This is a genomic window from Kitasatospora sp. NEAU-69, assembly GCF_057158765.1.
This window is the reverse complement of record NZ_JBWXUE010000041.1, coordinates 1-57,671: the sequence shown is the minus strand read 5'-3', so window position 1 is coordinate 57,671 and position 57,671 is coordinate 1. Positions and strand designations below refer to the sequence as shown.

The following is a 57,671-nucleotide window of genomic DNA, read 5'->3' as shown; positions in this document are numbered from 1 at the left end:
CCAGGGCCGCTTCACTCTCTTTTGCACAGGGCTGCGCCCTGACCCATGCGCAGGGCGCTGCCCTGACTCTTGCGCAGGGCAGCGCCCTGATGTGTGCGGAGCAACGTCGCGTACGGCCGGAGCGGACCGGCCGCGCGGCGGTCCGCGCCACCGTCATCCCTCCCGCCCGCGGTCGCGCCGATCCCCTTCTTGGGATCGGCCCACACGCACACCCGGACTGCGCCCGAAAGGGCACCCGGAGCGTCCGCGGGGACCCGTGACAGGAGTTCAGGATCATGGAGCGTCCCTTCCCCACCGTCGCCGTGGTCGGCCTCGGCACCATGGGTGCCGGCATCGCCGTCGCCGTCGCCCGCAGTGGCCGCCGGGTGATCGGCATCGAGGCCGACGAGGCCGCCGCCGCACGGGCGCTGGCCCGGATCGAGGAGGCCACCGCGCATGCCGTGGCCCGTGAGCGGCTGACCGCCGAGGAGCGCACCGCGCTGCTCGCGCTGATCACCGTCGGCGACCGGCTGGAGGCCGCCGCGGCGGCCGAGCTGGTGATCGAGGAGATCCCCGAGCAGCTGGAGCTGAAGCGCGAGATCTTCGCCGAGCTGGACCGGATCTGCCCGCCGGAGACCGTGCTGGCCACCGGCACCACCTCGCTCTCGGTGACCCGGATCGCGGCCGCCACCGCCCGCCCGGACCGGGTGCTCGGCATGCACTTCTTCAACCCGGTGCACGCCATGAAGCTCGTCGAGGTGGTGCGCACCGTCCTGACCAACCCCCAGGTCGCCGACCAGGCCGCCGACTTCGCCCGCGACCTGGGCAAGGAGCCGGTGGCCGCCGGTGACCGGGCCGGCTTCGTGGTGAACGGGCTGCTCTTCGCCTACCTGAACCAGGCGGCGGCCATGTACGAGTCGCGCTACGCCACCCGGGAGGACATCGACGCCGCGATGCGGCTCGGCTGCGGCCTGCCGATGGGCCCGCTCGCCCTGCTCGACCTGATCGGCGTGGACACCGCGCGCACCGTCCTGGAGGCGATGTACGAGCAGTCCCGGGACCGGCTGCACGCGCCCGCCCCGATCCTGGGCCAGCTGGTCTCGGCCGGGCTGCTGGGCCGCAAGACCGGGCGCGGCTTCTACACCTACGAGGCGCCGGGCTCGTCCAAGCCGGTCGCCGAGGCCGGCGCCGCGGCGCCGGCCCGGGTGGCCGGGCGCAACGTCGGCTCGGTCGGCGTCTGCGGCTCCGGCACGATGGCGGTCGGCATCGCCGAGGTCTTCGTGAAGGCCGGCTACCCGGTCACGCTGGTCGCCCGCAGCCAGCCGAAGGCCGACCAGGCCAAGACCCAGCTGGCCCGCTCGCTGGACCGCTCGGTGAACAAGGGCCGGCTCAGCGCCGAGCAGCGGGACGCGGCGCTCGCGCTGCTCACCCCGAGCGCCCTGCAGAGCGACCTGGCCGAGGCGGACCTGGTGCTGGAGGCGGTGGCCGAGGACCTCGCGGTCAAGCGCGAGCTGTTCGCCAACCTGGACAAGATCTGCAAGCCGGGCGCGGTGCTCGCCACCACCACCTCCTCGCTGCCGGTGATCAGCTGCGCCTCCGCCACCTCGCGGCCGCAGGACGTGATCGGGATGCACTTCTTCAACCCGGCCCCGGCGATGAAGCTGGTCGAGGTGGTCTCCACCGTGCTCACCGCGCCGGACGTCACCGCGACCGTGCTGGAGCTCTGCGCGGCGGTGAAGAAGCACCCGGTGGAGTGCGGCGACCGGGCCGGCTTCATCGTCAACGCGCTGCTCTTCCCCTACCTGAACGACGCGGTGCGGATGCTGGAGGAGCACTACGCGACGGTGGACGACATCGACACCGCGATGAAGCTCGGCTGCGGCTACCCGATGGGTCCGTTCGAACTGCTGGACGTGGTCGGGCTGGACGTCTCGCTGACCATCGAGCGGGTGCTGCACCAGGAGTTCCGCGAGCCGGGGCTGGCCGCCGCACCGCTGCTGGAGCACCTGGTCGCGGCCGGCTGCCTGGGCCGCAAGACCGGCCGCGGCTTCCGCGACCACGCCCGCCGATGACCGCCGGCGCAGGGCGCGGACCGGCTCCGCAGCAGCCGGAGGGGGGCGACCGCGGCGAGCGGGCGCCCAGGCTGCCGATCGGCCCGCCACGGCCGGTCTGGGGCACCGGGGCGGTCGCGTCCCGGTGGCCCAGACCGGCGGTGGCCGAGCAGCCGGCGGCGGTCCGCCGGGGGATGCCGCGGACGGCACCGGAGCCGGTCGCCCGGCCGTGTAGCGTTCCGGGCATGGATCGGGAACAGTCGTCGGCCGAGCAGGACGTTCGCACGGCCGCAGATCGTGCCGCGGCAGAGCGTTCGGCCGCAGAGCGTGCGGCGGCGGATCGTACGGCGGCAGAGCGTGCGGCAGCGGAACACGGTCCCGGCAGCCGCCGGGCCGCCGCGCAGCGCCTGCAGATGCGCCAGGACCTGGCGACGGCCGCGATGGAGCTGTTCGCCGGGCAGGGGTACGAGGAGACGACGGTCGACCAGATCGCGGCCGCCGCCGGGGTGGCCCGGCGCACGTTCTTCCGGTACTTCCGGTCCAAGGAGGAGGCGATCTTCCCGGACCACGACGACACCCTGGTCCGGGTGGCCGACCTGCTGGCCAGCGCCGACAACGAGGAGCACCCGCTCGACGTGGTCTGCCGGGGCATCAAGGAGGTGCTGCGGATGTACGCCTCCACGCCCGCGGTCTCGGTGGCCCGCTACCAGCTGATCCGCCAGGTCCCGGCGCTGCGCGAGCGGGAGATCGCGGTGGTGGCCCGCTACGAGCGGCTCTTCACCCGCTACCTGCTGGGCCGCTTCGACGCCAGCGAGGCGATCCCGCCGGGCTGGCAGCACGGCGGGGACGACGACTCGATGCTCGCCGAGGTCTCGGCGGCGGCCGTCGTCGCGGCGCACAACCACGTGCTGCGGCGCTGGCTGCGGGCCGGCGGGCACGGGGACGTCGAGGCGCAGCTGGACCACTCCTTCGAGGTCATCAGGGGTACTTTCTGGCCGACCCCGCCGAGCGGCGTGCGGCGCCGTGGCACGAGCGTGGCACCCGGTGCCACCGGGGACGCCGCGGCGTCACTCGGGCTGGCCGCGACCAGCGCACTGAGTGCCACCCCCGGAGGTGAGGTGCTCATCACAGTCGCCCGCACCGACGCTCCGCTGGATCTGGTGCTGGACAGCATCAGGGCCGCGCTTCGCCAGTAAGGCCCAGTAAAACCGCAGGTCAGAAGGCCCGTTCCGGATTCCCGGGACGGGCCTTCCGGCTGTTCACCAAGGCCCCGAAGCGGCCTCGCGGGCCGCTGGAAGCAGGCCGAAAATCGTGGCACGCAGTGTCTTTACGAGTGGCACAGCGTGCCAGTAGCTTGTTACCCACCAGTCGCGGCGCCGCGGCTCCCCACCTCGGCGCGCCGTAGTCCGGCGTCCCCACACCCCGGGGGCGAGCCCGACCCACCCAGCCTTACCCCCATCAGATCCAGCGAACCCGGTGTCCGCTCCCGGTTCCCCCAGACGCCCTGTGCGCCCTCACACAGGTACGCCTTCGGAGGCAGCCATGAAGGAAATCCTCGACGCGATCCTCAGCGCCGACAGCACCCCGGCCGATTTCGCCGCACTGAAGCTGCCGGAGTCCTACCGAGCGGTCACGCTCCACAAGGACGAGGAGCAGATGTTCGCCGGCGTGGACAGCCGTGACAAGGACCCGCGCCGGTCCCTGCACCTCGACGACGTCGCGCTGCCCGAACTCGGCCCGGGCGAGGCCCTGGTGGCCGTCATGGCCAGCGCGGTGAACTACAACACCGTCTGGTCCTCGATCTACGAGCCGGTCTCCACCTTCGGCTTCCTGGAGCGCTACGGGCGCCTGTCGCCGCTGACCAAGCGTCACGACCTGCCCTACCACGTGCTCGGCTCCGACCTGGCGGGCGTGGTGCTGCGCACCGGCGCCGGCGTCAACGCCTGGAAGCCGGGCGACGAGGTCGTCGCGCACTGCCTCTCGGTCGAGCTCGAGTCGAGCGACGGCCACAACGACACGATGATGGACCCGGAGCAGCGGATCTGGGGCTTCGAGACCAACTTCGGCGGCCTGGCCCAGATCGCCCTGGTGAAGACCAACCAGCTGATGCCCAAGCCCGCGCACCTGACCTGGGAGGAGGCCGCCTCCCCCGGCCTGGTCAACTCCACCGCCTACCGCCAGCTCGTCTCGCGCAACGGCGCCGGCATGAAGCAGGGCGACAACGTGCTGATCTGGGGCGCCAGCGGCGGCCTCGGCTCGTACGCGACCCAGTACGCGCTGGCCGGCGGCGCGACCCCGATCTGCGTGGTCTCCAACGACCAGAAGGCCGACATCTGCCGCGCGATGGGCGCCGAGGCGATCATCGACCGCAGCGCCGAGGGCTACAAGTTCTGGAAGGACGAGAACACCCAGGACCCGCGCGAGTGGAAGCGCCTGGGCGGCCGGATCCGCGAGCTGACCGGCGGCGAGGACGTGGACATCGTCTTCGAGCACCCGGGCCGCGAGACCTTCGGCGCGAGCGTCTACGTCACCCGCAAGGGCGGCACGATCGTCACCTGCGCCTCGACCTCCGGCTTCATGCACCAGTACGACAACCGGTACCTGTGGATGTCGCTCAAGAAGATCGTCGGCTCGCACTTCGCCAACTACCGCGAGGCGTGGGAGGCGAACCGCCTGGTCGCCAAGGGCAAGATCCACCCGACCCTCTCCAAGGTCTACTCGCTGGAGGAGACCGGCCAGGCCGCGCTCGACGTGCACCAGAACAAGCACCAGGGCAAGGTCGGCGTGCTCTGCCTGGCCCCGACCGAGGGCCTGGGCGTGCGCGACCAGGAGCTGCGCGAGAAGCACCTGCCGGCGATCAACCGCTTCCGGGACATCTGACATGACCGACCGTCAGAAGCGCGACCGCCCCTGGCTGATGCGCACCTACGCCGGGCACTCGACAGCCGCTGACTCCAACGCGCTGTACCGCAGGAACCTCGCCAAGGGCCAGACCGGCCTCTCGGTCGCGTTCGACCTGCCGACCCAGACCGGCTACGACTCGGACCACGTGCTGGCCCGCGGCGAGGTCGGCCGGGTCGGTGTGCCGGTCGGCCACGTCGGCGACATGCGGGCGCTGTTCGACGGCATCCCGTTGGAGCAGACCAACACCTCGATGACCATCAACGCCACCGCCATGTGGCTGCTGGCGATGTACCAGGTGGTCGCCGAGGAGCAGGGCGCGGACATCGCCAAGCTCACCGGCACCACCCAGAACGACATCATCAAGGAGTACCTGTCGCGCGGGACGCACGTCTTCCCGCCCGGCCCCTCGGTGCGCCTGATCACCGACATGATCGCCTACACGGTCGGGAACATCCCGAAGTGGAACCCGATCAACATCTGCAGCTACCACCTCCAGGAGGCCGGGGCCACCCCGGTCCAGGAGATCGCGTTCGCGATGTGCACCGCGATCACCGTGCTGGACGCCGTGCGCGACTCCGGCCAGGTGCCGGCCGAGCAGATGGGCGAGGTGGTCGGCCGGATCTCCTTCTTCGTGAACGCGGGCGTGCGGTTCGTCGAGGAGATGTGCAAGATGCGCGCCTTCGGCCGGCTCTGGGAGAAGGTCGCCCGGGAGCGCTACGGCATCGAGGACGCCAAGCAGCGCCGGTTCCGCTACGGCGTGCAGGTCAACTCGCTCGGCCTGACCGAGGCGCAGCCGGAGAACAACGTCCAGCGGATCGTGCTGGAGATGCTCGCCGTCACGCTCTCCAAGGACGCCCGCGCCCGCGCCGTCCAGCTGCCCGCCTGGAACGAGGCGCTGGGCCTGCCCCGGCCCTGGGACCAGCAGTGGTCGCTGCGGATCCAGCAGGTGCTGGCGTACGAGTCGGACCTGCTGGAGTACGGCGACATCTTCGACGGCTCCACGGTGATCGAGGCGAAGACCGCCGAACTGCTGGCCGGCGCCGAGGCGGAGATCGCCAAGGTGCTCGGGATGGGCGGGGTCGTCCCGGCCGTCGAGTCCGGCTACCTGAAGTCCGCGCTGGTCGCCTCGCACGCCGAGCGGCGGGCCCGGATCGAGGCCGGCGAGGACAAGATCGTCGGGGTGAACTGCTTCGACACCACCGAGGAGAGCCCGCTCACGGCCGACCTGGACACCGCGATCATGGTGGTCGACCCGGCCTCCGAGCAGGCCGTGCTCGCCCACCTCGCGCAGTGGCGGGCCGACCGGGACGAGGCGGCCGCCAAGCAGGCGCTGGCCGAGCTCAAGGCGGTCGCCGCGACCGAGCGGAACCTGATGGCCGCCACCCTGGCCTGCGTGCGGGCCGGCGTGACCACCGGCGAGTGGGCGTTCGCGCTGCGCGAGGTCTTCGGCGAGTACCGGGCCCCCACCGGGGTCGGCGGCGCGCCGATCGCGGTCGCCGCCGAGCCCGGCGGCGAGCTCGCCGCGGTGCGCGCGGCGGCGGCGGCCACGGCCACCGAGCTGGGCGTGGGCAAGCTGCGCCTGCTGGTCGGCAAGCCGGGCCTGGACGGGCACTCCAACGGCGCCGAGCAGATCGCGGTGCGCGCCCGTGACGCCGGCTTCGAAGTGGTCTACCAGGGCATCCGGCTGACCCCCGAGCAGATCGTCGCGGCGGCGGTCGCCGAGGACGTGCACTGCGTGGGGCTGTCGATCCTCTCCGGCGCGCACCCCGAGCTGGTGCCGGACGTGCTGGCGCGGATGCGGCGGGCGGGGGTGGAGGATGTGCCGGTGATCGTCGGTGGCATCATCCCCGCTGCGGACGCCGAGACCCTGCGGGCCGCCGGTGTCGCCGCGGTCTTCACTCCGAAGGACTTCGGCATCACCACCATCATCGGCCGGATCGTGGACGAGATCCGGTTGGCCAACCACCTCGACCCGATCCTCGACCCGAGCAAGGAAGAGACCCTCGCATCATGACCGTGAACCGTCTGCGCCCCCGCCGCTCCTGCCTCGCCGTTCCCGGCAGCAACCCGCGCTTCCTCGAGAAGGCCCAGGGCCTGCCCGCCGACCAGGTCTTCCTGGACCTGGAGGACGCCTGCGCCCCCCTGGTCAAGGAGAGCGCCCGGCACACCATCGTGGATGCGCTGAACAACGGCGACTGGGGCAAGAAGACCAAGGTCGTCCGGGTCAACGACTGGACCACCCACTGGACCTACCGTGACGTCATCACGGTGGTCGAGGGCGCGGGCCCGAACCTGGACTGCATCATGCTGCCCAAGGTGCAGGACGCCGAGCAGGTCAAGGCGCTGGACCTGCTGATCACCCAGATCGAGAAGACCATGGGCTTCGAGGTCGGCAAGATCGGCATCGAGGCGCAGATCGAGAACGCCAAGGGCCTGATCAACGTCGACGCGATCGCGCAGGCCTCGCCCCGGCTGGAGACCATCATCTTCGGTCCGGCCGACTTCATGGCCTCGATCAACATGAAGTCCCTGGTGGTCGGCGAGCAGCCGCCCGGCTACAACGCCGACGCGTACCACTACATCCTGATGCGCATCCTGATGGCGGCTCGTGCCAACGATCTCCAGGCGATCGACGGCCCCTACCTTCAGATCCGCAACGCGGAGGGCTACCGCGAGGTGGCCGGCCGGGCCGCCGCGCTGGGCTTCGACGGCAAGTGGGTACTGCACCCGGACCAGGTCGGCGCCGCGAACGAGATCTTCTCGCCCTCGCAGGAGGACTACGACCACTCCGAGCTGATCCTCGACGCCTACGACTGGTGCACCTCGGAGGCCGGCGGCTTCAAGGGCTCGGCGATGCTCGGCGACGAGATGATCGACGAGGCCTCGCGCAAGATGGCGCTGGTGATCTCCGGCAAGGGCCGCGCGGCGGGCATGCAGCGCACCAGCAAGTTCGAAGCCCCGGAGGCCTGATCATGCAGTTCGGACGGACCTACGAGGAGTTCGAGGTCGGCGCGGTCTACAAGCACTGGCCCGGCAAGACGGTCACCGAGTACGACGACCACCTCTTCTGCCTGCTGACCATGAACCACCACCCGCTCCACATGGACACCAACTATGCGGAGAAGACGACGGACTTCGGCAAGAACGTCGTCGTCGGCAACTACATCTACTCGCTGCTGCTCGGCATGTCCGTCCCGGACGTCTCCGGCAAGGCGATCGCGAACCTGGAGATCGAGTCGCTGCGGCACATCGCACCGACCTTCCACGGCGACACGATCTACGGCGAGACCACGGTCCTCGACAAGTGGCCGTCCAAGTCCAAGGACGACCGCGGCATCGTCTACGTCGAGACCAAGGGCTACAAGCAGGACGGCACGGTCGTCTGCATCTTCCGCCGCAAGGTGATGGTGCCGACCGAGACGTACACCAAGGCGCGCGGCGGCGAGCAGCCCGGCCGCCCGGAGCCGCTCGCGTAACAGCGCGCGCTCGCAGACCCCCGGTGCGGGGCCGCCGTCATCGGCCCCGCGCCGGATTCGGGGGCTCCGCGGAAGTCACGCTTCGCGGAGCCCCCGGAACCCCCACCCTCACTTCCCTCAGCAGACATGGAGCCGCACGATGGGACGCCTCGCACAGACCGACGGCCTGACCGAGATCCAGCGGGACATCCTCGCCACCGTGCGGGACTTCGTCGACAAGGAGATCATCCCGGTCGCGACCGAGCTGGAGCACCGGGACGAGTACCCGAGCGCGATCGTCGAGGGGATGAAGCAGCTCGGCCTCTTCGGCCTGACCATCCCCGAGGAGTTCGGCGGCCTCGGCGAGTCGCTGCTCACGTACGCCCTGGTGGTCGAGGAGATCGCCCGCGGCTGGATGTCCGTCTCCGGCATCGTCAACACGCACTTCATCGTCGCGCACATGATCAACGCGCACGGCACCCAGGAGCAGAAGGAGTACTTCCTGCCCCGGATGGCGGCCGGCGAGATCCGCGGCGCCTTCTCGATGTCCGAGCCGGGCCTGGGCTCCGACGTGTCGGCGATCTCCACCAAGGGCGTCAAGGACGGCGAGTTCTACGTCCTGAACGGCCAGAAGATGTGGCTGACCAACGGCGGCACCTCCACGCTGGTCGCGGTGCTCTGCAAGACCGACGAGGGCGGCAGCTCCCCGTACAAGAACATGACCACCTTCCTGATCGAGAAGACGGCCGGCTTCGGCCCGAACGAGACCGTGCCCGGCCTGACCGTGCCCGGCAAGATCGAGAAGATGGGCTACAAGGGCGTCGACACCACCGAGCTGGTGCTGCAGGACGTCCGGATCCCGGCGAACCGGATCCTCGGCGGCGTCCCGGGCAAGGGCTTCTACCAGATGATGGACGGCGTCGAGGTCGGCCGGGTCAACGTGGCCGCGCGCGGCTGCGGCGTCGCCCGCCGCGCGTTCGAGCTGGGCATCTCCTACGCCCAGCAGCGGTCCACCTTCGGCAAGAAGATCGCCGAGCACCAGGCGATCCAGTTCAAGCTGGCCGAGATGGCCACCAAGGTCGAGGCCGCGCACCAGATGATGGTGATGGCCGCCCGCAAGAAGGACAGCGGCGAGCGGAACGACCTGGAGGCCGGCATGGCCAAGTACCTCGCCTCCGAGTACTGCAAGGAGGTCGTCGAGGACTCGTTCCGGATCCACGGCGGCTACGGGTTCTCCAAGGAGTACGAGATCGAGCGGCTGTACCGGGAGGCCCCGATGCTGCTGATCGGCGAGGGCACCGCCGAGATCCAGAAGATGATCGTCGGGCGCCGGCTGCTGGAGGAGTACAAGCTGGCCGAGTAGGGCCGGCCGAGGCCGTGGTGACACCGCAGGGCCCGCGTCGCGAGGCGCGTGCCCTGCGGTGCTTCCGCGTACCCGCACGCCTCACCCGGAGGGCTGAGACAAGACTCACGGATCTTGACCGGACTCTTTGGAACCGGAGAGCGGCCAGCTACGGTCGTATACATAGCGCGTGTGCCACGGTAAGGCGGCGCACAGTTGAACGAGCAGGCGGGTTGCCCACCTACCGCCTGCTCCCGATAGCATCCACCGGGACAGCAGCTGTCCCTTTATCACCCGATCCCCGCGGTGGCCTCCCGAGCAGCGGCCATGATCCCCCGCGACAAAGGTCTTCGATGCCCCTCAGCCCGTCCCCTCACACCTCCGTCACGGACCGCGATGCCCTCGCCGCCGAGACGGCCGGTCGGCGACCGCGCGTGACCATCGCGCGCGGTGCCACCCCCTGGTTCGCCCCGACCCTGGCCACGGCCGCCCTCACCACGGCGCTCACCCGCCGGAGCGGCAAGTGGGCCTACGCGGCCGTCCCCGCCTGCGCGCTCAGCGCCGGCATGCTGTGGTTCTTCCGCGACCCCGAGCGTGAGATCGGCACCGGCAGAGTCATCTCGCCCGCCGACGGAGTGGTACAGAGCATCGACGCCTGGCCGGACGGCCGGACCCGCGTCGCGATCTTCATGAGCCCGCTCAACGTTCACGTCAACCGGGCCCCGATGCTCGGCAGCGTCACCTCCGTCGAGCACATCGCCGGTGGTTTCGTGCCCGCGTTCAACAAGGACAGCGACCGCAACGAGCGGGTCGTCTGGCACTTCGACACCGAGCTCGGCGACATCGAGATGGTGCAGATCGCGGGTGCCGTGGCGCGCCGCATCGTGCCGTACGTGCCGGCCGGTACCAAGGTCGAGCAGGGCGAGCGGATCGGCCTGATCCGCTTCGGCTCCCGCGTCGACACCTACCTGCCGCCCGGCGTCGAGGTCGGCGTCGAGGTCGGCCAGAAGACCACCGCGGGGGTGACACGCCTTGACCGTGACTGATCCCGAAACCCTGGTGGGCCTCGGCGACTCGGAGGAGACCGAGCTGCGCCGGCGCCGCTGGGCGCGCGACCGCGAGCTGCGGGCGCCGCGCTCCCCGCAGGCGCTCTCCACCGCCGACTTCCTGACCCTGGGCAACGCCGTCTGCGGCTTCCTGGCGATCTACTCGATCACCACGAACATGCTCATCCCGCACATCAACGGCACCGGCGACGGCACCGGCGGCATGGTCCGGCACGGTGCCGCGACCGCCGTCACGCTGCTGCTGATCGGCTCGATGTGCGACCTCTTCGACGGCCTGGTGGCGCGCAAGCTGCGCTCCTCGGCGCTCGGCGCGGAGCTCGACAACCTGGCCGACCTGATCAGCTTCGGCATCGCGCCCGCCTACTTCGTCGCCGTCTGGGGCATCGTCGGCGGCCCGGGCAGCAGCCAGGGGCTCTCCGCGTTCATCGCGCTCACCGTGCTGCTCGCGGTGGTGCTGCGGCTCGCCCGGTTCTCGGCCGTGAAGATGCGGCCCGGGGTCTTCCAGGGCATGCCCTGCCCGATGGGCGCGATGACGGTGATCGCGATCGTGCTGCTCGACCCGCCGTTCCTGGCCGGCCTGCTGGCGATCTTCGGCGTGGCGTACCTGATGGTCAGCCAGGTCGAGTACCCCAAGCCGCAGGGCCTGCTGGCCACCGCGACGCTGGGCTGGATCGTCGTCTCGATCGGCTGCCTCGGCGCCTGGGCGGCCGGTCTGCCCGGCGGCGACGTGCTGATGCACGTCGGCGCGATCGCGCAGATCGCGCTCGCCGCGATGGCCCCGCTGCTGGTGATCCGGCGCAAGGTCGGCCAGAAGGTCGGCGACGTCCGGGCCCGCCGCGCGGAGTCGCGCGGCTGCTGAGCGGCTGAGCGGCTGAGCGGCGCACGCTGCTGGACATGACGAAGGCCCCCGCTGGTGCGGGGGCCTTCGTCATGTCGTGACACGCGCGGGCCCTGGGCGGCCCGGCCGGGCACGAGGCCTGGCCGGGGGGCCCGAGGGCCCTTGTGGCCGTGGCAGGGCCCGTGCGGGGCGTGCAGGGCCGCTGTGCGGCTAGGCGCCGCCGCGGTGGACGCTGAAGGCCGAGCGGCGGGCCGCGCGGGCGACGGCGGGGTCGGGGTGCACCGAGGCGACGGCCGTGAGGACCGAGGCGGACCGGGCGTGGCCGGACTGGCGGGCCCGGGCGAAGAGGCGGACCGGGTCGCCGGCGCTGGCGCCCTCGACGTGGCCGACCAGCAGCTCGGTCTCCCCGTGGTCGAGCACCGCGGCGGCGGTGTCCACCCAGAGCCAGGCGGCGTCCTGCGCGCTCAGCACGTCGGACGGCACCACGCCGCCCTCCTCGGACTGCTCGGCGAGCCAGAGCAGCGCGTAGGGGCGCAGCACGGGCTCGTCCACCGCGGCGCGGACCGCCTGCTCGGCGGTGCCGCCGGCGACCCGCAGCGCCTCGAAGGCGAGCCCGCGCAGCAGCGCGTCCTCACCGCGGGCCGCCTCCAGCAGCTCGGCCACCGCGCGGTCCACCGGGCGGGCGGCGACCCAGGCGCGGTACTCGGCGCGGGCCGGGCCCGGCGAGTAGTTCGCGCACGCGTCCAGCAGCTCCAGCGCGCTCTGCTCGATGTGACCCGCGGCGGTCTGGGCGACCGTGCAGATCTCCTCCAGCTTGGCCCGCACGGCCCAGTGCCCGAGCGGCGAGAGCTCGGCGGCGGCGTCCTGGCGGACCACCGCGCCGACGGCCGCCAGGCCGTCCAGCATCCAGTCCAGGACGGCGGCCATGTCGGCCGGCGCGGGCGGGGTGTCGATCTGCGGCTCGCGGCAGGTGCCGCGCACGGCCGAGACGGCGGAGGCCGCGTGCGGCACCGGCGACAGCGTCGCGAAGCCCGTACCGGCGCCGTGGCGGCGCTCGTCCAGGCCGCGCCGGAGCAGCTCCATCAGCTCGCTCTCGGCGACCGGACCGTCCACCAGGTGCAGGAACGAGAGCAGCTGCGGCGCCTGGTCGACGGCCTGGCCGGCCAGCACCGCGAAGACGCCGCGCAGCGCGGCGGGCGGCACCGGGGCGAGCAGCGTCCAGGCGTCGAAGAGTGCGGACCAGCCGCGCAGCACGGCCTCGTCGTCGTGCTCCCAGGCGTGCAGCCGCCAGCCGGGGCCGGCACCGCCGTCCCGCGGCTCGACGAGGCCGACCAGCAGGGCCTGGCCCCAGGCCTTGGCGGCGGCGCCCACCGTGACGGCCAGCGCGCGGCCGGCCGCGCGGGCGTCGTCGGGGAGCAGTTCGCCGCGCTTGTCCACCGCCGAGAGTTCGCCGGCCCAGCGGGCGATCCGCACGGCGTCGGCGAGCATCCGGCGGGCCAGCGGGGCCAGCTCGGCCGGTGCCGGCTGCCCCTCGGGCACCGGGACGCGGCCGCGGCCGGGGGCCGGCTTCGGGGTACGCCGCCGGGGTACGGCGGGACGGCCCGGCTGCGCGCTGTCGGCGCGGCGGGCCGTTCCGGGTAGACGGGTCACCGTCGCGCCGGTACCCATGGTCGGCGGGAGCGGGGCATCACGGTCGCGCGGGTTCCGAGACGTCACGCCGTGCAGTCTTCCCCGTCTGCGGGGCTTCTGTCACATCGAGTTCGGCGCGTCTTCTACAGCGTTGGGTGGACGGGCGGGCGGAGTTGGGGCAAGAGAGCCCAAACCGGGCCGTTGATCGACTGGTGACCTGTGCACGACAGTAGTGGGGGGCACGGTGCGTGGTCAAGGAGTGACCGAACGGGGTGACCGCCGGGTGGTGCCGGATCGGCCCGGAGGTACTGCGTTAAGTCGTGTTCGACTGCGGACGACCGCGAGCGGCGGCGGGCGGCGGCCGCCCGGTGGTCGGTCAGAGCAGCGGGGTTCAGAGCAGCAGGGTTCAGAGCAGCAGGGCTCAGAGCAGCGGGGTCAGGAAGCGCCGCAGCGTCTCCTCGTAGCCGTGCGGGTCGGCGTTCCAGAGCGCGGCGTGCCCGGCCCCGGGGACCGGGTGCAGGCTCACCAGGTCGCTGCGGCGCTCGGCCAGCCTGCTCGCCGCCTCGTACGGCGCGACGCCGTCCTGCGGGCTGTGCAGCAGCAGCACGGGGGCGGCCAGGTCGGTGCCGTCGGCGAGCCGCGCGAAGCCGGCCACGTCCACGCCGGTGCGGCCCTCGGCCGCCAGCGCGCCGAGCCCGGTCAGCGCGGTCGGCACGCCGGCCCGGGCGGCCAGCCCGCGCACCGAGGCGTCCCAGTCCAGCACCGGCGAATCGAGGATCAGCCCGGCGATCGAGTCGCGGTAGTCCGAGCGGGCCGCGGTCTGCAGCACCGTCGCGGCGCCGACCGACCAGCCGTACAGCACGATCCGGCCGGCGCCGGCGTGCTTGGCGAACCGGATCGCCGCCTCGACGTCGTTCCACTCGGTCTCGCCGAAGTGGCCGAGCCCGTCGGGGGCCGGCGGCGCGCCCTGGTCGCCGCGGCAGCTGATCACCAGCGCGGGCAGCTGGAGCCGCTTGAGCAGCGGCAGCGCCGGGAGCGCCTGCTGGCGGTCGGCGAACCGGCCGTGCACCGCGATCACCCAGGTGCCGCGGATCGCCGGCACGTACCAGGCGGGCAGCGTGCCGAGCTCGCCGTCCACGAGCACGTCGAGGTAGTCCAGCCCGCAGGCCGAGCCGGGGTCGCCGCGCAGCACCCGCGGGCTCAGCTCGACCTCGGTGCCCGTGCTCGGCGCGGTGCCGGCGATCTGCTCCAGGCGCCGGGTGACGGTCTGCGGGGCGGTGCGCAGCACCTCGCCGACCACGGCGTGGCCGCCGGGCCAGTCCAGCGCGTAACGGCCGCGCCGGCCGCTGGCCGGGGTGCGGGTCAGCGTCACCTCCCGGGCGGCGATCTCGTGCACCCGCAGCGGCGGCTCGTCCTGGCCGGGCTCGGTGCCCTCGGCCCCGGTCCGCAGGGCGAGGTCGGACACCCGGCGGCCGACGATCACGACGACGGCGCCCGCTGCGACGGCGACCGCGGTGGCCGCGACGGCGGCGGTTCCCCAACGCATGGCTCTCCCCTGGGTTGTGGCGGCGCCCCACGCCGGGACGGCACGGAACGACCCCAGTTCACCCCGGGACGCCGCGCCGGGCCACCGGAAGGCAGCCGTCCGGGGCGGGTGGGCTGGTCCGGGACCACGGAACGTCAAGTCCACCGCCCCGGGCCCGGCACGCCCCGAATCCGGCACGCCCCAATCCCGGCACGACCCGGCCCCGGCACGACCCGGCCCCGGCGCGGTCAGACCGGCAGGCCGCCGGTGTCCGCGTTCGCCAGCAGCGCCCAGAACCGCTCCACCGGCGCCCCGGTGCTCACCGCCGCCTCCACGGTCGCCGGGCCGGCCGCTCCCGCCGCTCCCGTCCCGCCCCAGGTCGAGGCGCCCCAGTGCGAGGAGCCCGCCTGGGACTCGCCGTGCAGCGCCGCCAGCACCTGGGAGAGCACCGGCTTCGCCACCGGCACCAGCCGGCCGACCGCCTTCAGCTGCGCCTGCCAGCGCCCGTCCACCGCCTGACGCAGCCGCAGCTCCAGCTCGGCGGCCCGGTCGGTCACCCGCACCAGGTCGCGCAGCGTCAGGCCGAGCTCCTCGATCAGCGCGGCGGTCTCGGTCTCGTCCCCGGTCCAACGGCCGGTCAGCTCGGCGGTGACGTACGTGCGCACGCCGATCCCGATCCGCGCTGCCGCCTGCTCCTGGCTCAGCTCGCGGGCCACCCGGAAGTCGCGCAGGCTCGCCGGGGCGGCGCCCATCAGCTGCGCCACCGGGCACCACAGCGCGCGGGCCAGCGCGATCAGCTCCACCTCGTCGGGGCGCAGCTCGCCCGCCTCCCAGCTGAGCAGATGGCCCGCCAGCAGCCGGACGCCGTTCGCCGCCATCCCCGCCACCACCTGGTCCGGGGTGAGCCCGAGGGCGGCCCGGTGCGTCCGGGCGGCCTGCGGGGAGAACGGGACCGGGGCGGGGACCGGCAGCCTGGTTCTTCGCATGCCCCGACGCTAGGCGCCCGGGCATGGCCCGCCCCACCCGCCGAATGCACGAAGCCGGAGCACCGGCCCCGCAAGGGTGTTGGACGATTCGCTGAGGCCACCCCGCCGAGCAGCGCGGTTACTCGGAGGTAGTGACGGTTTCGCCGGCCCGCCCCCGGTGTGATCCACCAGGCCGGGGTCCGGTTGACGCCCGGTTCCGGCACGTGGTGGGATCCTTGGGCCATACGGAGGCAAGGAGAGGAAGCCGGTGCGAATCCGGCGCGGTCCCGCCACTGTCACCGGGGAGCACGCTCGAAACCATGGTCACGGCCCGCTGCTGACGGCGAGACCGGCCGGCCCCGCCGGCGGGGCCCGAGGGTGTGTCGGCCCCGGGAGCCAGGAGACTCTCGCCCCCGGTTCGTCGATCCAGGGCGCGGACCCTGAGTGAGGACACAGCCAGTCATGCAGCCTGCCCCGACACCTCTGCGCGATGCGCACCCCTGCTCGGCGCATCCTTGCCCAGCGCTCCCCTGCTCTGCGCCCCCTTGCCCAGTGCTCCCCTGCTCCGCGCACCCCTGCGCTGCCCGGTGAGCCGCACCGACCTGACGGCACTCGACTACGCGGCGGGCATGGTGGCCGGCTACGCCGCCGATGCGCGCTTCGGCGACCCGCGCCGCGGCCACCCGGTGGCCGGCTTCGGCACCGCCGCCGCCCGGCTGGAGCGGGTGCTGTGGCGCGACCACCGCGGCGCCGGCGCGCTGCACACCGCGCTCTGCGTGGGCGCGGTGGCGGCCGGCGCAGCCGGACTGGAGTTTGGACTGGAACGGCTGCTGCCGGGCCGGACCGCCCGCTCCGCCCGCTCCGTCGGCGCCGCACTCGCCGGCTGGACCGTGCTCGGCGGCAGCTCGCTCACCCGCGAGGCCCGGACCATCGGCGCCTCGCTCGCGGCCGGCGACCTCGAAGCGGCCCGGCAGCGGCTGCCGCACCTGTGCGGGCGCGACCCGAGCGCGCTCGACGAGCCGCAGATCGCCCGGGCGGTGGTCGAGTCGGTGGCCGAGAACACCGCCGACGCCGTGGTCAACGCGCTGGTCTGGGGTGCGCTCGCGGGCGCCCCTGGGCTGCTCGCGTTCCGCGCCGTCAACACGCTGGACGCGATGGTGGGGCACAAGTCGGTGAAGTACCAGCGGTTCGGCTGGGCCGCCGCCCGGCTGGACGACGTGGCCGGCTGGCCCGGCGCCCGGCTGACCGCGCTGCTCACGGTCGCGGCGGCGGACTCCGCCGCCGCCCGCCGCACCGCGCTGCGGGTCTGGCGGCGGGACGGCTCCGCGCACCCGAGCCCGAACGCCGGCCAGGCCGAGTCGGCCTTCGCCGGCGCGCTCGGCGTGCGCCTCGGCGGTCCGCTGCGCTACGGCGAGAGGGTCGAGCAGCGGCCGGTGCTGGGCGCCGAGCTGCGCCCGGTCGCCGTCTCGGACATCGAACGGGCCTGCCGGCTCTCCCGGCGGGTCGGGCTGCTGGCGCTGGGCACGACGGTCGCGGCGCGCGTCCTGATGCTCCGTCGCCGTGCTGTGAGGGGGAGGAAGATATGAGCAACGCACTGCTGGTCGCCGGCACCACGTCGGACGCCGGCAAGAGCGTGGTGACGGCCGGCATCTGCCGCTGGCTGGTCCGCCAGGGCGTCAGCGTCGCGCCGTTCAAGGCGCAGAACATGTCGCTCAACTCGATGGTCACCATGGACGGCGCGGAGATCGGCCGGGCCCAGGTGATGCAGGCCCAGGCCGCCCGGGTGGAGCCCGAGGCCGCGATGAACCCGGTGCTGCTCAAGCCCGGCGCGGACGGGCGCAGCCAGGTGGTGCTGCTCGGCCGGCCGATCGCCGAGGTCGGCGCGCTGGACTACCGCGAGCGCAAGCCGTACCTGCTGGAGCGCTCGCTGGAGTGCCTGGCCGACCTGCGCCGCCGGTTCGACGTGGTGGTCTGCGAGGGCGCCGGCTCGCCCGCCGAGATCAACCTGCGCGACCGCGACATCGCGAACATGGGCCTGGCCCGGGCCGCCGAGCTGCCGGTCGTGGTGGTCGGCGACATCGACCGCGGCGGCGTCTTCGCCGCGATGTACGGCACGCTCGCGCTGCTCGACGCCGAGGACCAGCGGCTGGTCGCCGGCTGGCTGGTGAACAAGTTCCGCGGCGACGTGCGGCTGCTCAAGCCCGGCCTGGACATGCTGCACGAGCTGACCGGCCGTCCGGTGCTCGGCACGCTGCCGATGCTGCCGGGCCTGTGGCTGGACGCCGAGGACTCGCTCGACCTGTCCGCCGTGGTCGACCGCAGCTCGGCCGGGCCGGTCGGCGCCGACGTGCTGCGGGTGGCCGTGCTGCGGTTCCCGCGGCTGTCCAACTTCACCGACCTGGACGCGCTGGCCCAGGAGCCCGGGGTGCTGGTCCGCTGGGCCACCCGCCCCGAGGAACTGGCCGACGCCGACCTGGTGGTGCTGCCCGGCACCCGGGCGACCGTCGCCGACCTGGCCTGGCTGCGCGAGCGCGGCCTGGAGCAGCCGCTGCGCCGGCGGGCCGCCGCCGGTCAGCCGGTGCTCGGGGTCTGCGGCGGCTACCAGATGCTGGGCGGGCGGATCACCGACCTGGTCGAATCCGGCGCGGGCATGGTGGACGGGCTCGGGCTGCTGCCGACCACCGTCGAGTTCGGGGTCGAGAAGGTGCTGGCCCGGCCGGTCGGCTACGCGCTCGGCGAGCAGGTGGCGGGTTACGAGATCCACCACGGCGTGGTCGCGGTCGAGGGCGGCGAGCCGTTCATGTCCGACGCCGACGGACACGGCCTGGAGGGCTGCCGGACCGGCTCGGTCTGGGGCACCACCTGGCACGGCGCGCTGGAGAACGACGGCTTCCGCCGGGCGTTCCTGCGCGAGGTCGCGGCGATGGCGGGGCGGGCCTTCGTGCCCGCGCCGGACACCTCGTTCGCGGCGGCCCGGGAGGAGCGGCTGGACCGGCTCGGGGACCTGATCGAGGAGCATGCCGACACCGCCGCGCTGTGGCGGCTGATCGAGGGCGGTCCGGGCGGCGGCCTGCCGTTCGTCCCGCCGGGGGCTCCGGCCACACGCGCAATGGAAGGTGAGCTGCTTTGAGTGACGTTCGATACCCGTTCACGGCGATCGTCGGGATGGCCGACCTGCGGCTCGGGCTGCTGCTCAACGCGGTCTCGCCGGCTGTCGGCGGGGTGCTGGTGCGCGGCGAGAAGGGGACCGCGAAGTCGACCATGGTGCGCGCGCTGGCGGGGCTGCTGCCCTCGCTCGCGGTGGTGGACGGCTGCCGGTTCGCCTGTGACCCCGCGGCGCCCGATCCGCAGTGCCCGGACGGTCCGCACAGCGCCGCCGGGCCGGTCGCGGAGCGGCCCGCCCGGCTTGTCGAGCTGCCGGTCGGCGTCACCGAGGACCGGATCGTCGGCTCGCTCGACCTGGAGCGGGCGCTCGCCGAGGGCGTCAAGGCGTACGAGCCCGGGCTGCTCGCCCAGGCGCACCGCGGCGTGCTCTACATCGACGAGGTCAACCTGCTGCAGGACCACGTGGTGGACCTGCTGCTGGACGCCGCCGCGATGGGGCGCTCGTACGTGGAGCGCGAGGGCGTCTCGGTGCGGCACGCGGCGCGGTTCCTGCTGGTCGGCACGATGAACCCGGAGGAGGGCGAGCTGCGGCCGCAGCTGCTCGACCGGTTCGGCCTCACGGTGGAGATCGCGGCCACCCGGGACCCGGCCGAGCGGGCCGAGGTGGTGCGCCGGCGGCTCGCGTACGACGCGGATCCGTCAGGCTTCGCCGCCCGGTACGAGGCGGAGGAGCGGGAGCTGGCCGGGCGGATCACCGCGGCGCGCTCGCTGCTGCCGTCGGTGCGTCTCGGCGACGGCGCGCTGAGGCAGATCACCGCGGTCTGCGCCGCGTTCGAGGTGGACGGGCTGCGCGCGGACATCGTGATGGCGCGCACCGCGGTCGCGCTGGCCGCCTGGGCCGGGCGGACGGCGGTGACCGAGGAGGACGTGCGCAAGGCCGCGCAGCTCGCCCTGCCGCACCGGCGCCGACGCAACCCGTTCGACGCGCCCGGACTGGACGAGGAGCAGCTGGACCGGACGCTGGCGGAGCACAGCGCGCCGGACGAGCCCGACGCCGACCCCGAGGCCGACACCGACCCGACCGATTCGCCCGACTCGCCGGAAGGCGACGGACCGGACGGCGGGCCCGAGGGTGGCCCCGACGACGGACCTGATGGTGGTCCGGACGGTGGCGGCGGGGGTGCGCCGGAGCCTTCGTCGGAGGCCGCGGGCCCTGCGGCGCCGACCGCGCCGTCCCCGGCGGCCGAGGACGAGAGCGCCGAGCAGCCCCTCGCGCCGCAGCTGCCCCGCCCGGCCGGGCCGTCCCGCGAGCACGCCCCGGTCGCGGCCGGGGAGCCGTACCGGACCAGGCTGTTCAAGGTCCCCGGCACCGGTCGCGGCGCCCAGGGCCGCCGCTCCCCCGCCGAGACCGACGGCGGGCACACGATCCGGGCCCGCCGCCCGGCCGGCCAGCTGACCCGGCTGCACCTGTCGGCCACGCTCCAGGCCGCCGCCCCACACCAGGCGGCCCGCGGCCGCTCCTCGCGCGCGCTGGTGCTGCGGCACGACGACTTCCGCGAGCAGGTGCGCCAGGGCCGCGAGTCCAACCTGGTGCTCTTCGTGGTGGACGCCTCCGGCTCGATGGCGGCCCGGCAGCGGATGACCGCCGTCAAGGGCGCGGTGCTCTCGCTGCTGATGGACGCCTACCAGCGCCGGGACAAGATCGGCATGGTCACCTTCCGCGGCACCGGCGCCGAGCTGGCGCTGCCGCCGACCTCCTCGGTCGAGGTCGGCGCGGCCCGGCTGGAGCAGCTGCCGACCGGCGGCCGCACCCCGCTGGCCGCCGGCCTGCTGCGGGCGCACGAGGTGCTGCGGCTGGAGCGGCTGCGCGACCCGCTGCGCCGTCCGCTGCTGGTGCTGGTGACCGACGGCCGGGCCACCGGCGGGCGGGCCGCGCTCGCCGACGCGGGCCGGGCCGCCGGCCTGCTCGCCGCGCAGGGCACCGCGGCCGTCGTGCTGGACTGCGAGTCTGGCCCGGTCCGGCTCGGTCTGGCCCGCACCCTGGCCGGACAGCTGAACGCCACCGCCGTCACCCTGGACGAGCTGCGCGCCGAGGGCGTCGCCGCCCTGGTGCACGCGCACCGTCCCTCCCCCTCTTCGCGAAAGGCAGCGTGACCCGATGCCGCAGGGCAAGCCCGAGGTCGTCCCGAACGACGGCCTGACCACCCGTCAGCGCCGCACCCAGCCGATCACCGCCGTGCACACCGGCCCCGGCAAGGGCAAGTCCACCGCCGCCTTCGGCCTCGCGCTGCGGGCCTGGAACCAGGGCTGGCCGATCGGGGTGTTCCAGTTCGTCAAGTCCGCCAAGTGGAAGGTGGGCGAGGAGAACGCGCTGAAGGTGCTCGGCGCCTCCGGCGAGGGTGGCAGCGTCGCCTGGCACAAGATGGGCGAGGGCTGGTCCTGGATCCAGCGCTCGGCCGAGGCCGAGGTGAGCAGCGAGGAGGCCGCCAAGGAGGGCTGGGAGCAGGTCAAGCGCGACCTGGCCGCCGAGACCTACCGGCTGTACGTGCTGGACGAGTTCACCTACCCCATGCACTGGGGCTGGGTGGACGTCGAGGAGGTGGTGGCGGTGCTGCGGGAGCGGCCCGGCTCGCAGCACGTGGTGATCACCGGCCGGTACGCGCCCGAGGCGCTGCTCGAAGTCGCCGACCTGGTCACCGAGATGACCAAGGTCAAACACCCGATGGACACCGGCCGCAAGGGCCAGCGCGGGATCGAGTGGTAGGCGACCTCTGATGCACATCCCCCGCCTGGTCATCGCCGCGCCCTCCTCGGGCGCCGGCAAGACGACCGTCGCCACCGGCCTGATGGCCGCGCTGACCGCGCGCGGTCTGACCGTCTCCCCGCACAAGGTCGGCCCGGACTACATCGATCCGGGCTACCACGGCCTGGCCACCGGCCGTCCAGGCCGCAACCTGGACGCCTTCATGTGCGGCCCCGAGCGGATCGGCCCGCTGCTCGCGCACGGCGCCGCCGGCGCGGACGTGGCGGTGATCGAAGGCGTGATGGGGATGTTCGACGGCGCCTCCGGGCGCGGCGAGCTGGCCTCCACCGCGCACGTCGCCAAGCTGCTGCGGGCACCGGTGGTGCTGGTGGTGGACGGCTCCTCGCAGTCCCGCTCGGTCGCGGCGCTGGTGCACGGCTTCGCGTCCTGGGACCCGCAGGTGCGGCTCGCCGGCGTGATCCTGAACCGGGTCGCCTCCGACCGGCACGAGCAGCTGCTGCGCGAGGCGCTGGAGGAGGGCGCGGGCGTGCCGGTGCTGGGCGCGGTGCGGCGGACGGCTTCGGTGGCGACCCCGTCCCGGCACCTCGGCCTGGTGCCGGTGGTGGAGCGCTCCGCGCAGGCCGTCCAGGCGGTCCGTGACATGGGCGAACTCATCGCCGCCTCGGTCGATCTGGACGCCGTGCTGGCGCTGGCCCGGTCGGCGCCGCCGCTCGACGCCGAGCCCTGGGACCCGGCCGCCGAGGTCACCACGGTCGCCGGACCGGCGCCCCGGATCGCGCTCGCCGCCGGGCCGGCGTTCTCCTTCTCGTACGCCGAGAACGCCGAACTCCTCACCGCGGCGGGGGCGCAGGTCGTCCCGTTCGATCCGCTGCACGACCGCGCGCTGCCTGACGGCACGTCAGGTCTGGTCGTCGGCGGCGGCTTTCCGGAGGTCTACGCCGCCGAGCTGAGCTCCAACGCCGAGTTGCGCGCGGCGATCACCGCGCTGGCCGCCGCCGGTGCGCCGATCGCCGCCGAGTGCGCCGGACTCCTGTACCTGGGGCGCGAGTTGGACGGGCGCCCGATGTGCGGGGTGCTCGACTCGACCGCGCGGATGACCGAACGCCTGACGCTCGGCTACCGCGAGGCCGTCGCGCTGCACGACAGCCCGCTCGCCGCCACCGGCACCCGGGTACGCGGCCACGAGTTCCACCGCACCACCTGCACCCCGGGCGCCGGACCCACCCCCGCCTGGGGCTGGCGCACCCCGGCCGGCGCCCCGCACACCGAGGGCTTCGCGGCGGCCAACGTGCACGCGAGCTACCTGCACCTGCACTGGGCGGGGGCGCCGGGGCTGGCCGAGCGGTTCGTCCGGGCAGCGGCGGAGCAGGCGGGGAGCGTATCCTGACGATGCGTCAGCGACCGCCGTACGTGCCGCCGTTCACGTGGATGATCTGGCCGGTGACGTGCGAGGCGAGCGGCGAGGCGAGGTAGAGCGCCGTGCCGGCGATGTCGATCGGGGTGCCGGCGCGCTTGTTCGCCGCCTGCTCGATGTTCCAGGCGCGGCGCTCCGGCGAGATGCCGGCACCGAAGAACTCGGTGTCCTCGATGTAGCCGGGGGCGATCACGTTGGCGGTGCTGCCGTCCGCGCCGAGCTGCTGGGCGAGGGTGAGGGTCCAGGCCTCGACGGCGGCCTTGGCCGAGCCGTAGGAGCCGGAGCCGCCGCGGTGGGCGGCGATGGAGCTGATGTTGATCACCGCGCTGCCCGGGTTGAGCCGCTCGCGCAGCGCGGTGGTGACCAGCACGGCGGAGAGCAGGTTCGCCTGCCAGTTGGCCAACCAGCCGGCGGCCAGGCCGGCCAGACCCTCGGCCGGCTCGGCGCCGATGTCGGTGTTGCCGCCCGCGTTGTTGACCAGGACGTCCACCCGCTCCGGGAGTTCGGCCAGCGCGGCCTCGACCTGGGCCGGGTCGGCGGCGTCGAACGCGACGGCGCGCACCGACGGGCCGAGCGCGGCGGCGGTGTCGGCGAGCACGTCCTTGCGGCGGCCGGTGATGACCACCTGGTCGCCCTGCTCGGCGAAGGCCGCCGCGACCGCCCGGCCGATGCCGGTGCCGCCGCCGGTGACGATGATCTGGCGCATGAGCGCGCTCCCCTCGTTTAGACCTAAACGTCCATGCCACACTAGCACCATGGATTCCGCTTACGAGAGTGCCGATCAGCCCGGGCAGCACGAGCAGTCCGAGCGGCCCGGGCAGCCCGAGCGGCCTCAGCGGCCCGACCTGGCCGCCGAGATCGCCGCCGCCTGGCAGCGCGAGCGGCCACGGCTGCCGGTCGGCTCGATCGGCATCCTGACCCGGATCCGGCAGGCCGCGAAGCTGCTCACCGACGACCGGCGGCGCACGCTCAACCGGGTCGGGATGGACGCCGCGACGCTCGACCTGCTCAGCACGCTGCGCCGGTCCGGCCGGCCGTACCGCCTCTCGACCCGCGAGCTGGCCGCCCGCTCGCTGATCACCGCCGGCGCCGTCACGCAGCGGGTGGACCGGGCGCAGGCGGACGGCCTGGTGCGGCGACTGCCTGCGGAGCCGGGCAGCCGGGCCGTCCCGGTCGAGCTCACCGCGACCGGGCACGCTGCGGTGGAGGCGGCGGTCGAAGAGCTGCTGGAGTACGAGCAGGGCCTGGTGGACGGCGTGCTGACCGGCGGCGAACAGGAGCAACTCGCCCTGCTGCTCGCCAAGTTGCTGGCCGGACTGCCGGGGCCGACGGGGTCTGGAGAGCAGCCGGCGAGCGGGTCCTGATCCAAGCGACCGGCAGCGTCGGCCCTTCAGCCGGCCGGCGGGGCGGCCAGCCGGAACGCCTCCAGCTCCACGCCGTACCACCGGTCCGTACGGCCCAGCGGCTCCATGCCGAGGCGGCGGCAGAGCGCCTGCGAGGGCTCGTTGTCCGGCCGCACCACGGCGTGGATCTCCGGCAGGCCGTCCGCGAACCCCTTCGCCAGTACGGCCCGGGCCGCCTCGGTCGCGAACCCCTGCCCCCAGCTGTCCGGATGGAAGTGCCAGCCGATCTCGATCGCGCCATCTCCGCTGTCCCCCGGGAGTGGGGCCAGCAGCACGGTGCCGATCACCAGTCCGCTGTCCCGTCGCGCCACTGCCCACCGGCCGTAGCGCGGATCCGCCTGCGCGGTCGCCCGGAACCGCTCGATCAGCGCCGCCGCCTCGGCTTCGTCCGCCACCACCCGCGGTGTGGTCCCGAGGTAACGGACCACCTCCCAGCGCGAGTAGAGGTCATACGCCCGCGCGACATCGGCCGCCTCCCACTGCCGCAGCGTCAGCCGTTCGGTCTGCGTGGTCATCGCCCGTTCCCCCCAGGATTCGGAATCGGTTGTTCCGAGCCCGATCCTGCCGCACCGGCACGGTCGCCGACAGGCCCCCGCCTTCGGCCGGGAGGTGCGCCCTCCATGGCATCCCGGCCGGCCGGCCGGCACCGCGCGCTGCTTCGACGGGATCGACCGGGTAGGTCCTACTCCCCCTCGTTGACTCCCTCTTGCCCAGCGTGGTGGGATGCGCGGGGCGCGAGAGGGAGAAACCACAGGTGAGCGGCGTGGACGGCGGTACGGGCGGCAGCGTGGACGGCGATACGGCCGGGGTCGTGGCCGGGGTCGGCGCGAGCGCCGGGGTGGGCGCGGACGAGGTGCTGGCGCTGATCGGCGCGGCGCTCGCCGAGGCGGGCGTGGCGCGGACGGCGCTGCGGCGGCTGGCCACCGTCGAGCAGCGGGCCGACGAGCCGGGCCTGCTCGGCGCGGCGCGCGCGCTCGGGCTGCCGCTCACCGCGCACCCGGCGGCGGAGCTGTCCGCCGTCCGGGTGCCCAACCCGTCCCCCGTGGTGCTGGCCGGCACCGGAACGGCCAGCGTCGCCGAGGCGGCCGCGCTGCTCGGCGGTGGCCGACTGCTGCTCGCCAAGCGGAAGTCCGCGCGGGCCACAGTGGCGCTGGCCACGGTGACCATGACTGCCGACCCGGCGGAAGTCGGCGAGCCCGACCTTCGGCACCACGGCGACGCCGAGGTGCGAGCCGCCGGTCTGGTCGATCTGGCCGTGAACGTCCGCACCGGCACCCCGCCGGCCTGGTTGCGCGAGGCGCTCGCCGCCACGCTCGGCGACCTCGCCGCGTACCCCGAGCAGAGCGCCGCGCGGGCCGCCGTCGCCGCCCGGCACGGCCGGCCGGTCGACGAGGTGCTGCTCACCGCGGGCGCCGCCGAGGCGTTCGTGCTGCTGGCCCGCACCCTGCGCCCGCGCCACGCGGTCGTGGTGCACCCGCAGTTCACCGAGCCGGAGGCCGCGCTGCGCGATGCCGGGATCACCGTGCACCGCGCGCTGCTCTCCCCCGCCGACGGCTTCCGGCTCGGACAGGCCCCAGGCGCGGGCGCGGTGCCCGAGCAGGCCGACCTGGTGGTGATCGGGAACCCGACGAACCCGACCTCGGTCCTGCACCCGGCCGCCGCGCTGGCCGAACTCGCCCGCCCGGGGCGGACGCTGGTGATCGACGAAGCCTTCATGGACACCGTGCCGGGCGAGCGCGAGTCGCTGGCCGGGCTCGCTGCGGGTGAACTCCCGGGCCAGGTCGTGGTGTTGCGCAGCCTGACCAAGACCTGGGGGCTGGCCGGCCTGCGCATCGGCTACCTGCTCGGCCCGGCCGCCCTGGTGGCCGAGCTCAGCCGGGCACAGCCGCTCTGGCCGGTCTCGACGCCTGCCCTGGTGGCGGCCGAACTGTGCAGCGCCGCACCCGCGTTGGCCGAGGCCGAGGAGGCCGCCGGGCAGCTGGCCGAGCACCGGGCGCACCTGCTGAAGGGGCTGGCCGCCGTGCCCGGGATCCGGGTGCACGGGGAGCCCGCCGCCTCGTTCGTGCTGATCGAGCTGCCCGGCGCGGCACTGGTGCGGGAACGGCTGCGCGCGGCCGGCTACGCGGTGCGGCGCGGTGACACGTTCCCCGGGCTCGGGCCGGACTGGCTGCGCCTCGCGGTGCGCGACGAGGAGACCACGGACCGGTTCCTCGCCGCGCTGCGTGCGGTCGTCGATCAGCCCTGACACTTCACCAGGCGTGACGCTTCACCAGGCGTGACGCTTCACCAGGTGTGCCCGGCGATCGGCCCGGCGGCGTGGCTGACCGGCACGGTGTGGGTGATCCAGGCGTCCTCGCTGCGCAGGTGGAGCAGGAACGAGGTCGGCTCGGGCAGGTAGTTCGGGATGCCCTCGCGCAGCACCAGGTGGGCCTGGAGGTACGAGCTCGGTGCGACCGCCAGCGTGCTGCCGCCGAACGCGGCGGTGACCTGGCGGTGGACGTGACCGGCCAGCACCCGGGCGACGTTCCGGTGGCCGGCCAGCAGCTTGCCGAGCTCCGCGCCGTCCTCCAGTCGCATCCCGTCCAGGAACGGCATGCCGAGCGCCATCGGCGGGTGGTGCAGGCAGACGATCGCCGGGACCTCCGGGCGGCGGGACAACGCCTCATTCAGCCATGCGAGTTGGGCCTCACCCAGCCGGCCGGCAGGTGAGCCGGGGAGCACCGAGCTGAGCACCACCAGGGTGAACCCGGGCTCTTCGACGGTGTAGTTCGCCGCACCGGCACCGCCGAGGAAGCGCGTCCCGCCGAACTCGCCCAGCAGCACCGAGGGATCGTCGTGGTTGCCGGCCACCAGGTAGAGCGGCAGCGGGAATCCACCGATCAGCTCGTGCAGCACCTGGTACTCGGCGGGCTTGCCCCGGTCGACCAGATCACCGGTGATGACCACGCAGTCCGGCTTCGGATCGAGCGTCAGGACGCGGCAGAGTGCCCGGCTGAGCCCCGTCGCCGGGCCGCCGGCCAACAGGCCGGTGGTGATGTGCGGATCGCTGATGTGAGCGATCGAGAGCGGGGCGGCGTCGGCGGGAACGGACGCTGCGGGTATCCGGTCGGCAGGGTTCACATCGGCAGGGTTCACGCCGATCATGATCGCACCGCCCGCCGGTCCCCGGAAGGACCGACGGGCGGTGCGGTGTACGCCTCGGGCGTACAACTCAGGCGTACGGCTCAGACGTACGCCTCAGGCGATCAGACCTGGCCGGCCTTCTCCAGCGCGGCGCAGCAGGTGTTGACCAGCAGGCGGGTCACCACGTACGGGTCCACGTTGGCGTTCGGGCGGCGGTCCTCGATGTAGCCCTTCTTGTCCACCTCGACCTGCCACGGGATGCGCACCGAGGCGCCGCGGTCCGAGACACCGTAGGAGTAGACGTTCCACGGGGCGGTCTCGTGCTTGCCGGTCAGGCGGGACTGGATGTCGTCACCGTACTGGTTGACGTGCTCGAACACGATCTCCTGCGAGGCACCGAGCGACTCGCAGGCGGTGATGATCGCGTCGTAGCCCTCGCGCATCGCCTTGGTGGAGAAGTTGGTGTGCGCACCCGCGCCGTTCCAGTCGCCGCGCACCGGCTTGGCGTCCAGCGTCGCGTCGATGCCGAACTCCTCGGCGGTGCGGTAGAGCAGGTAGCGGGCGACCCACAGGTCGTCCGAGACGGTCAGCGCGTCGACCGGGCCGATCTGGAACTCCCACTGGCCGGGCATGACCTCGGCGTTGATGCCGCAGATGTTCAGGCCGGCGGCGATGCAGCGGTCCAGGTGCAGCTCGACGATCTCGCGGCCGAAGACCTCCTCGGCACCGACACCGCAGTAGTAGCCGCCCTGCGGGGCCGGGTAGCCACCCTCGGGGAAGCCGAGCGGGCGCGAGCCCTTGAAGAAGGTGTACTCCTGCTCGATGCCGAAGATCGCCTCCTGCGCGGCGAACTGCTCGGCGATCGGGCGCAGCAGCGCACGCGTGTTGGACGGGTGCGCCGAGCCGTCGATCTCCAGCACCTCGCAGAGCACGAGGATGTGGTCGCCGCCGCGGATCGGGTCCGGGTACACCTTCACCGGGTCGAGCACGCGGTCCGAAGCGTGGCCCTCCGCCTGGCTGGTCGAGGAGCCGTCGAAGCCCCAGGTCGGGATCTTGTCCGCGTTCGGCAGCACCCGGGTCTTGGAGCGGAGCTTCGCGGTCGGCTTGGTGCCGTCGATCCAGATGTACTCAGCCTTGATAGCCATCGCGGAGAACCTCACTGCTTTTGGGTGGTGGGTGCCCGCGTAGCGTTGCAAGCCGCCGTTTCCCCGTTGTTCCTCTTATGTAACCAGCGTGTGAACCGACTGTCCGAAGTGGCACCCTCACTCTCCGAGAGTGCCAATGGCTCGGTCGGCGCCGGCTGCCCGGGCGAGCGGGCCGGTCAGCCGTCGTTCCGGCGGCCGGCCGTGCGACGGCGGCGGGCGACGAACCAGAGCGCGCCACCACCGGCCGCGACCAGCGCGCCACCCGCGCCGATCATCGTGCCGCTACCGCTGCCGCCGCCAGTGAAGGCGAGCGAGTGGCTCGACGTCTTCTGCGCTCCGGCGGCGGCCGTCGACGACGCGGAGGCGGACGCGGACGGGACGGCGGCACCCGCGGACGTGTCGGCCACCTGGGCGGCACCGGACGGCGCGGCACCCGCGGACGGCGCGGCACCCGCACCGGACGCGCCGGAGCCGCCCGACGCCCCCGAACCGCCGGACCCGCCCGACGCACCGGAGCCACCGGACGCGCCGGAGCCGCCACTCGTACCCGACCCACCGGACGCGCCCGAGCCGCCGGTCGAACCGGACCCACCGCCCGTACCCGAGCCACCGCCCGTACCCGACCCACCGCCCGTACCCGAACCGCCGGTCGAACCGGACCCACCGGTGCCACCAGTCCCGCCAGAGCCACCGGTCCCGCCCGTCCCACCGGCCGGGGCCGACGCCGTCGGCGAGGACGGCGGAGTGGGCGGCACGGACGACGTCCCGCCGCCGGACGGCGTCTGGCAGCTCACCGAGGCGACCGTGATCGTGCCGTCCACCTTGGCCACGTTCAGCGACAGCGGATTGAGCGCGACCTGCACCACCAGTGCGGACGCCGCCGCCGTGTCGGAGGTGGTGGTGCGCTGGGAGAACTGCACGTCCACGCTGCCGACGCCGGGCACCGCCACGTGCGTCGGCCCGGAGACGCTGACGCTGACGGTGTGCCCCAGCACGGTGAGCGTGGCGGGCGCGTCCACCTTCGCGGTCGGCTGGCCGCCGACCGGGCAGTCGGCCTCGCTGCTGAGCGCCTCCAGCCGGAGCAGGCTGGTCAGCGGCAGGCCGGGCGCGTGCACGTCGGCGTTGACCAGCTTGACGCCGGCCGAGGCGCCCTGCGCGTCCACGTGCGTCACCGAGTTGCCGACGTCGGCCCGCACCAGGGTGACCGGGCCGGGCTGCGCGATGCCGTCCACGTTCGCGGTGAGCAGCGAGCCGCTCTGGTCGGCCGGCGACTGCACCTTGTTCAGCGCGACGTCCACCGGCACGTCCACCGCGTTGTTCAACAGGTTCACGTCCAGCGCGAGTTCGGCGGTCACAGCATTCGCCCGCCCGGTCGCCGGGGTGTCGGCGGCGGCTGGCAGCGGCAGCGTGACCAGCGCCGTCGCAGCCAGCGCGACGGCTGCGGCCGACAGCGCCCGGGCGGCACGGACGGGCTGGACGGGCCGCACCGGGCGGACCGGCAGCACGGGCGGAACAGGCCGGGTGGAGCCGGTGGAACGGGACGAACGAACAGCGGACAGCACGGTGGAACCCCCACGGGTGGTGATCGAGCAGGCGAACGAACGGAGAGCGCGCCATGACGCTCACCCCGATCGGGGGAGGGCGCTCGCTCTCGGCTGCCGTCATCATTCTCGAAACCTCCGCCCCGAGGGCAACGCCGGTGTCCTATTCATCCATTGGAGTGAAGAACCGTCAGTAGCGACCGCGCGTCCACTGATTCGATGCGACTGAACGACCCCACCGACACGTCTCCATCACCGGGGCCCGACAGGACCGCCGCGCCCGACCCCGACCCGACCCCGACTCGACGGAGCCTGATACCTTGCCGGCACGAACACGGACAGTCGCCGCCGCCCTCGCCGCCGCCGCACTGACGCTCGCCGTCTCCCCGGCCGCGACGGCCGCGCCCACCACCCCGGCCCGCACCACCCTGCCTTCCGCGACGCCGAGTTGGGCCGGCCAGAACGCGACCACCGACCTCGGCCCCGCACCGGCCGGACAGCAGCTCACGCTGCGGGTCTACCTCGCCGGCCGCAACGCCGCCGGCCGGGTCCTGGCCGCGCAGCACACCGCGACGCCGGGCAACGGCAGTTACGCGCACTACCTGACGCCCGCCGCGTTCCAGCAGGCGTACGGCGCGAGCCCGGCGCAGCTCACCGCCATCCGGAGCTGGCTGACCGGCCAGGGGATGACGGTGAGTGACGCCAACGCGCACTACCTGACGGTCCGGGCCACCGCCGCCCAGGCGAACCGCGCGTTCGCGACCTCGCTGCACAGCTTCAGCTGGCCGAGCAACCCGGCCGCACTCGGCTACGCGCCGGCGACCGGCATCTCCGTCCCCTCGGCGCTCGGCGCGGACATCGCCACCGTCGTCGGCCTGGACGCGGAGCCCGGCACGCTGACCGCGCAACCGCAGGCCGTCCAGCAGAAGCAGAAGCAGAAGCAGAACACGGTGGCCCAGCCGAACAACTCCGCCACCAACTCCGCCGCCCCCACCGCCCCGCCCTGCTCGCACTACTGGGGCGAGCACGAGTCGCCGATCCCGGCCGCCTACGGCCACACCACCGCGCCCGACCAGATCTGCGGCTACACCCCGCAGCAGCTGCGCGACGCGTACGGCGTGACCAAGTCCGCCTACACCGGCAAGGGCCGCACGGTCGCCGTCGTGCTGGACGGCGCGCTGCCGAGCATGGCGGCGGACGCCAACCGGTTCTTCGCCGCGCACGGCCTCCCGGGCTTCGCCCCCGGCCAGTACAGCGAGAACTTCGGCCCGAACTTCGCGGCCAGCTGCGGAGATTCGTCCGACCTGCCGGAGGAGCCGCTGGACGTCGAGACGATCCACATCGCCGCGCCGGACGCCAAGGTGGTCTACGTCGGCGCCGACTGCTCCCAGGACGGCTCCAACAACCCCCGTGAACTCGGCTTCCTGGACGCCGAGACCAGGATCGTCGACCAGCACCTCGCGGACGTCTCCACCGACTCCTGGAGCATGCTGGAGTCGCTGTACAGCCCGGCCATGATCGCCGCCTGGGAACTCACCTTCCAGCAGGGCGCGTTGGAGGGCATCGGCTTCAACTTCGACTCCGGCGACGGCGGCGACAGCGCCGGCGGCGGCCAGCCGGCCTCGGTACTCTTCCCCGCCTCCGACCCGTGGGCGACCGGCGTCGGCGGCACCACGCTGCAGATCGGCAAGAACGGCACCGTCCAGGGCGAACTCGGCTGGGGATTCGACCACGCCCAGGTCAACCCGCAGGGCACCGGCTACCTGAGCGCGCTGCCGGGGCAGTTCGACGAGGGCTCGACCGGCGGGCGCAGCGCGCAGCTGCCGCAGCCCTGGTACCAGCACGGCGTGGTGCCGCAGGCGCTGGCCACGGCGGGCGGGACCGCCGCCGCCCATCGCGAGGTGCCGGACATCTCCGCCGACGGTGACGGCCAGCTGACCGGCTGGCTGATCGGCTACACCACCCCGGGCGGCGGCTACCAGGAGGTCACCGAGGGCGGGACCAGCGGCTCCTCCCCGATGATCGCCGGCCTGGAGGTGGACGCGGCGCAGGCCGCCGGGCACGCGCTCGGCTTCGCGAACCCCGCGCTGTACGCGCTGCGCGGCACCCCGGCGATCCACGACGTGCTGCCGGCGCCGACCGGGCAGACCCCGATCGCCCGGCACTACGAGCCGGACTGGAACAACCCGGGCAGCTACCTCACGTACCTGGCCACGATGGACCACGACAGCTCGCTGAACACCGCACCCGGCTACGACGACGTCACCGGGCTGGGCGGGGCGACCTCGGCGTTCGTCAGCGCCTTCGCCAAGCACTGACGCTCCGACGACCGGCGCCGGTCACCCCGCGGGCCGCCTACTCTCCCGTGTGGGTGACCGGCGCCGTGTTCACGAACAGCCCGGACAGCGCGGCGACGGCCGAGGTCAGCGCGGGCACCGCGTCCAAGTGCTTCGGGAAGCACAGGATCGCCACCCCCGCCGAGGCCGCGGCGAGCAGCGCGAGGACGCCGAGCACGTTCCAGGTGGCCCGGGTGACCGTGTGCCCGGGGTTGATCACGGCCCCGAGCAGCGCGGCGACCAGCCCCGAGGTGACCTGGGTCAGATCCGGCAGGCTGGTGTTGCCGTCCCAGGGCAGCACGCCCAGGAATACCATCAGCAGCCCGAATCCGGCCGCCGCCAGAATCGCGGCCGGGCCGGTCGGCAGCGCGGACAGGGCGGACCCGACGGCGGCACCGACACCGGTGCCGGCAGCGGGAGTTGCGGCAGCAGCGCCGCCTGCGGCGCGGACCGCCGGAGGGTTCGATCCGCTGCCCGGCTCAGCGGCGGCGGCGGGAGTAGCAGTAGTCATGCGCCCAATAAACCGCTACGGAAGCCGCCAGTCCACCGGCTGCGCGCCTTGCCGACCCTGCCGGCTCCACGGCGTCAGATCACCGTTGCCAGGCGCCGGGTGGCCGAGAGCGGGGGCTGTGCGTGCTTACGAGTGTCGGCGTGCGGGCCTGGGGGCGAACTGGTCGGCGGTGGTGTAACCCAGTGTGAGAGCACCTGCGATCGCCAGGCCGATGGCCGCGGCCTGGCCGATGGTCAGCAGGCCGGGGGCGAGTTGGCCGTGGCTGAGGCAGAGCATGCCCTGGTAGATGGTGTAGCCGGGGGCGAGCGGCGCGATGCCCGCGACGGTGAGCAGCAGTGCCGGGGTCTTGGTGCGGTGTGCGAGGGCCTGGGTGCCGAGGCCGACGAGGGTGGCCGCGACCGCTGCGGCCAGTGGCGGCGGGAGGCGGTACTCCTGCCAGAGCACCAGGTAGACGGTCCAGGTCAGGGCACCGGCGAGGCCGGCGGTGAGCAGGTGCCACCGGGTCGCCTGGAGGCAGAAGGCGAGGCAGACGCAGACCATCATCGCGGCCGGGATCTCCAGGGGGAGCGCGGCCCAGCCGTGCAGGGCGAAGCCGCCCGGCTGGACCTGTGGGGCCCGCAGTCCGGAGCGCACCAGGACGTAGAGGACCGCTCCCACCCCGGCGACGATCGCGGCGACGGTCATCGCGACTTCCAGGGCCCGCGCCGCGGCGGTGACCAGGTACCCGGCGATGGCGTCCTGCACCCCGCTGACGAAAGCCAGGCCGGGCAGCAGCATCGCGATCCCGCCCGCGACGACGAGTGGCGCCTGGGTGGTCGCGTCGGTGAGGAAGAGCGCCGCCGCGGTGGCCGTGGCCACGGCTCCCCCCAGGACCACCTGGTGGAAGCCGGGCACGCCGCGGTGCGACAGGTGGTGGTTGGCGCGATCGATGAACGCGGCCACTGCGGCGGCAGCGGCGAATGCCGCCGGTCCGCCGCCCAGCATCACGGTGAAGAAGCCGCCCAGGGCCGCCCAGGCCAGGGTGACCTGCCAGGCGGGATGGGCCGGTCGGGCAGCCTCGATCCGCGCCAGGCGGGACCGCACGCCGTTGACGTCCAGCGGGCCCCGCCCGACCTGTTCGACGAGGCGGTGGACGGCATCGATGCGCGAGTAGTCGAGGGCAGCGGTGCGCACGACCCTGATCTCGGTCATGGGTACCGCTCGCGGCCCGCTGCGGTAGGAGAGCGAGAGGGAGCCGGCGGTGACGTCCGCCGCGCAGCCGTGCAGTCCCAGGGCTGCCGCCATCGCGGTCGTCGTCGCCACGACGTCGGCCGCCGGCGCACCGCTGGCCAGCAGCAGTTCGCCGGTGCGCAGCGCGAGTAGCAGGAGTTCACCGGCGTCCTCGTGCGCCGGGGTGGTGCGGCGGGCGAACTCGCGGACGGTCAGGGGCTCGTACATGGTGGTCATCGGGTCGTGTTCTCGTCGAGCAGCCGCCGGAGCGGCTGGAATTCGTTTTCGGTGCTTTGCGGTCTTCGGTGCTTGCGGGTCGCCGGTCACCACGGCGCTCTCTTACACGGAGGCCCTACGAGCAGTTCCGGCAAAAGGTTCAACGTGACGTGCGTCTCCGTGCGCGATCACGCTTCCTCACGCCTCTGTTCGCAACATTGCCGCCACTGCGAGCTCGACGCGCGAGGACTTTCCGAGCTTGGCCATGACACGCGACACGTGGGTCTGGGCCGTTCGGCGGGAAACGTACAACCGCTCGGCGATCTGTGGATTCGAACAGCCTTCGGCGACCATCGACAGGACTCGTTGCTCCGTCTTCGTCAGAGCGTCCCAACCGGTCGCCGCCGTGGTCGGTGCTCTTCGGCTCTCGAGCTTGAGCCCTTCGAGCGACAGCCGGTCCTCCGCCCTGCGGGCGTCCCAGTCGGCACCGAGCGTGACATAGGTCTGCACGGCTTCGGACAGGAGACTGCCGGCCTGGTTCAGCTGGCCCGCGCGGGCTCGGAGCACGGCTTCGTTCTCCTGGGCGAACGCCGTGAACAGCGGGCGCCCCGCGGTGCGGTAGGCGTCGGCGGCTTCGGTCAGCAGCGAGCAGTCCGCTTCCGCGAGCCCACGGCACAGCGCCGCCGTCCCGCGCTTGTTCGGGCTGGGCTGGAAGGCGGCGAGCTCGCGTGCGGACACTTCCAGCGCCGCGAGCCGGTCCGTGCGCCCCAGGCAGAAGGCGAGCCGCGCGGCGTCCGGGAAGACGTGGTCGAGCGTCACCACGTTCGTCGGGCGGTCCGAGCCCCAGAGGAACGACTCGAGCAGCTGGAAAGCGCCCGCGGAGTCACCGTCCGCATCACGGGCCATGGCCCGTGCCCACCAGTGGAGGTACTCGGTGTACGAGTACGCCCGAAGATCCGGCGGTGCGGTGGTGACGAAGTCCGTGTACTCCGTCCGCTGGCCCCTGCGGATGTTGATCATCGCCGCGATTGCCCGGAGGTCAGGCCCGACGTCGAGGGGGTCATGTGCGTCCAGGCCGGTCAGGACCGCCGTCAGCGCGTCGTCCCAGTTCCCGCGCAGGAACTCGAGATTGGCGATGGCCGACTGATGCCAGGTGAGGAAGGCTCCCCCGGCCCGCTCGCTCTGGCGTACACCTTCACGAAAGTCCTCGTAGGCCTCGGCCGCCCGGTCGAGGTCGGACAGACAGCATCCCCGTGCCAGATGCGGGGAGAGCTGGACGTCGGGCTGGGTCTCGCGGCCGCCCAGTGCGATGAACGCCTCGTCGATGAGACCGAGGGCCTCCTCGACACGTCTGGTGACCAGCAGGACGGCCGCGCGCGTCGTGAGACCGTACGCGGTCGCGTAGGCATCGCCGCTCTGCCGTCCGCCACTCACCGCGAGGGTGGCAGCGCGCTCCGCCTCGTCCAGCCGAACCATGAGATGGAGCGCCTGTGCCTCAAGGGCGTGGAACCGTGCGGCCTGTGCACGCGAAACGCCGGCCGGCTCCGTCGCCGCGCGGACGACCGCCACCGTCTCCAGCAACCGCCCCTGCTGCAGGACCGCCTGGGCGAGCCACCATCGCACCACTCCCGCTTGTTCCACGGGCAACGGCCGGGTGAGGAGCAGTCGAGCGGCCTGCTCGGCCTCGGGAAGCCGCCCGGCCCACATCAGGGCGCGGACCAGCTCGAAGTCCAGCTCGTCCGACGGCGAGCGGTCCCGAGCGCGGCGCAACAGCTCGACGGCGAGCCCCGGCGCGCGGACCACCAGCGAATCCAGCGCGCCGCGCAGCCACTCCACGTCTGACTCGCCGAGCTGCGCGGCTTCCAGGAGATGCTCGGCGACCCGCTCGACGGGGGCGTTCATCGCGGCCAGTGCGACGCCGATCTGCTGGTGCAGAGCCGTACGAACGGCGCGTGAGTAGCTCTGCACCACAGCTCGGCGGATCAGGTCGTGCCGGAACGCCAGCAGACCACCGCGGTCCTCCAACAGGCCCGCCGCGATCGCCTCTGCCACCGGTGCCAGCAGCTCGGTCACCGGGCGCTGGAGGACGGCGGTCATCTCCGCGGCGCTGAAGGCACGGCCGAGCAGTGCCACGATTCTCAGCAGCTCGCGGGTGCCGGAGCTGAGGGACCCGAGCCGCTGGAATATGGCCGCGTTGAGCGAGCCCGGCACCGACGAGTCCCCGCCGTCGCCCTCCTCGACCGAACCTCCGGCCTCGTGGCGCTCGGCACCGGACCGTGCCGAGACCAGCTCGATCACGTAGAGGGGATTGCCTGCCGCGCCGGCCACCAGCTCCCGGAGACGGCCCTGCGGACGAACGCCCGTGATCTCCGCGACCAGCTCGGCGACCCTGTCCTCGTCCAGGGGCCCGAGAGTGACGGTCGGAACCCTGTGCTCTTCCAGACTCAGCAGGAGTCGGCCGACCGGACCGTGTTCCGGGGTGGGACGGCTGGTCAGCAGGACGAGAAGCGGCAGCTGGTCCAGAGCCCTGGCGAGGCGGTGGATGACGGCGAGACTCGCCGTGTCCGCCCAGTGCACGTCGTCCACCAACAGGGCGACCGGCCCCACCGAGCACCAGTCGTCCAGCGAGGAGAGGATGGCTTCGGCGATCAGGAACTCCTGACCGGCGGCTCCGGCCAGCGGGCCCACCCGCTCGTCACCTCGCATCAGACTCCGGATCCGTGCAAGACCCGGACGCTCCGCCGTGTCCGTACCGAGGCAGTCACTCAGCGCGGCGAACGGCAGCCAGTGGTCCATCTCGCTGGCCTGCCCTCGCAGCACGGAGATCCCGGCCCCGCGGCACAGAGTCTCCGCCACGTCGAGCATGGCGGACTTCCCGATCCCCGGCTCACCCCGAAGCACCATCGCCCGGCCCTGCCCTGCCGCCACCTGTTGAACCAGCAGATCCAACCGGGCCTGCTCGCTGTCACGGCCGCACAGAGCAGTCGCCATCAATGTCTCCGTCGTCTTCCTGTCATCCGACCATCACGGAGCTCGCCGTGAGCCGCCCCGGCAGGCGTTCCCTGCAGCGGCCCGAGTACGGCACCCGCTCGGCGCCGGTCCCCACGGCGACAAATCGGGTCAGAACGCGCCATGCTACTACTCCCGTGCATCGCCCAGAGGACGCACCCTCGCTACAGCCGGTGAGGTACCTTCTCGGGATGGGATCCAGCAGGTCGGCAGCAACTCTGGTCGGCCGGGCGGCCGAGTCGGCTCAGCTCGATACGGTGCTGTCCTCCGCTCTGACTGGTTCCGGCCGAGCAGTGACGGTGAGCGGGGAAGCCGGGATCGGGAAGTCCGCACTTCTGACGGCGTGCGCCGATCAAGCCGAGCGGGCCGGTTTCACGGTGCTCCGGGGCTCGGCAAATGAAATCGAGCAGCAGTTCCCGCTGTGGCCGTTTCTGGAACTGCTCAGGACCGGCAATTCATCCGCCGGCCAGTTGGGCCAGGAGTACCGAGCAGCCGTGACAGCGCTACGACAGCACGGCGCCGGCGCGATGGCGGATCCGGTACCGGCCGTGGCCGAACGACTTTTCCAGGCGGTGGAGCGCCAGTGCGCCGGCGGTCCGGTGCTCCTGGTCCTGGACGACTTCCAGTGGGCGGACGAGATGTCGGCAGCGCTCTGGACACGACTGGCGCGCCAGGCTGAGCAGTTGCCGCTGGTCATGGCAGCGGCTGTGCGCTCCGGCGCCGGCGAGGGTGAGGTGGGCGCCGCCCTTCGCGGGCTGGAACGCAGTAGCGGCCTGACCATCCGTCTCGGGCCGCTGTCCGACTGCGCGGCGATGGCGCTCGCGGACAGCCGGCTGACAGGCCCTGCTGCTCCGTCCCTGGTGCGGGAGCTGCGCCGGGCTGGTGGAAATCCGCTGCACCTCACCGAGTTGCTGGCGCTGCTCCACGAGAACGGCGCTCTGGCAGAGGGCCCGCACGGGCTGGAGGTCAGGCCGGGACACCGCGACCTGTCGCTGGGAGCGACGATCACCGACCGCATCCAGCACCTCTCCGCGGAGCTTCGCGAGGTACTCGGAATCGCGGCTGTGCTGGGAGCCGAGTTCCAGCTCACGGACCTCTCGGCCGTGTCAGGCCGACCGCTGATCGCTCTTCTGCCCATCGTGGACGAGGCCCTGGCCGCGGCAGTGCTCGTGCCGGCGAGCGAGCGGCTGAGCTTCCGGCACCAGCTGATCTGGCAGGCGTTCGCGGACGGCATCCCGGCCGCGCTGCGTGGGGTGCTGCACAGGCAGGCGGCCGAGGCGCTGGCCCGGACCGGCTCGCCACTTGAGCAAGTGGCCTCGCAACTGCTCCAGGCCGACGACGCGGGCAGCGATGCGTGGGCGGTCGGTTGGACGGCAGACCATGCCCGGGAGCTGGTGGATCGTGCCCCCGCGGCCGCGGTGGCGTTGCTGGCACGTGCCGTCGCCGCGGGGTTGCCGGCAGTGGACCTCACGGCCCTGCGACTGCGTACGGTCGAGGCGCTGATCGCCTCGGCCAGGCCGGAGGAGGCCGAAGCGCTCGCGCGAGAGGTTCTGGCCGAAGGCTCCATCGGGGCTGACGACGCGGCCGAAGCGTCCTGGCTGCTCGCTCGGGCACTCCACGCGCAGGGCCCGGGTACCGGCGGGTCGTCCAACGCGGCCGACGTCGTCACCGCAGCTGCCGGGATCGACGGCATGAGCGAGCGGTGCACGGCTCGACTGCTCGCCGAGAGCGCGTTCCACCTGTTCTGGTCGGACCGGCCCGATGAGGCGGTCGAAGCGGCCGCCCAGGCCGTGATCAGCGGCGAACGCTCCGGGGAGAGCTTCGCCGCGGCCTACGCGCGCTGGATGCAGGTGGTGACGGCCCGGGTGCGTGAGGGCGACCCTGCTGCTGCGCTGGAGCTCAGTGCACGGGGGCTGGCGCTCTGCACGGACGGCGCCCAGCCACGGATCGAGCTGCTGATCCGGACCCAACGGGTCATGATCATGGGCGCCCTGGACCAACTCGTCGAGGCCGAACAGGAGATCACGGCGATCCGTCTGGTCGGCGCCCGGCCGGCGGCCCCGGGGGCGGCCACCGCCATCGCCGCTCACCGCTTCAGGACGGGGCAGTGGGATGACGCCCTGGCCGAGCTCGACCACCTGAAGGAGGACGGACCCGGACAGGCGGCCGTCCTGTCGCGCGGCCTGACCGCGCTGGTGGCCGCCCATCGCGACGACAGGGCGACCTACGAGGCGCAGTTGCAGCTGATGCGCGATCACCGTCCGGCGTCCCCGGCTGACCATGAGGCCGCGCAGTGGTTGCTGATGGCGCGCTCCGTCGCCGCCGAACGGTCCGGGCTCGCGGACCAGGCGCTCGCGGCGCTGCGTCCCGTCCTCGACCCGCAGCTCGCGGCCGTCCTGGCGGACCCCTGCGACTGGCTTCCGGTCGTCGTGCGGCTGGCCCTGGCAAGCGGTGATCACGCCACGGCGGAAGCGGCCGCAGCCGTCCGGCCGCCCGGGCCGGGCACTGCTCACCGGCAGCACGCGGCCCTGCACTGCACCGGCCTGCTGGCAGGCGACCCTGCCGCACTCCTCGCCGCCGCCGACTACTACGCGTCGGCCTCCCGCCCGTTGCGGCACGCCAACGCGCTGGAGGACGCGGCGGAGCTGCTGGCCCTCCAGGGATCCCCGATCGAAGCCAGGCGCCGACTGGCCGAGGCCGTGGCCGTGTACACGGGTCTAGGTGCGGCCTGGGACGTCCGGCGGGCCCAGGCGAGGCTGCGCGCCCGTGGGGTCCGGCAAGGGTCCCGCAGCCCCCGGGTGAGGGCGACCTCCGGCTGGGCCAGCCTGACGGCCACCGAGCTGCGGGTCACCCACCTGGTCGCCGTCGGCCGGTCCAATCCGGAGATCGCCGCCGAGCTGCTGCTCTCCGCCCGCACCGTCCAGAGCCATGTCTCGCACATCCTGGCCAAGCTCTCGTTCAGGTCGAGAGTGGAGATCGCCGGCGAGGCCGCGCGGCAGGGGCTCACCGGAGGGGGCGGCTGACAGGGTGCGGGCTCACGACTCCGTGCCGTCGGGCAGTGGCAGCAAGCAGGCCTCGGCAAGGGGGAAGTGACGGAGCGCCTCGAAGCCTTCGGGCAGGTCGAGCCGGCCTTCGGCAACACCTCCGGGACGTCCGGCGACGAGGCGACGGGCGTGGGCGAGGTAGCCGGCCAGCGACTCCTCGCCGTGGCGGACCGGTCTGTCGCGGTTCCAGTCGGGGCCGTCCAGGGTGTAGTAGCGGAAGTCGTCCAGGCTGAACCGGGCTTCCACCGGGCCGCGCTCGTGGCGCCAGAGGCCGGCGTCCGGAGTGAAGCGGTAATCGGGAAGCAGGCGGTGCCCGTCCCTGGCTATGAACTCGACGGCCTCGATGATGAAGTCCCGGACGGTGTCGGACATGAAGTACGGAAAGCTGACCCGCGTCCAGCCGGGCTTGATGCCTTCGTGGCCCTGCGTGACGATCTCGTCCCGCAGTGCCGCCGAATGGTCTCCGTCGATCTTCAGCAGACGGTGCCCGTACGGGCCGGCGCAGGAGCAGCCGCCGCGGGCCTGGATGCCGAACAGGTCGTTGAGCAGCGCGACCACGAAGTTGTGGTGGAGGTAGCGGTCGCCGTGCCGGATCAGGAACGAGACGACCGGCAGGCGTGGCACGTGGGTGCTGCCGAGGATGACGATGTTCGGATTGTCCCGCCAGCGGGCCAGGACCGCGTTCCAGGACCGCTCCTCCCTGGCGTGGATCAGCTCGGTACCGACCGCCTCCTTGACCCCGAAGGCGAGGCCGGCCCGGATCGACTCGACGATGGCCGGGGTGCCGCCTTCCTCCCGGGCGACCACGTCGTCGAGGTAGTACTGACGCTGGGGGTCCACGAAGGCCACCGTGCCGCCACCCGGCATGGTGGGTACCCGGTTGCGGACGAGGCTCCGCCGGACGATGAGTACCCCCGGGGACTGCGGGCCGCCGACGAACTTGTGGGGTGACAGGAAGACCGCGTCCTTGTGATCGATGCGACCCGGTGCCGACTCGGTGACCCGGATCGGCACGTACGGCCCCGCCGTGGCGAAGTCCCAGAAGGACAGGGCTCCGTGAGCGTGCAACAGGGCGGCGATGCGGTCGGTGTCGGTGAGGATGCCCGTCACGTTGGAGGCGGCCGAGAAGCTGCCGATGCGCAGCGGCCGGTCCGCGTAGCGGCCCAGCTGGGTCCGCAGATCGTCCTCGTCGATCTGACCGTCGGCATCCAGCTTGATGACTACGACATCGGCGATCGATTCCCGCCAGGGCAGTTCGTTCGAGTGGTGTTCGTAGGGGCCGACGAAGACGACCGGCCGCTGGTCCGCTGCGATGGCGTGCGCCGGACCGTACTCTTCGGCCAGCCCGACCGGGCTCTGCAGCTCCAGGAGGCCGACGAGCTTGTTCACCGCGGCCGTGGTCCCCGAACCGCAGAAGAGCACGACGTGGTCGTCGGTGCCGCCGACCGCGCGGTGGATGAGCCGGCGGGCCTCCTCACGCAGGCTGGAGGTCTGCAGCCCGGTGGCGGAGCTCTCCGTATGGGTGTTGGCGTACTGGGGCAGGACCGTCGCGCGAAGCCAGTCCTCGATGAAGTCCAGCGAACGCCCGGAGGCCGTGTAGTCGGCGTAGGTGATGCGCCGGGCTCCGTACGGGCCCGGCAGCACATCGCCGTCACCGATGAGGCCGCGTCGGATGCGGGCCAGTGTCGCCGCGGCAGCGCTCGATCGCGCCGGCGCATCCGGGCTCACGGCCGGCTTGGTTCGGCGGGACCGGCTGAGCAGCCCCAGCGGCTTCCTGAGGGTCGCAAGCACAGCATTCTCTTTCAGGGGAGGTCTTGGGAACGGTTTCGGCCTGGTCGCTTCGGCGTCAGTCGTGGGAGAACCGGAGGGTCGGCAGGAGCCTGCCGAGCCAGGCCGGCGTCCACCAGGCGGCGCGTCCGGTCAGCCGGAGCAGGACGGGCAGCAGGACCAGACGGACCAGGGCCGCGTCGAGCAGGACCGCGAGGCCCAGGACGATGCCCATCTCCTTGGGGGGCAGCGGGCCGGAGAGCGCGAAGGTGAAGAAGACGGCGACCATCACGGCGGCGGCCGCGAAGACGACCCGGCCCGAGTTGGCCAGGGCGCCGGCCATGGCCTCGCGCGGGTCACCGGTGCGTTCGTAGTGCTCCTTGGCCGAGGCGAGGAGGAAGACGGTGTAGTCCATCGCGATCGCGAAGATCATGGCGAAGAAGAAGACCGGTGCCCAGCCGTCGAGGAAGCCCTGCGGGGTGAAACCGAGCAGCCCGGCCCCGTGCCCGTCCTGGAAGACGAGGCGGGCGGCGCCGAAGGCGGCGGCCGTGGCCAGCAGGTTGGTGACGGTACCGATCAGCGCGACCAGCGGCGCCTGCAGCGCGAGCAGGAGCAGGACGAACCCGAGCGCCAGGATGACTCCGACGACCAGCGGGGTCTTGGCGTCGAGGACGGCCTGCAGGTCGAGGTTCTCGACGGCGGCGCCACCGACCAGGGCCTGCCCCGGCAGTTGCCTGCGCAGTTCGGCGACGGTCGTCTTCAGGGCGGGGTCCGAGGGGTCGGCGGCCGGAACGGCCTGGATGAGCGCGATGCCGGACCGGTCGGCCGCGTTCGTGGTCGGCATGACGGCGGCGATCCCCGGGGTGCTCCTGAGGACGGCGGCGGCGGCCTCGGCCCGGGCGAGGGGCACCACGATCTGCAGGGCGCCGGGAGCCCCGGGCCCGAAGGCCTTCTGGACGGCGGCGTAGCCCGTTCGAGCGGAGGAGTCCGCGGGGATGACGGTGATGGACGGCATGGCCGTCCGAAGCCCGATCACCGGAACGGCGAGTGCCAGCAGGACCGTCAGGGCGGGGACGCCGTACCGCAGCGGGTGCCGCCACAGGCGTTCGGCCCAGCCGGCGAAGCGGGGCGAGCCCGCGGCGTCCTGGGGGCGGGCGAAGGGCAGCGCCGCCGCGTTGACCCGCGTGCCGAGGCGGCCGAGCACGGCGGGCAGCAGCGTCAGGGTCGCTGCCAGGACGAACGTGACCGCGATCATGATGCCGAGCGCCATGGACCGGAAGGCGGGTGACGGGACGAGCAGGACCGCGGAGAGGCTGACCAGGACCGTGGCACCGGACAGCGCGACGGCCTTGCCCGCGGTGTCCATGGTCTCGCCGACAGCGCGCCGGGCGTCGCCGTGGCGAGCGAGCGCCCCGCGGAAACGTACGACGATGAACAGGGCGTAGTCGATGCCCAGGGCGAGGGCGAACATCATCGCGAAGTTCATCGCCCAGATGGACGTCGGCATCAGGTGGTTGAGCAGCACCAGGGCACCGGCCGAGGCCGCCAGCCCCGCCATGGTCAGCAGCAGCGGGAGTCCGGCGGCGACCAGCGAGCCGAACGCGAGCACCAGGATCGCGAGGGTCACCGGCCACGACAGCATCTCCGACCGCATCATCGCGTCGTGGTTGGCGGCGTTGAAGTCGCTCCACAGGACGGACGCGCCGGTGGCGCTCACCTCGACACCGGCTCCGGACAGTGCCCTGAGCGGACCCTTCAGGTCGTCCGCCGCACGGACCATGGCGTTGGTGTCGGCCTTCGCGCCGGCCAGCACGACCGCTGTGCGCCCGTCAGGGCTGATCGTCGCGCCGGGCCGGGGCGACAGCACCTCGCCGATCCGCGGGTCGGACTTCAGAAGCGCCGTCACCCGATCGACGACCTGCTGAACGGCGGGATCGGTCACCGGTCGGTCAGCGGCGATGACGACCTGCAGAGCCGAGGAGGCGTTGCCGTCGAAGTGCTGCTGAGCGAGCTCGCGGACGCGGACCGACTCCGAGCCGTTGGCCTGCCAGCCGGCGCCGGCCAGCGAGGAGGTCACCTGCGGGGCGAAGGAGCCGAGCCCGGCGACCACGACGAGCCAGAGCACGGTCACCAACCGCAGACGGCCCGCCGCCCAGCGGCCGAGCCGGCCCAAGGGGCCTGGCGATCCGCCCTGTTCGGGGTGACGGCTCGCCCGCCCGGCCTCCGTTGTCCGGGGAGCGGGGTTCACCAGGCCGTCGTGCGGGGCGTGACTGTGATCGGTTTTCGTCATGGGGCACCTCGATTGATGGCAGCCGAAAGCAACTGCGGGCAGGCGGAGTTGTTGTCGCGACCTCGGATGTCCCCGATGTCCGGTGACACCGGGCGCATCGCGTCGGCTACTTGACCGGCTGGTGCTCTCGCAGGGTCGACCGGAGCGAGCGGAGCGCGTAGTGGCACCGGGATTTGACGGTGCCGGGGGGCACGCCGAGGATCTCGGCGGCGGCGCTGATGGAATGGTCCTCGAAGTAGATCTGGGTGACCACGGCGCGATGCCGATCGCTCAGGGACGCCAGCGCCGAGCGAACCGACCAGCTCGTCAGGAGCAGGTCGATCCCGTTCGCGTCCGCGCTCTCGTCGAAGAGCGCGCCGAGGTCGTCGGAGCCGACCTCGGCAGGCCTGTGCCTGAGTGAGCGCAGGTGATCGATGAGCAGGTTCCTGGCCACCCGGTAGAGCCACGGCAGTGCCGACCGGTGGTCGGCGGAGAGGATCTCGGGATGGTGCAGCGCCCGTAGGAAGGTCTCCTGCGTGAGGTCCTCGGCCAGCTGCGGATCCCCGAAGGTGCGCTTGGCGAGGTAGGACAGGATCGCGGTGCGGTGCATGGCGCTCAGCCCGCGGAACTGGACCTCGGACATCCGGGCCCGGCCGGTCGGGGCGTCGTTCACCGGAGTCGGCCCGCTCGGAATGAGCGTTCTCATGAGCATCCTTGCGAGTTCGATGACGGACAGCTGCGCCGGGCAGGCCGACAAATCGAAGTTTGCAAGGACGGAAAGAAGGGAACATCCGCCAACCGAGCGCGTTTGGGCGGCCCGTCGGCGGGCGGAGTGGGATGCGTACGCAGCGGGCCGGCTCGAATGCGGCACGGTGGCGGCGTTGGTCAGCCAGGGATGAGGAACAGCGGGACGCCGCCCCCGGTCGGTGCGGGCAGAGCGTTGCAGTACACGGCGGCTCCCCTCGGACGAGCCATCTGACCTGGGGATATGTGTCAGCCGGCGGATATCTGGCACGCGCGGACGGCTGGAACGGGCGGCTGCATCCCGCAGCGGCCTCCGGTCTTCCCGGCAATGCCTCCGGACGATGGCATGCGAGGGCCGCACCTGCAGCGCCACCGGGAAGCTGAGCACGGGCGCCGGACCGACCCGCTGGGTGGTTCACTCGCTCGAGTTGATCTGACCCTTCGTCGGTTCGACTGGATCCTCGTGCTGAACGTGCACCCGGAGTCGATGCCGCGGAATTCTTGAACTGTCCTAGTCAATATCCTCGTTGGCCCACCGGCGAAAGCGAGTGAGGCATGCCGATCTCGGCCTCAGGGAAAGACGGAGGCGTACGTCGCCCCCCGGGCAACCGGCTGAGGAGAGAACGCGCATGCAGCTCCCGAGTCGCGCGGATTACGCCGACGATTTTGCCTTCGATCCGATATCTGACGGTTCATCAACATCCTTGTGCACAAAGGCAGCACGGCATTAGTCTGAGCTGACGAGCTACTGTGGATCGCCGGGCCGATCTGAGTGCCTGGTGGTGACTGCGGGCGCTCGACGGTTCCTCGTGCTGGTCGGCGGGGCGACGCCGGGACTGCTCGGCATGGTGGCGCAAGCTGATGGTTCGTCATCTCACTTGCCCTGCTGACTCTTGACCAATATTCCAGCAGCGTGAATGCTTACAAGCAGGCCACTCATCTCAGCTTATGGCTGAACGGAGCACGCAGCGATGATCAGTCATGTCCGCCGGGCCTTCGCCGATCTCGCTGCATGGAAGACCCGACAGCCCGAACGCGCCCATCGCAGAGCCGTCGAAAAGCTCGCCGCACGCGCCACCGACCTCTGTGTCGCCGGCTCAAGCCGAGTGTCGGCGGCCAGGGAACTGGCCGAACTCGACGTCCCCGGCGGTACCGGCCTGCTCTACACCCTCGCCCTCAAGATCACCCTCGACAGCGACGCCCGCGCCAACGCCGCCGACGCGCTCACCGAACTCGACGACCCCCGTGGCCCGGACCTGCTCCACGCCCTTGCCCTCGACAGCACCCTCGACAGCACCGACCGCCTCCGCCTCGCCGGGAGGCTCACCAGCCGCAACGACGCCCGCGGCGCGGACCTGCTGCACACCCTTGCCCTGGACAGCACCCTCAGGAACAACGACCGCACCACACTCGCCCAGGCGCTCACCGAACTCGGCGACCCCCGTGCCCTCGACCTACTCCACACCCTGAGCACCGACAGCGCCTTCGGCGACCGTGGACAGACGGCCCGGGCGCTGGCCGTTCAGGGCGACTCGCGCGGCCTCGATCTGCTCCACGCCCTCGCCCTCGACCCCGACTTCCGGGGCGGTCGTGCGCGAGCGGCTCAGGCGCTGGCCGAACTCGGCGACTCCCGCGGCATCGACACGCTCCACGCCCTCGCCGTCGACCCCGGCTACCACAGCACCGTCGTGGACACGATCGAAGCCCACACGGCCAAAGCAGAGCCCTGGCCCGCTGCCATCATGGCCGTCGCCGCCGTCATCATGGACCACAACGTCGGCAACCGCGTGCAGGCAGCCCGTGGACTGGTCGAATGCGGCGACCCTCGCGGCCTCCCGCTGCTCCGCTCCTTCGCCGCGGACCCCACCCCCGCCGGCCGCTATCGCGTGAGCGCGGCAAGGGCCCTGGCCGAACTCGGCGACCCCGGCAGCGCCGACCTGCTGAACGGCATCGCCCTCGACGGCAGCCAGGCCGACTGCCGGGTGGAGGCAGCCTGCCTCCTCGACGCGCTCGAGGACCCGCGCGGCATCGAGCTGCTCCACGCGCTCATGCACGACAAGGCCCTGGACAAGCAGACCCGCACCGGCGCACTGATCAACCTGGCCGAACTCGGAGACCCTCGCGGCGTGAAGGCCCTCGCCAGACAACTCCAGGTCACCACCTACACGGTCCGGAACTCCCTTTCCGACCGGAACGAAGTTCGCGCCAGCCGACTCAAGCGGCCGCCGAGCAGCCCCCGTCCAGGTGACCCGCCCGGATCACCGACCGCTTCATCCCGAGCACATCGCACCGAGGGAGTTTCATGGAGTTCTTCAAGTTCCTAGGATGGCTGGGCGCCCTCATCGGCGCCGGGATGATGCTGTACGCGACACAGCTCGACAACAGCTTTGGCCAGCAGAGCTATTTCGGCTTGGGAACCGTCGTGGTGAGCTTCGGAGCACTGTTCCACCGGATCGGGCGATCGATGCAGGGCAGGGAGGACCGACAGGCGGATGCCGTCCGGCGCCTGGTCGCGCAGGCCGACGCACAACGCGCCCGCCGCGCCGAAGAAGCCGCGACGCCGGCCACCGACGCGGACGACGCCTCCGGACAGCCCGGGCCGCCCGACGGGGTCCGGTAACACACCGGTGGCTGATGAGCGTGCCCGGACGTGTCTTCAGGGCAGCCGCCAGTCCACCGGTTGGCTTTCCTGCCTGACCAGCAGGTCGTTGGCCCGGCTGAAGGGTCGGGACCCGAAGAACCCGCGGTCCGCCGACATCGGGCTCGGGTGCGCCGACTCGACGGCCGGCACCTGGCCGAGCAGCGGGCGCAGGTTGCGCGCGTCCCGACCCCACAGGATCGCCACCAGCGGGCCACCACGGGCCGCCAGGGCACGCCGAACTGCCCTGGCTCGCCACCGAGTACATCCTTGGCCCCTCGCTCACCGAGGCGATCGCCGACCACGGTCCGCTCCTACGAGCGGTGCAGGGTGATGGTGGTCCACGCGCCGATGTGGATTCGGTCGCCGTCGTTCAGCGGGATCGCGGTGTGCGGTGTGATCGGGTCGGCACCGCCGTTGATGGTGGTGCCGCTGGCGGACTCCTGGTCGACCAGGACCCAGCTGCCGTCGGGCTGTTCGGCCAGTAGGGCGTGCTGGTGGGAGACGCCGGGGTCCGCCGGGGGGACGGAGAGGTCGATCTCCGGGCCGGTGCCCCGGAGCCGGCTGCGGCGGCCGATCCGCAGCCGACCGCGACCGGTCAGCGGGATGCGGCGTTCGGGGACGTAGGGCGGGAAGAAGACACCGGAGGCCTCGAGGCCGCTGCGGGCCATCATGTCGGCGAAGTACTCGCGGTCGGCGCTGACCACGGCCAGCCAGGTGGTCCGCACCGGTTCGGGCTGGGACGGCGGGGCGAGGTGGGACGAGGTCGGCGGCTGCTCGGCCCCGGGGGCGGGTGACGGGTAGCCGCCGCCCGGGAACGCCGGCTGGTGCGGTGCCTGCTGCGGCGGCAGCGGCGTGCCGTAGCGCGCGGCGCCGGGCGCCGGGTTCATCGGAAAGCCGCAGAAGTCGCACCAGTCCCCTGCCTGCGACTCATGGCTCCGAGGGCAGATCGGCATCAGGTCCCCCACTCAGCAGGTCCGGCCCGGCCCGGACGGGAGCCAGGTCACGTCAGGCTACTTCTTCACTCGAACGCTCTTCCAGGGGACGGCGGCGATGGCGGCGTCGGCCAACTCGCCCTTTACCCGGCTTTACCCGGCTTTGTAGACACTCGCCTGCTGTGCAACCAAGTCCAGCGTAGTGAGGCTGCTGGCGTGGTGTCCTTCACAGTCGACCGGGCTGCGGTAGCCGAGGGCGGAGCGCCGCCGACGCAATCACCCTCGCGGCGAACGGAAGGCACCTACAGAGTTACGGGAGACGCCAGTCCACCGGCTGCGCGCCCTGCCCCGCCAGCAGCTCGTTGGCCCGGCTGAACGGACGCGAGCCGAAGAAGCCGCGGTCCGCCGACATCGGGCTCGGGTGCGCCGACTCGATGGCGGGCACCGAACCGAGCAGCGGCCGCAGGTTGCGGGCGTCACGTCCCCAGAGGATCGCCACCATCGGCGTGCCGCGGGCGACCAGCGCCCGGATCGCCTGCTCGGTGACCTCCTCCCACCCCTTGCCCCGGTGCGCGGCCGGCTTGCCGGGCGCGGTGGTCAGCGCACGGTTCAGCAGCAGCACGCCCTGCCGGGTCCACGGCGTCAGATCGCCGTTGCCGGGCGGCGGGTAGCCGAGGTCCTGGCCGTACTCGCGGTAGATGTTGATCAGACTGCCCGGGATCGGCCGGACCTGCGGCGCCACCGAGAAGCTGAGCCCGACCGCGTGCCCGGGCGTCGGGTACGGATCCTGACCGACGATCAGCACCCGCACGTCCGCGAACGGCTGCTGGAACGCGCGCAGCACGTCCGGCCCGGCGGGCAGGTAGGTCCGCCCGGCGGCCAGCTCGGCGCGCAGGAACTCGCCCATGGCGGCGACCCGCCCGGCCACGGGGTCCAGGGCCTTGGCCCAACCGGGTTCGACGATCTCATGCAGAGGACGCGGTGCCATGCACCTCACCCTATCGGCCCAGCCGGACACCCTGCGCAGCCGCCGGCCACCGGCCGCCGGGGTCAGCTCAGGGGGCGGCCGCGCAGGACGACGAGCTTCGGGTCGGCGAGCACGCGGACGTCGGCGCGCGGGTCCTCCTCGTAGAGCACCAGGTCGGCGGCGGCGCCCTCGGTCAGGCCGTCCCGGCCGAGCCAGCTGCGGGCTGCCCAGGTGGCGGCCGAGAGTGCCTCGACGGGTGGGAGGCCGGCCTTCACGAGCTCGGCGACCTCGGCGGCGACCAGGCCGTGGGCGAGCGAGCCGCCCGCGTCGGTGCCGACGTAGATCGGGACGCCGGCGTCACGGGCGGCGCCGACCGTGTCGTAACGGCGCTCGTGCAGGCGGCGCATGTGGGCAGCCCAGGCGGGGAACTTCGCCTCGCCGCCGTCGGCGAGCTTCGGGAAGGTCGCGATGTTGATCAGCGTCGGCACGATGGCGATCGAGCGCTCGGCGAAGAGCGGGATCAACTCCTCGGTCAGGCCGGTCGCGTGCTCGACGCAGTCGATGCCGGCGGCGACCAGGTCGGGCAGCGAGGCGGCCGCGAAGCAGTGCGCGGTGACCCGGGCGCCCTCGGCGTGCGCCGCCGCGATCGACTCGCGCAGGGCGTCGGCGGGCCAGCAGGCGGACAGGTCGCCGGTCTCGCGGTCGATCCAGTCGCCGACCAGCTTGACCCAGCCGTCGCCGCGCCGGGCCTCCTGGGTGACGTACGCGGCCAGGTCGCCGGGCTCGATCTCGTGCGCGTAGTTGCGCAGGTAGCGGCGGGTGCGGGCGATGTGCCGGCCGGCCCGGATGATCTTCGGCAGATCCTCGCGGTCGTCGATCCAGCGGGTGTCGGCGGCCGAGCCGGCGTCGCGGATCAGCAGCGTGCCGGCGTCGCGGTCGGTGAGCGCCTGCTTCTCGCTGGTCGCCTCGTCCACCGCGCCGTGCGCGTCCAGGCCGACGTGGCAGTGCGCGTCCACCAGACCGGGCAGCACCCAGCCGGTGAGGCTGCGGACGTCGCGGGCGCCGGCCGGCCGCTCGTAGCTCACCCGCCCGTCCACGACCCAGAGTTCGTCGCGGACCTCGTCCGGACCGACCAGCACCCGGCCGGTGATGTGCAGCACTGCGCCTTCCGTCATGCCCGCACTCTACTGCCAGCCCCCGAGCACCGAACCCGGGCCCCGAATGGATCTTGACAGATTGATTGACCCAAAATGACAACCATGATTGACTCGCATCCGAACCCACCCGAGACACACCCCAGCACCACGGTCCGCCCCTGAGCCAGCTCACCGCCCTCCGATGCGCCGTGCGCCGTCGCCGCCGGTGAGCCCGCAACCCGGACCCGACGGGACCACGCCCCCGGTCCGTCGGGTCCGGGCGCGGCCGTTTATAGGGGGGTATACAGACCTGGGTGTGGTGAACCCACGAGTCGAGTTGAGAGGCTTTCGATGCGCGCCATGGTCCTGGACGGCTTCGGCGGACCCGAGGTGCTGCGCGAGGCCGAACTGCCGACCCCGACACCCGGAGCCGGCGAGGTACTGGTCCGGGTGCGGGCCGCCGGGGTCAACGCGATCGACTGGCTGACCCGGGCCGGCGAGGGCATCGGGGTCGCGGTCTTCCCCGCGGTGCTCGGCTGGGACCTCTCCGGCACCGTGGCTGCGGTCGGCCCCGGAGTGAGCACACTGGCGGTCGGCGCGCTGGCGGTCGGCGACGAGGTGTTCGGCATGCCCCGGTTCCCGGCGCTGGCCCGCGCGTACGCCGAGTACACCGTCGTCCCGGCGGCCGAACTGGCCCGCAAGCCGGCCCGGCTGGACCACCTGGCTGCAGCCGGCGCACCGATGGTCGCGCTGACCGCCTGGCAGACGCTGGTCCGGCACGCCCAACTGGACGCCGGCCAGCGGGTGCTGATCAGCGGCGCGGCGGGCGGGGTGGGTCACGTGGCGGTGCAGCTGGCGAAGGCCGCGGGGGCCGAGGTGATCGGCACCGCCTCGCCGGGCCACCACGACTTCGTCCGCTCGCTCGGCGCCGACCAGGTCATCGACTACACCCGGGAGCGGGTGGCCGAGGCCGTCAAGGACGTCGATGTGGTGGTCGACCCGCGCGGCGGGGCGGACTTCTTCGAGCTGCTCGACACGCTGCGGCCGGGCGGGATCATCGTCACGCTCAAGGACCAGCAGGCCGGCCAGGAGGAGGCGGTGCAGCGGCGCGGACTGCGGGTCGGCTACACGTACGTCGGCCCGGACCGCGCGGCGCTCGCCGAGATCGCCCGGATGCTCACCGAGGGGCGGCTGGAGATCGCGGTCGAGCGGGTCTTCCCGCTCGCCGAGGCCGCCGCCGCGCACCGGCTCGGCGAACTCGGGCACGTCCGCGGCCGCCTGGTGCTCGACGCGAGCTGACAGACACCACAGACCGACGCACGGGTCCCGGCACACCGCCGTGGCCTGCTGTTCGCGTACCCGAAACCTGGCCGCCCCATACCGGTCACCACCCTTCGGCAGGGTCCTTCCCGGAGCCAAGTTGTATAGCCAACTTGATCGGCTCCCCGCCTCCCCGAAGGGCCCCGCCATGCCCCACGCCACCCCGCCCCGCCCCACTCCCTTGTCCGTGTACTGGCTGCGCGACAACTGCCCCTGCACCGAGTGCCGCGACCCGCGGACCGGGCAGAAGCTGTTCCAGATCACCGACCTGCCCGACGAGCTGTCGATCGCCGCGAGCACCGAGCACGAACAGCAGCTGGAGGTGCTCTGGTCGGACGGCCACCGCTCCCGGTTCCCGCTCGACTGGCTGACCGCCGAGCACCAGGACGACCGCCGCACCGAGCAGGGCAAGCGCCTGTGGCGCGCCGCCGACTTCGCCGCCGGGATCCCCGAGGCGCGGTGGAGCGAGTACCTCGCCGACCCGGCCGAGCAGGCCGCCGTGCTGCGCGCCGTGCAGCGGCTCGGCTTCGCGGTGCTGCGCGAGGTGCCGGCCGTCGAGCGGCAGGTGCTCGCGGTGGCCGAGACCTTCGGCTACGTCCGGGTGACCAACTACGGCGAGCTGTTCGACGTCCGGGTCGAGCCCGACCCGAACAACCTGGCCTTCACCAGCGTCGCGATCACCCCGCACTCGGACAACCCGTACCGCGACCCGGTGCCGACGCTGCAGCTGCTGCACTGCCTGGAGAACGCGGCCGTCGGCGGCGACTCCGGCCTGGTGGACGGCTTCAAGGCGGCCGAGCTGCTGCGCACCGAGGCGCCCGCGGACTTCGCGGTGCTGACCCGCACGCTGGTCCCGTTCACGTTCCGCGACCGGGACACCGAGCTGCACGCCGACCGGCCGCTGATCGAGACCGACCCGCTCGGCCGGATCCGCGAGGTGCGCTTCAACAACCGCTCGATCGGCACGCTGCGGCTGCCGGCCGCCGAACTCGACGCGTTCTACGCCGCCTACCGCAAGTTCGCCGCGATCACGCTGCGCCCCGAGCTCCAGCTGGAGTTCCGGCTCGGCCCGGGCGACTGCCTGATCTTCGACAACGTCCGCCTGCTGCACGCCAGGACCGCCTTCGAGCAGGACGGCAGGCGTCACCTCCAGGGCTGCTACGCGGACCTGGACTCGCTCTCCTCGACGCTCGCGGTGCTCGACCGGCGCACCGAGGTGCTCGACACGCTCCAGCAGCTGTTCGAGGTGGAGGGGGCCGGCGAGTACCTCGGCGAGGCCGTCACCCAGGCCGAGCACATGCTGCAGGCCGCACACCTGGCCCAACAGGCCGGTGCGCCGGACCACTTGGTGGCGGCCGCGCTGCTGCACGATGTCGGCCACCTCTTCAAAGAGCACAGCCATGGTCCGGTCAGCGGGCAGGAGTTGATGGAGGGGCAGGACAACCGGCACAGCCACACCGGCGCCGACTGGCTGGGCCAGTGGTTCGGCCCGGCGGTCACCGAGCCGATCCGGCTGCACGTCGCCGCCAAGCGCTACCTGTGCGCGGTCGAGCCCGAGTACCGCGCGGGACTGTCGCCGGCCTCGGAGTTCACCCTGCAGGTGCAGGGCGGCCCGATGGACGCCGGCCAGGCGGCCGCGTTCGCCGCCCGGCCCGGCGCCGAGGACGCGGTGGCGGTCCGGCACTGGGACGACCAGGCCAAGACGGCCGACGCCCAGACGCCGTCGTTCGGGCACTTCCGACCGCTGCTCGCCGCCCTGCTGGGCAGCCACTGAGCGGCCGGCGCCGAGCCGGTCGGCGCGTCAGTCACTCTCCCGCGCGTGACGCGAAAGAGCTGACGTGGCAAGGGAGTTGTGTACGCTGAAGGCGACCGTTCCAGGCAGGTAGCGGTCCTGCGACCACTCCACCGGGCGCCCGGTGGGGTCGGTCGTCCGGCGGCGCTCGCGCAGCAGCGGGGCGCCGCGCCGGCAGCCGAGCAGCTTCGCGTCCTCGGCGTTCGCGGTGACCACGTCGATGGTGTGGTCGGCGTCGGTGAAGAGGATCCCGTGCTCGCGCAGGTGCTCGGTGTGCGAGACCACGTCGGCCGGCAGCTGGGCCACCACCACGCCGACGTGCGGCGGGTAGACGGTCCGCTCCACCATCACCGGGGTGCCGGAGAGCGTGCGCAGGCGCAGCGTCACATAGACCTCGGCGCCGGGCTCCAGGCGCAGATGCTCGCGCTCGGCGGCGTCCGCCGGGCGGCGGATCAGCGACTCCAGCCGGCCGCCCGGCTCCTCCCCCATCGAGCGGGCCCAGTGGGTGAAGCTGAGCAGCTCGGAGAAGCTCTGCACCCGGGCGTTGCCGAGCACCACCCGGCGGGTGCCGCGGCGCGAGGTGACCAGACCGTCGGCGCGCAGCACGGCGAGCGCCTGGCGCACGGTGCCGCGGGAGACGCCGTACCGCTCGGCGAGCGCCCCTTCGGCGGGCAGCCGGCCGGCCTCGCCGTACGCGCCGGTGTTGATCGCCTCGCGCAGGTCGGCGGCGACCCGGCGGTACAGCGCACCGCCCGCGCCATGCGGATCGGTGAACTCCTGCGCGGCGCCGGCGGCAGCCGTCCGCTCGACGTGCTCGGCTGCGCCCTCGGGCGCGTTCCCCGGCGCGCCCCCAGCCGTGTTCCCGGAGCCCTGCTGGGCGTCGTGCTCCGTCAAGATGCGTCCCACCGGTCCCTCCCAAGTCGGTGTCCTGCGTGCGGTTCCGGCCGAGGACTCCCCGACCTTATCCGCTCGGGCCGAGCCGTTCGCGCACCACATGAGCGGTTTTAAACCAAGCGGACTCGACCGTTCCCGCAGACGACCCCCGTTCTAGGTCACCCGTTCACCTCCTGGTCACCGGGATCCGGCGTACTTAGAGCGTCCGCCAGTAGGTCCGGTGATCGCTCGCGCTGGTGCTCTGTTCCGTTGTCGGCAGGTGGTGTGCTCCGGTTTGCCGCTACGCTCGGTATCGGCAGTGGGACAGCGATAGAGGGCTTGGGGAACTGGGTTGGGTAAGCGCAACCAGGAGCGTCGGCGGGCCAAGAAGAAGCAGCGGGACGCGAGAGGGCGGAGCGGGGCGGGGCAAGGGGCGGCTTTCGGGTTCGCTTCCTGCGAGTGCGGTGATCCGTTCTGCCTGGGTAGTGGCGGGCCCGTTCCTCGGCCGGGTGGTGCGCGGACTGTCGCGGATCTCCTGGATGAGGCGATGGCACGGTTGTGTGCTGTGCCGGCTGGAGACGCCGGGCGTCGCGCAGCGGCGCTTGAGCGAGCCGCTGCGCTGTTCGCCCGGCGCGGTATCGGCCGTGCGGTGCTCCAGGTGGGTGGAGTGGTGGTGCACGATCTGTGGCACCGTGGCTGGCAGCCAATGGATGTGGTGCGTGTCGCACGCCGGGAGCTGGCCGTGCGGCACGCGCGGATCGCCGCCGATCTGGTCGCCGCGGAGCACCGCGAGTATCCGGCGAGGCGGTTGCCCAATCGCTGGGCCGAGCAGCTTGCGGAGGCATCGGCTACGGCGTGGTGGGGTGACGACGACGCCTACGTCGACGGTGCGGCCGCGCGGGAGAAGAGCGATCCGGTGGTGCTGGGACGGGCCGTCGTTGAACTGTTCGAACTGCTGAGCCGGCTTCCCGAGGTGCCGCGGCTGATGCCGGTGCCCTGTGAGACCGGCAGCGCTGGGATGGTCGAGGCCGGCGGGGTGGAGTCTTCGCTGCTGGGCAAGATTCGGGCACTGCTCGCGAAGGCCGAGTCGACCTCTTTCCCCGAGGAGGCGGAAGCGCTGACGGCCAAGGCGCAGCAGTTGATGTCCCAGCACAGCATCGACATGGCGCTGCTGGCGGTGGAGCGGGGTGAGCGGCAGACGCCGGGCGGGGTGCGGGTGGCGGTGGATGCCCCGTATGAGGAGCCGAAGGTGGTGCTGCTGCAGGCGGTGGCGGAGGCGAACCGCTGTCGCACGGTGTGGTCGAGGAACCTGGGGTTCTCCACGGTGGTCGGCTTCGCCTCCGATGTGGAGGCGGTCGAGTTGCTGTTCACCTCGCTGCTGGTCCAGGCCCAGGCGGCGCTGCAGGCGGCGGGCGCGCGCAAGCGTGGGGACGGTAGCTCGCGCACCCGGTCCTTCAGGCAGTCGTTCCTGGTGGCCTACGCCGCCAGGATCGAGGAGCGGCTCGGGCGGGTCGCCGAGCAGGCGGTGAAGGCGGCCGGAAAAGTCGGCCGGACGGCAGGGCTGCTGCCGGTGCTGGCCTCGCGGGCCGAAGCCGTGGACGACCAGGTGGACGAGCTGTTCGGCGAGCTGTCGTACAGTCACGGTTCGGCATACGCCAACGACCGCGAGGGGTGGGCCCACGGCACGGCCGCCGCCGACCGGGCCGAACTGCACACCAGGGCCGGCGCGCTGCGCTGAACCGCCCGGGCGCGGCGCTGTGACGTCCGCGTGTTCGGGGAGGGCTCGTGCCTGTCGTTCCTGCCTGCATCCTGGATCCGCTGCGCAAGGAGTTCCTCGCGCTGCTGCCGGAACACCGGGACGACCACCCGCTGGGCTGCCACAACCCGCGCATCCCCGACGCGCTGGTCTTCGACAGGCTCATCCTGGTCCTGGTGTCCGGCATGGGCTACGAGCGCGTGGCGGACCAGGCCTGCTCAGCCACCACGATCCGACGCCGCCGGGACCACTGGATCGCCCTGGGGATGGGCGAGGTCCTGCGCCTGGCGGCTCTGGCCGCTTACGACCGCATGGTCGGCTTGGAGCTGGAGCATCTGGCTGCCGACGGCTGCCAGACCAAGGCACCGTCCGGAGGCGAATGCGCCGGCAGGAGCCCGGTTGACCGTGCCAAACAAGGCGTCAAACGCTCGCAGTTGACCGAGGCCTACGGCATCCCGCTGGTCACTCACCCGGCCCCGGCCAACATCCGCGACCACACGCTCCTTCCGACGACCCTCGACCAGTACCGCGACCTTGGCAAGGAACTCGGCCCGCTGCCCGAGCACCCCAGCCTCAGCCTGGACGCCGGATACGACTACCGCATCGTCTACGAGGACCTGACAGAACGCCAGATCGCTCCGCGGATCGCCAAACGCGGCCAGCAGACCCCGATCCAGGCGGACGGCCGCTGGGTGGTGGAGAGAACGAACTCGTGGCTGAACAACTTCGGCAAGCTCCGCCGCTGCACCGAGCGCCGCCGGGCGTGCGTCGAGTTCTACATCGCCCTGGCTACGGCCATCGTCACCATCCGCAGCCTGATACGACGAGCATGGTTCACCCACCGCTGGGACACACGCCCCCACAGCCCCCGCATCCGATGACCTACTGGCGGACGCTCT

The 57,671-nt window shown here is 72.8% G+C and carries 42 protein-coding genes, 1 pseudogene and 1 riboswitch; of the genes and pseudogenes, 24 read left to right on the top strand and 19 right to left on the bottom strand.

Annotation, left to right across the window (positions count from 1 at the left end; genetic code table 11):
* The first annotated feature begins 275 nt into the window (after positions 1-275).
* The 9 genes from AC060L_RS32565 to AC060L_RS32525 all read left to right on the top strand — a co-directional run bounded on the left by AC060L_RS32565 (position 276) and on the right by AC060L_RS32525 (position 11,657).
* Entirely contained in the window at positions 276-2,051 is a 1,776-nt protein-coding gene (locus AC060L_RS32565) for a 3-hydroxyacyl-CoA dehydrogenase family protein (RefSeq protein WP_483802580.1), read from the top strand.
* Between the two features lie 224 nt (positions 2,052-2,275).
* Positions 2,276-3,226 carry a TetR family transcriptional regulator gene (locus AC060L_RS32560; RefSeq protein WP_483802579.1) on the top strand — a complete coding sequence of 317 codons (951 nt, stop codon included), beginning with the start codon at positions 2,276-2,278 and terminating at the stop codon, positions 3,224-3,226.
* A 346-nt stretch (positions 3,227-3,572) separates the two neighbouring features.
* Positions 3,573-4,910, top strand: coding sequence for a crotonyl-CoA carboxylase/reductase (ccrA, locus tag AC060L_RS32555; RefSeq protein WP_483802578.1), 1,338 nt, complete (start codon positions 3,573-3,575; stop codon positions 4,908-4,910).
* 1 nt (position 4,911) lies between these two features.
* The gene (locus AC060L_RS32550; protein WP_483802577.1) at positions 4,912-6,948 is read left to right on the top strand and encodes a protein meaA; all 2,037 of its coding nucleotides are present in this window, start codon (positions 4,912-4,914) and stop codon (positions 6,946-6,948) included.
* Positions 6,945-7,904 carry an HpcH/HpaI aldolase/citrate lyase family protein gene (locus tag AC060L_RS32545; protein ID WP_483802576.1) on the top strand — a complete coding sequence of 320 codons (960 nt, stop codon included), beginning with the start codon at positions 6,945-6,947 and terminating at the stop codon, positions 7,902-7,904. Before AC060L_RS32550 ends, AC060L_RS32545 begins: the two co-directional genes overlap by 4 nt.
* A gap of 2 nt (positions 7,905-7,906) precedes the next feature.
* Entirely contained in the window at positions 7,907-8,410 is a 504-nt protein-coding gene (locus tag AC060L_RS32540) for a MaoC family dehydratase (protein WP_483802575.1), read from the top strand.
* Between the two features lie 139 nt (positions 8,411-8,549).
* Positions 8,550-9,752 (top strand): acyl-CoA dehydrogenase family protein, encoded by a 1,203-nt coding sequence (locus AC060L_RS32535; RefSeq protein ID WP_483802574.1) that lies wholly within the window; start codon positions 8,550-8,552, stop codon positions 9,750-9,752.
* Between the two features lie 332 nt (positions 9,753-10,084).
* A complete protein-coding gene (locus AC060L_RS32530) occupies positions 10,085-10,777 on the top strand; it encodes a phosphatidylserine decarboxylase (RefSeq protein ID WP_483802573.1) in 693 nt (230 codons plus the stop codon).
* Positions 10,764-11,657, top strand: a complete 894-nt coding sequence (locus tag AC060L_RS32525; protein WP_483802572.1) for a CDP-alcohol phosphatidyltransferase family protein — start codon at positions 10,764-10,766, stop codon at positions 11,655-11,657. Before AC060L_RS32530 ends, AC060L_RS32525 begins: the two co-directional genes overlap by 14 nt.
* Before the next feature lie 189 nt (positions 11,658-11,846).
* Here AC060L_RS32525 and AC060L_RS32520 read toward each other — a convergent pair whose 3' ends face one another.
* From AC060L_RS32520 to AC060L_RS32510, 3 genes are all read right to left on the bottom strand, one after another.
* Positions 11,847-13,352, bottom strand: a complete 1,506-nt coding sequence (locus AC060L_RS32520) for a hypothetical protein (RefSeq protein WP_483802571.1) — start codon at positions 13,350-13,352, stop codon at positions 11,847-11,849.
* 334 nt (positions 13,353-13,686) lie between these two features.
* Positions 13,687-14,811 (bottom strand): alpha/beta hydrolase, encoded by a 1,125-nt coding sequence (locus AC060L_RS32515; RefSeq protein WP_483802570.1) that lies wholly within the window; start codon positions 14,809-14,811, stop codon positions 13,687-13,689.
* 227 nt (positions 14,812-15,038) lie between these two features.
* The gene (locus tag AC060L_RS32510) at positions 15,039-15,776 is read right to left on the bottom strand and encodes a helix-turn-helix domain-containing protein (protein WP_483802569.1); all 738 of its coding nucleotides are present in this window, start codon (positions 15,774-15,776) and stop codon (positions 15,039-15,041) included.
* A 191-nt stretch (positions 15,777-15,967) separates the two neighbouring features.
* Positions 15,968-16,182: riboswitch (cobalamin riboswitch) on the top strand.
* A 202-nt stretch (positions 16,183-16,384) separates the two neighbouring features.
* On the opposite strand from AC060L_RS32510, the gene AC060L_RS32505 reads away from it, so the two are divergent.
* Genes AC060L_RS32505 through AC060L_RS32485 form a run of 5 tightly spaced genes read left to right on the top strand, consistent with a single transcriptional unit; the run spans position 16,385 to position 23,011 of the window.
* Entirely contained in the window at positions 16,385-17,341 is a 957-nt protein-coding gene (locus AC060L_RS32505; protein ID WP_483802593.1) for a cobalamin biosynthesis protein, read from the top strand.
* Entirely contained in the window at positions 17,338-18,885 is a 1,548-nt protein-coding gene (locus tag AC060L_RS32500) for a cobyric acid synthase (RefSeq protein ID WP_483802568.1), read from the top strand. The genes AC060L_RS32505 and AC060L_RS32500 overlap by 4 nt, the downstream gene beginning before the upstream one ends.
* A 35-nt stretch (positions 18,886-18,920) precedes the next feature.
* On the top strand, positions 18,921-21,014 hold the full coding sequence (locus tag AC060L_RS32495; protein ID WP_483802592.1) for a putative cobaltochelatase: 2,094 nt from the start codon (positions 18,921-18,923) through the stop codon (positions 21,012-21,014).
* A gap of 4 nt (positions 21,015-21,018) precedes the next feature.
* Positions 21,019-21,624 (top strand): cob(I)yrinic acid a,c-diamide adenosyltransferase, encoded by a 606-nt coding sequence (gene cobO, locus AC060L_RS32490; protein WP_483802567.1) that lies wholly within the window; start codon positions 21,019-21,021, stop codon positions 21,622-21,624.
* Positions 21,625-21,634: 10 nt separating this feature from the next.
* Positions 21,635-23,011 carry a cobyrinic acid a,c-diamide synthase CobB gene (locus AC060L_RS32485; protein ID WP_483802566.1) on the top strand — a complete coding sequence of 459 codons (1,377 nt, stop codon included), beginning with the start codon at positions 21,635-21,637 and terminating at the stop codon, positions 23,009-23,011.
* Between the two features lie 7 nt (positions 23,012-23,018).
* On the opposite strand, the gene AC060L_RS32480 is transcribed toward AC060L_RS32485, so the two are convergent.
* Positions 23,019-23,744, bottom strand: a complete 726-nt coding sequence (locus tag AC060L_RS32480) for an SDR family NAD(P)-dependent oxidoreductase (protein WP_483802565.1) — start codon at positions 23,742-23,744, stop codon at positions 23,019-23,021.
* A 49-nt stretch (positions 23,745-23,793) separates the two neighbouring features.
* Between AC060L_RS32480 and AC060L_RS32475 the strand changes: the two genes are divergently transcribed.
* Positions 23,794-24,402: a MarR family winged helix-turn-helix transcriptional regulator gene (locus AC060L_RS32475; protein ID WP_483802564.1), complete on the top strand. Its 609-nt coding sequence runs from the start codon at positions 23,794-23,796 to the stop codon at positions 24,400-24,402.
* Between the two features lie 26 nt (positions 24,403-24,428).
* Here AC060L_RS32475 and AC060L_RS32470 read toward each other — a convergent pair whose 3' ends face one another.
* Entirely contained in the window at positions 24,429-24,956 is a 528-nt protein-coding gene (locus tag AC060L_RS32470; protein WP_483802563.1) for a GNAT family N-acetyltransferase, read from the bottom strand.
* 239 nt (positions 24,957-25,195) lie between these two features.
* On the opposite strand from AC060L_RS32470, the gene cobC reads away from it, so the two are divergent.
* On the top strand, positions 25,196-26,686 hold the full coding sequence (gene cobC, locus AC060L_RS32465; RefSeq protein ID WP_483802562.1) for an Rv2231c family histidinol phosphate aminotransferase CobC: 1,491 nt from the start codon (positions 25,196-25,198) through the stop codon (positions 26,684-26,686).
* A 38-nt stretch (positions 26,687-26,724) separates the two neighbouring features.
* Here the strand turns inward: cobC and AC060L_RS32460 are convergent, their stop codons facing one another.
* From AC060L_RS32460 to AC060L_RS32450, 3 genes are all read right to left on the bottom strand, one after another.
* A complete protein-coding gene (locus tag AC060L_RS32460; RefSeq protein ID WP_483802561.1) occupies positions 26,725-27,576 on the bottom strand; it encodes a phosphodiesterase in 852 nt (283 codons plus the stop codon).
* Positions 27,577-27,686: 110 nt separating this feature from the next.
* Positions 27,687-28,709, bottom strand: coding sequence for a glutamine synthetase (gene glnII, locus AC060L_RS32455; RefSeq protein WP_483802560.1), 1,023 nt, complete (start codon positions 28,707-28,709; stop codon positions 27,687-27,689).
* Positions 28,710-28,885: 176 nt separating this feature from the next.
* The gene (locus AC060L_RS32450; RefSeq protein WP_483802559.1) at positions 28,886-30,271 is read right to left on the bottom strand and encodes an SCO1860 family LAETG-anchored protein; all 1,386 of its coding nucleotides are present in this window, start codon (positions 30,269-30,271) and stop codon (positions 28,886-28,888) included.
* Positions 30,272-30,570: 299 nt separating this feature from the next.
* Here AC060L_RS32450 and AC060L_RS32445 point away from each other — a divergent pair, with 299 nt between their 5' ends.
* On the top strand, positions 30,571-32,568 hold the full coding sequence (locus AC060L_RS32445; RefSeq protein ID WP_483802558.1) for a S53 family peptidase: 1,998 nt from the start codon (positions 30,571-30,573) through the stop codon (positions 32,566-32,568).
* 37 nt (positions 32,569-32,605) lie between these two features.
* Here the strand turns inward: AC060L_RS32445 and AC060L_RS32440 are convergent, their stop codons facing one another.
* The 3 genes from AC060L_RS32440 to AC060L_RS32430 all read right to left on the bottom strand — a co-directional run bounded on the left by AC060L_RS32440 (position 32,606) and on the right by AC060L_RS32430 (position 37,513).
* Positions 32,606-33,097 (bottom strand): hypothetical protein, encoded by a 492-nt coding sequence (locus AC060L_RS32440; protein WP_483802557.1) that lies wholly within the window; start codon positions 33,095-33,097, stop codon positions 32,606-32,608.
* Positions 33,098-33,223: 126 nt separating this feature from the next.
* Positions 33,224-34,543, bottom strand: coding sequence for a threonine/serine exporter family protein (locus AC060L_RS32435; protein ID WP_483802556.1), 1,320 nt, complete (start codon positions 34,541-34,543; stop codon positions 33,224-33,226).
* Positions 34,544-34,720: 177 nt separating this feature from the next.
* On the bottom strand, positions 34,721-37,513 hold the full coding sequence (locus AC060L_RS32430) for an ATP-binding protein (RefSeq protein WP_483802555.1): 2,793 nt from the start codon (positions 37,511-37,513) through the stop codon (positions 34,721-34,723).
* Between the two features lie 47 nt (positions 37,514-37,560).
* Here AC060L_RS32430 and AC060L_RS32425 point away from each other — a divergent pair, with 47 nt between their 5' ends.
* On the top strand, positions 37,561-40,554 hold the full coding sequence (locus tag AC060L_RS32425) for an ATP-binding protein (protein ID WP_483802554.1): 2,994 nt from the start codon (positions 37,561-37,563) through the stop codon (positions 40,552-40,554).
* A 12-nt stretch (positions 40,555-40,566) separates the two neighbouring features.
* On the opposite strand, the gene AC060L_RS32420 is transcribed toward AC060L_RS32425, so the two are convergent.
* The 3 genes from AC060L_RS32420 to AC060L_RS32410 all read right to left on the bottom strand — a co-directional run bounded on the left by AC060L_RS32420 (position 40,567) and on the right by AC060L_RS32410 (position 45,317).
* Positions 40,567-42,303 carry an aminotransferase class V-fold PLP-dependent enzyme gene (locus tag AC060L_RS32420; protein ID WP_483802553.1) on the bottom strand — a complete coding sequence of 579 codons (1,737 nt, stop codon included), beginning with the start codon at positions 42,301-42,303 and terminating at the stop codon, positions 40,567-40,569.
* A gap of 118 nt (positions 42,304-42,421) precedes the next feature.
* Positions 42,422-44,632, bottom strand: a complete 2,211-nt coding sequence (locus AC060L_RS32415; RefSeq protein ID WP_483802552.1) for an MMPL family transporter — start codon at positions 44,630-44,632, stop codon at positions 42,422-42,424.
* Positions 44,633-44,738: 106 nt separating this feature from the next.
* Complete coding sequence (locus AC060L_RS32410) at positions 44,739-45,317, bottom strand: sigma-70 family RNA polymerase sigma factor (protein ID WP_483802551.1); 579 nt, start codon at positions 45,315-45,317, stop codon at positions 44,739-44,741.
* A 1,009-nt stretch (positions 45,318-46,326) separates the two neighbouring features.
* On the opposite strand from AC060L_RS32410, the gene AC060L_RS32405 reads away from it, so the two are divergent.
* Both AC060L_RS32405 and AC060L_RS32400 read left to right on the top strand, forming a co-directional pair.
* Complete coding sequence (locus AC060L_RS32405; protein ID WP_483802550.1) at positions 46,327-47,679, top strand: HEAT repeat domain-containing protein; 1,353 nt, start codon at positions 46,327-46,329, stop codon at positions 47,677-47,679.
* Positions 47,658-47,975 carry a hypothetical protein gene (locus AC060L_RS32400; protein WP_483802549.1) on the top strand — a complete coding sequence of 106 codons (318 nt, stop codon included), beginning with the start codon at positions 47,658-47,660 and terminating at the stop codon, positions 47,973-47,975. The genes AC060L_RS32405 and AC060L_RS32400 overlap by 22 nt, the downstream gene beginning before the upstream one ends.
* Before the next feature lie 36 nt (positions 47,976-48,011).
* Here AC060L_RS32400 and AC060L_RS32395 read toward each other — a convergent pair.
* The 4 genes and pseudogenes from AC060L_RS32395 to AC060L_RS32380 all read right to left on the bottom strand — a co-directional run.
* A pseudogene (locus AC060L_RS32395) lies at positions 48,012-48,230 on the bottom strand (uracil-DNA glycosylase); the annotation flags it as partial.
* 77 nt (positions 48,231-48,307) lie between these two features.
* Complete coding sequence (locus AC060L_RS32390) at positions 48,308-48,883, bottom strand: FHA domain-containing protein (protein ID WP_483802548.1); 576 nt, start codon at positions 48,881-48,883, stop codon at positions 48,308-48,310.
* A gap of 355 nt (positions 48,884-49,238) precedes the next feature.
* Positions 49,239-49,916, bottom strand: a complete 678-nt coding sequence (locus tag AC060L_RS32385; RefSeq protein WP_483802547.1) for a uracil-DNA glycosylase — start codon at positions 49,914-49,916, stop codon at positions 49,239-49,241.
* Positions 49,917-49,978: 62 nt separating this feature from the next.
* Positions 49,979-51,070, bottom strand: coding sequence for an amidohydrolase family protein (locus tag AC060L_RS32380; RefSeq protein WP_483802546.1), 1,092 nt, complete (start codon positions 51,068-51,070; stop codon positions 49,979-49,981).
* Between the two features lie 312 nt (positions 51,071-51,382).
* Between AC060L_RS32380 and AC060L_RS32375 the strand changes: the two genes are divergently transcribed.
* The gene (locus AC060L_RS32375; RefSeq protein ID WP_483802545.1) at positions 51,383-52,330 is read left to right on the top strand and encodes an NADP-dependent oxidoreductase; all 948 of its coding nucleotides are present in this window, start codon (positions 51,383-51,385) and stop codon (positions 52,328-52,330) included.
* 169 nt (positions 52,331-52,499) lie between these two features.
* The gene (gene tmpA / locus AC060L_RS32370) at positions 52,500-54,125 is read left to right on the top strand and encodes a 2-trimethylaminoethylphosphonate dioxygenase (RefSeq protein WP_483802544.1); all 1,626 of its coding nucleotides are present in this window, start codon (positions 52,500-52,502) and stop codon (positions 54,123-54,125) included.
* Positions 54,126-54,152: 27 nt separating this feature from the next.
* Here the strand turns inward: tmpA and AC060L_RS32365 are convergent, their stop codons facing one another.
* On the bottom strand, positions 54,153-54,887 hold the full coding sequence (locus AC060L_RS32365) for a GntR family transcriptional regulator (RefSeq protein WP_483802591.1): 735 nt from the start codon (positions 54,885-54,887) through the stop codon (positions 54,153-54,155).
* A gap of 835 nt (positions 54,888-55,722) precedes the next feature.
* Here AC060L_RS32365 and AC060L_RS32360 point away from each other — a divergent pair.
* Positions 55,723-56,754 carry a DUF2786 domain-containing protein gene (locus tag AC060L_RS32360; RefSeq protein ID WP_483799145.1) on the top strand — a complete coding sequence of 344 codons (1,032 nt, stop codon included), beginning with the start codon at positions 55,723-55,725 and terminating at the stop codon, positions 56,752-56,754.
* 47 nt (positions 56,755-56,801) lie between these two features.
* Entirely contained in the window at positions 56,802-57,653 is an 852-nt protein-coding gene (locus AC060L_RS32355; RefSeq protein WP_483799146.1) for an IS5 family transposase, read from the top strand.
* Positions 57,654-57,671 lie beyond the last annotated feature (18 nt).

Coding starts and splice junctions, on each gene's coding strand:
- cobO (WP_483802567.1), top strand. CDS start 21,019: ATGCCGCAGGGCAAGCCCGAGGTCGTCCCGAACGACGGCCTGACCACC.
- glnII (WP_483802560.1), bottom strand. CDS start 28,709: ATGGCTATCAAGGCTGAGTACATCTGGATCGACGGCACCAAGCCGACC.
- AC060L_RS32435 (WP_483802556.1), bottom strand. CDS start 34,543: ATGACCACCATGTACGAGCCCCTGACCGTCCGCGAGTTCGCCCGCCGC.
- AC060L_RS32535 (WP_483802574.1), top strand. CDS start 8,550: ATGGGACGCCTCGCACAGACCGACGGCCTGACCGAGATCCAGCGGGAC.
- ccrA (WP_483802578.1), top strand. CDS start 3,573: ATGAAGGAAATCCTCGACGCGATCCTCAGCGCCGACAGCACCCCGGCC.
- AC060L_RS32385 (WP_483802547.1), bottom strand. CDS start 49,916: ATGGCACCGCGTCCTCTGCATGAGATCGTCGAACCCGGTTGGGCCAAG.
- AC060L_RS32510 (WP_483802569.1), bottom strand. CDS start 15,776: ATGCGAAGAACCAGGCTGCCGGTCCCCGCCCCGGTCCCGTTCTCCCCG.
- AC060L_RS32410 (WP_483802551.1), bottom strand. CDS start 45,317: ATGAGAACGCTCATTCCGAGCGGGCCGACTCCGGTGAACGACGCCCCG.
- tmpA (WP_483802544.1), top strand. CDS start 52,500: ATGCCCCACGCCACCCCGCCCCGCCCCACTCCCTTGTCCGTGTACTGG.
- AC060L_RS32475 (WP_483802564.1), top strand. CDS start 23,794: ATGGATTCCGCTTACGAGAGTGCCGATCAGCCCGGGCAGCACGAGCAG.
- AC060L_RS32500 (WP_483802568.1), top strand. CDS start 17,338: ATGAGCAACGCACTGCTGGTCGCCGGCACCACGTCGGACGCCGGCAAG.
- AC060L_RS32380 (WP_483802546.1), bottom strand. CDS start 51,070: ATGACGGAAGGCGCAGTGCTGCACATCACCGGCCGGGTGCTGGTCGGT.
- AC060L_RS32485 (WP_483802566.1), top strand. CDS start 21,635: ATGCACATCCCCCGCCTGGTCATCGCCGCGCCCTCCTCGGGCGCCGGC.
- AC060L_RS32400 (WP_483802549.1), top strand. CDS start 47,658: ATGGAGTTCTTCAAGTTCCTAGGATGGCTGGGCGCCCTCATCGGCGCC.
- AC060L_RS32390 (WP_483802548.1), bottom strand. CDS start 48,883: ATGAACCCGGCGCCCGGCGCCGCGCGCTACGGCACGCCGCTGCCGCCG.
- AC060L_RS32530 (WP_483802573.1), top strand. CDS start 10,085: ATGCCCCTCAGCCCGTCCCCTCACACCTCCGTCACGGACCGCGATGCC.
- AC060L_RS32375 (WP_483802545.1), top strand. CDS start 51,383: ATGCGCGCCATGGTCCTGGACGGCTTCGGCGGACCCGAGGTGCTGCGC.
- AC060L_RS32515 (WP_483802570.1), bottom strand. CDS start 14,811: ATGCGTTGGGGAACCGCCGCCGTCGCGGCCACCGCGGTCGCCGTCGCA.
- AC060L_RS32545 (WP_483802576.1), top strand. CDS start 6,945: ATGACCGTGAACCGTCTGCGCCCCCGCCGCTCCTGCCTCGCCGTTCCC.
- AC060L_RS32505 (WP_483802593.1), top strand. CDS start 16,385: ATGGTGGCCGGCTACGCCGCCGATGCGCGCTTCGGCGACCCGCGCCGC.
- AC060L_RS32430 (WP_483802555.1), bottom strand. CDS start 37,513: ATGGCGACTGCTCTGTGCGGCCGTGACAGCGAGCAGGCCCGGTTGGAT.
- AC060L_RS32405 (WP_483802550.1), top strand. CDS start 46,327: ATGATCAGTCATGTCCGCCGGGCCTTCGCCGATCTCGCTGCATGGAAG.
- AC060L_RS32565 (WP_483802580.1), top strand. CDS start 276: ATGGAGCGTCCCTTCCCCACCGTCGCCGTGGTCGGCCTCGGCACCATG.
- AC060L_RS32480 (WP_483802565.1), bottom strand. CDS start 23,744: ATGCGCCAGATCATCGTCACCGGCGGCGGCACCGGCATCGGCCGGGCG.
- AC060L_RS32470 (WP_483802563.1), bottom strand. CDS start 24,956: ATGACCACGCAGACCGAACGGCTGACGCTGCGGCAGTGGGAGGCGGCC.
- AC060L_RS32550 (WP_483802577.1), top strand. CDS start 4,912: ATGACCGACCGTCAGAAGCGCGACCGCCCCTGGCTGATGCGCACCTAC.
- AC060L_RS32560 (WP_483802579.1), top strand. CDS start 2,276: ATGGATCGGGAACAGTCGTCGGCCGAGCAGGACGTTCGCACGGCCGCA.
- AC060L_RS32360 (WP_483799145.1), top strand. CDS start 55,723: ATGGATGTGGTGCGTGTCGCACGCCGGGAGCTGGCCGTGCGGCACGCG.
- AC060L_RS32540 (WP_483802575.1), top strand. CDS start 7,907: ATGCAGTTCGGACGGACCTACGAGGAGTTCGAGGTCGGCGCGGTCTAC.
- AC060L_RS32415 (WP_483802552.1), bottom strand. CDS start 44,632: ATGACGAAAACCGATCACAGTCACGCCCCGCACGACGGCCTGGTGAAC.
- AC060L_RS32440 (WP_483802557.1), bottom strand. CDS start 33,097: ATGACTACTGCTACTCCCGCCGCCGCCGCTGAGCCGGGCAGCGGATCG.
- AC060L_RS32495 (WP_483802592.1), top strand. CDS start 18,921: ATGGCCGACCTGCGGCTCGGGCTGCTGCTCAACGCGGTCTCGCCGGCT.